The organism is Streptomyces sp. 549 (assembly GCF_030124175.1).
Classification (GTDB): Bacteria; Actinomycetota; Actinomycetes; order Streptomycetales; family Streptomycetaceae; genus Streptomyces.
In genome coordinates this window covers 161192-216647 of the sequence record NZ_JASKMT010000006.1, presented here as the reverse complement: position 1 = coordinate 216647, position 55456 = coordinate 161192, and the positions used below count along the sequence as shown (strand labels likewise).

57 protein-coding genes, 1 tRNA gene and 1 riboswitch (1 of these 59 only partly in view) are annotated in these 55456 nt (G+C 72.4%); of the genes, 37 read left to right on the top strand and 21 right to left on the bottom strand.

The window, feature by feature from the left end; all coding sequences use genetic code 11:
- The first annotated feature begins 84 nt into the window (after positions 1–84).
- Positions 85–225 (top strand): DUF6126 family protein, encoded by a 141-nt coding sequence (locus QNO07_RS10390; protein WP_283991459.1) that lies wholly within the window; start codon positions 85–87, stop codon positions 223–225.
- 13 nt (positions 226–238) lie between these two features.
- Here QNO07_RS10390 and QNO07_RS10385 read toward each other — a convergent pair whose 3' ends face one another.
- Genes QNO07_RS10385 through QNO07_RS10375 form a run of 3 tightly spaced genes read right to left on the bottom strand, consistent with a single transcriptional unit; the run spans position 239 to position 2657 of the window.
- On the bottom strand, positions 239–529 hold the full coding sequence (locus QNO07_RS10385; RefSeq protein ID WP_283991458.1) for a hypothetical protein: 291 nt from the start codon (positions 527–529) through the stop codon (positions 239–241).
- Complete coding sequence (locus QNO07_RS10380; RefSeq protein WP_283991531.1) at positions 526–1080, bottom strand: sigma-70 family RNA polymerase sigma factor; 555 nt, start codon at positions 1078–1080, stop codon at positions 526–528. Before QNO07_RS10380 ends, QNO07_RS10385 begins: the two co-directional genes overlap by 4 nt.
- A 20-nt stretch (positions 1081–1100) precedes the next feature.
- Complete coding sequence (locus tag QNO07_RS10375) at positions 1101–2657, bottom strand: sodium:solute symporter family protein (RefSeq protein WP_283991457.1); 1557 nt, start codon at positions 2655–2657, stop codon at positions 1101–1103.
- A gap of 168 nt (positions 2658–2825) precedes the next feature.
- Here QNO07_RS10375 and QNO07_RS10370 point away from each other — a divergent pair, with 168 nt between their 5' ends.
- Positions 2826–3044 (top strand): DUF3311 domain-containing protein, encoded by a 219-nt coding sequence (locus QNO07_RS10370; RefSeq protein ID WP_283991455.1) that lies wholly within the window; start codon positions 2826–2828, stop codon positions 3042–3044.
- A gap of 36 nt (positions 3045–3080) precedes the next feature.
- Here QNO07_RS10370 and QNO07_RS10365 read toward each other — a convergent pair whose 3' ends face one another.
- The 3 genes from QNO07_RS10365 to QNO07_RS10355 are packed head-to-tail and all read right to left on the bottom strand — an operon-like array spanning position 3081 to position 6015.
- Positions 3081–4070, bottom strand: a complete 990-nt coding sequence (locus QNO07_RS10365; RefSeq protein ID WP_283991454.1) for an ArsA family ATPase — start codon at positions 4068–4070, stop codon at positions 3081–3083.
- Positions 4061–4318: a cory-CC-star protein gene (locus QNO07_RS10360; RefSeq protein ID WP_283991453.1), complete on the bottom strand. Its 258-nt coding sequence runs from the start codon at positions 4316–4318 to the stop codon at positions 4061–4063. Before QNO07_RS10360 ends, QNO07_RS10365 begins: the two co-directional genes overlap by 10 nt.
- A complete protein-coding gene (locus tag QNO07_RS10355; RefSeq protein WP_283991452.1) occupies positions 4315–6015 on the bottom strand; it encodes a carbon starvation CstA family protein in 1701 nt (566 codons plus the stop codon). The genes QNO07_RS10360 and QNO07_RS10355 overlap by 4 nt, the downstream gene beginning before the upstream one ends.
- Before the next feature lie 394 nt (positions 6016–6409).
- Here QNO07_RS10355 and QNO07_RS10350 point away from each other — a divergent pair, with 394 nt between their 5' ends.
- The 12 genes from QNO07_RS10350 to QNO07_RS10295 all read left to right on the top strand — a co-directional run bounded on the left by QNO07_RS10350 (position 6410) and on the right by QNO07_RS10295 (position 20440).
- Positions 6410–7768 (top strand): extracellular solute-binding protein, encoded by a 1359-nt coding sequence (locus tag QNO07_RS10350; protein WP_283991451.1) that lies wholly within the window; start codon positions 6410–6412, stop codon positions 7766–7768.
- A gap of 4 nt (positions 7769–7772) precedes the next feature.
- Positions 7773–8672 carry a carbohydrate ABC transporter permease gene (locus QNO07_RS10345; protein ID WP_283991450.1) on the top strand — a complete coding sequence of 300 codons (900 nt, stop codon included), beginning with the start codon at positions 7773–7775 and terminating at the stop codon, positions 8670–8672.
- Complete coding sequence (locus tag QNO07_RS10340) at positions 8669–9517, top strand: carbohydrate ABC transporter permease (protein WP_283991449.1); 849 nt, start codon at positions 8669–8671, stop codon at positions 9515–9517. The genes QNO07_RS10345 and QNO07_RS10340 overlap by 4 nt, the downstream gene beginning before the upstream one ends.
- A gap of 3 nt (positions 9518–9520) precedes the next feature.
- A complete protein-coding gene (locus QNO07_RS10335; RefSeq protein WP_283991448.1) occupies positions 9521–11224 on the top strand; it encodes a beta-N-acetylhexosaminidase in 1704 nt (567 codons plus the stop codon).
- A 286-nt stretch (positions 11225–11510) separates the two neighbouring features.
- Positions 11511–12431 carry an FAD binding domain-containing protein gene (locus QNO07_RS10330; RefSeq protein ID WP_283991447.1) on the top strand — a complete coding sequence of 307 codons (921 nt, stop codon included), beginning with the start codon at positions 11511–11513 and terminating at the stop codon, positions 12429–12431.
- Complete coding sequence (locus QNO07_RS10325) at positions 12428–13717, top strand: 2Fe-2S iron-sulfur cluster-binding protein (RefSeq protein ID WP_283991446.1); 1290 nt, start codon at positions 12428–12430, stop codon at positions 13715–13717. The genes QNO07_RS10330 and QNO07_RS10325 overlap by 4 nt, the downstream gene beginning before the upstream one ends.
- A complete protein-coding gene (locus QNO07_RS10320; RefSeq protein ID WP_502961810.1) occupies positions 13714–16029 on the top strand; it encodes a xanthine dehydrogenase family protein molybdopterin-binding subunit in 2316 nt (771 codons plus the stop codon). Before QNO07_RS10325 ends, QNO07_RS10320 begins: the two co-directional genes overlap by 4 nt.
- Positions 16030–16096: 67 nt before the next feature.
- Entirely contained in the window at positions 16097–16297 is a 201-nt protein-coding gene (locus QNO07_RS10315; protein ID WP_283991444.1) for a CopG family transcriptional regulator, read from the top strand.
- Positions 16294–16686 carry a type II toxin-antitoxin system death-on-curing family toxin gene (locus QNO07_RS10310; protein WP_283991443.1) on the top strand — a complete coding sequence of 131 codons (393 nt, stop codon included), beginning with the start codon at positions 16294–16296 and terminating at the stop codon, positions 16684–16686. The genes QNO07_RS10315 and QNO07_RS10310 overlap by 4 nt, the downstream gene beginning before the upstream one ends.
- A 105-nt stretch (positions 16687–16791) precedes the next feature.
- Positions 16792–18579 (top strand): DEAD/DEAH box helicase, encoded by a 1788-nt coding sequence (locus QNO07_RS10305; protein ID WP_283991442.1) that lies wholly within the window; start codon positions 16792–16794, stop codon positions 18577–18579.
- Positions 18580–18928: 349 nt separating this feature from the next.
- On the top strand, positions 18929–19573 hold the full coding sequence (locus QNO07_RS10300) for an IclR family transcriptional regulator (protein ID WP_283991441.1): 645 nt from the start codon (positions 18929–18931) through the stop codon (positions 19571–19573).
- A 63-nt stretch (positions 19574–19636) separates the two neighbouring features.
- The gene (locus QNO07_RS10295) at positions 19637–20440 is read left to right on the top strand and encodes a S16 family serine protease (protein ID WP_283991440.1); all 804 of its coding nucleotides are present in this window, start codon (positions 19637–19639) and stop codon (positions 20438–20440) included.
- Positions 20441–20474: 34 nt separating this feature from the next.
- Here the strand turns inward: QNO07_RS10295 and QNO07_RS10290 are convergent, their stop codons facing one another.
- A complete protein-coding gene (locus QNO07_RS10290; protein ID WP_283991439.1) occupies positions 20475–20951 on the bottom strand; it encodes an Lrp/AsnC family transcriptional regulator in 477 nt (158 codons plus the stop codon).
- A 136-nt stretch (positions 20952–21087) separates the two neighbouring features.
- Here QNO07_RS10290 and hppD point away from each other — a divergent pair, with 136 nt between their 5' ends.
- Together hppD and QNO07_RS10280 are read left to right on the top strand one after the other, a co-directional pair.
- A complete protein-coding gene (gene hppD / locus QNO07_RS10285; RefSeq protein ID WP_283991437.1) occupies positions 21088–22230 on the top strand; it encodes a 4-hydroxyphenylpyruvate dioxygenase in 1143 nt (380 codons plus the stop codon).
- A 211-nt stretch (positions 22231–22441) separates the two neighbouring features.
- Complete coding sequence (locus tag QNO07_RS10280; protein ID WP_283991436.1) at positions 22442–23266, top strand: sulfite exporter TauE/SafE family protein; 825 nt, start codon at positions 22442–22444, stop codon at positions 23264–23266.
- On the opposite strand, the gene QNO07_RS10275 is transcribed toward QNO07_RS10280, so the two are convergent.
- Both QNO07_RS10275 and QNO07_RS10270 read right to left on the bottom strand, forming a co-directional pair.
- On the bottom strand, positions 23257–24555 hold the full coding sequence (locus QNO07_RS10275; protein WP_502961811.1) for an MFS transporter: 1299 nt from the start codon (positions 24553–24555) through the stop codon (positions 23257–23259). The genes QNO07_RS10280 and QNO07_RS10275 overlap by 10 nt on opposite strands.
- A 117-nt stretch (positions 24556–24672) precedes the next feature.
- Entirely contained in the window at positions 24673–26175 is a 1503-nt protein-coding gene (locus tag QNO07_RS10270) for a SulP family inorganic anion transporter (RefSeq protein ID WP_283991433.1), read from the bottom strand.
- Positions 26176–26581: 406 nt separating this feature from the next.
- Here QNO07_RS10270 and QNO07_RS10265 point away from each other — a divergent pair, with 406 nt between their 5' ends.
- Positions 26582–26980, top strand: coding sequence for a MerR family transcriptional regulator (locus QNO07_RS10265; protein WP_283991432.1), 399 nt, complete (start codon positions 26582–26584; stop codon positions 26978–26980).
- Positions 26981–27047: 67 nt separating this feature from the next.
- Here the strand turns inward: QNO07_RS10265 and QNO07_RS10260 are convergent, their stop codons facing one another.
- Complete coding sequence (locus tag QNO07_RS10260) at positions 27048–27938, bottom strand: hypothetical protein (protein WP_283991431.1); 891 nt, start codon at positions 27936–27938, stop codon at positions 27048–27050.
- A 355-nt stretch (positions 27939–28293) separates the two neighbouring features.
- Here QNO07_RS10260 and QNO07_RS10255 point away from each other — a divergent pair, with 355 nt between their 5' ends.
- Positions 28294–29661: an FAD-binding oxidoreductase gene (locus QNO07_RS10255; RefSeq protein ID WP_283991430.1), complete on the top strand. Its 1368-nt coding sequence runs from the start codon at positions 28294–28296 to the stop codon at positions 29659–29661.
- Positions 29662–29810: 149 nt separating this feature from the next.
- Here the strand turns inward: QNO07_RS10255 and QNO07_RS10250 are convergent, their stop codons facing one another.
- Positions 29811–30287: an SsgA family sporulation/cell division regulator gene (locus QNO07_RS10250; protein ID WP_283991429.1), complete on the bottom strand. Its 477-nt coding sequence runs from the start codon at positions 30285–30287 to the stop codon at positions 29811–29813.
- Positions 30288–30613: 326 nt separating this feature from the next.
- On the opposite strand from QNO07_RS10250, the gene QNO07_RS10245 reads away from it, so the two are divergent.
- A complete protein-coding gene (locus QNO07_RS10245; protein ID WP_283991428.1) occupies positions 30614–32272 on the top strand; it encodes an RDD family protein in 1659 nt (552 codons plus the stop codon).
- Positions 32273–32405: 133 nt separating this feature from the next.
- Positions 32406–33137, top strand: a complete 732-nt coding sequence (locus QNO07_RS10240; RefSeq protein ID WP_283991427.1) for an RDD family protein — start codon at positions 32406–32408, stop codon at positions 33135–33137.
- Positions 33138–33296: 159 nt separating this feature from the next.
- Here the strand turns inward: QNO07_RS10240 and QNO07_RS10235 are convergent, their stop codons facing one another.
- Positions 33297–33599 carry a hypothetical protein gene (locus QNO07_RS10235; RefSeq protein ID WP_283991426.1) on the bottom strand — a complete coding sequence of 101 codons (303 nt, stop codon included), beginning with the start codon at positions 33597–33599 and terminating at the stop codon, positions 33297–33299.
- Positions 33600–34133: 534 nt separating this feature from the next.
- On the opposite strand from QNO07_RS10235, the gene QNO07_RS10230 reads away from it, so the two are divergent.
- Positions 34134–36545 (top strand): immune inhibitor A domain-containing protein, encoded by a 2412-nt coding sequence (locus QNO07_RS10230; protein WP_283991425.1) that lies wholly within the window; start codon positions 34134–34136, stop codon positions 36543–36545.
- A gap of 143 nt (positions 36546–36688) precedes the next feature.
- Positions 36689–36997, top strand: coding sequence for a hypothetical protein (locus tag QNO07_RS10225; RefSeq protein ID WP_283991424.1), 309 nt, complete (start codon positions 36689–36691; stop codon positions 36995–36997).
- A gap of 138 nt (positions 36998–37135) precedes the next feature.
- Here QNO07_RS10225 and QNO07_RS10220 read toward each other — a convergent pair whose 3' ends face one another.
- A complete protein-coding gene (locus QNO07_RS10220; protein WP_283991423.1) occupies positions 37136–37720 on the bottom strand; it encodes an isochorismatase family protein in 585 nt (194 codons plus the stop codon).
- A 217-nt stretch (positions 37721–37937) separates the two neighbouring features.
- A complete protein-coding gene (locus QNO07_RS10215; RefSeq protein WP_283991422.1) occupies positions 37938–39269 on the bottom strand; it encodes a nicotinate phosphoribosyltransferase in 1332 nt (443 codons plus the stop codon).
- 106 nt (positions 39270–39375) lie between these two features.
- Here QNO07_RS10215 and clpS point away from each other — a divergent pair, with 106 nt between their 5' ends.
- The 7 genes from clpS to QNO07_RS10185 all read left to right on the top strand — a co-directional run bounded on the left by clpS (position 39376) and on the right by QNO07_RS10185 (position 44392).
- On the top strand, positions 39376–39684 hold the full coding sequence (gene clpS, locus QNO07_RS10210) for an ATP-dependent Clp protease adapter ClpS (protein WP_283991421.1): 309 nt from the start codon (positions 39376–39378) through the stop codon (positions 39682–39684).
- Positions 39684–40283 carry a DUF2017 domain-containing protein gene (locus QNO07_RS10205; protein ID WP_283991420.1) on the top strand — a complete coding sequence of 200 codons (600 nt, stop codon included), beginning with the start codon at positions 39684–39686 and terminating at the stop codon, positions 40281–40283. The genes clpS and QNO07_RS10205 overlap by 1 nt, the downstream gene beginning before the upstream one ends.
- 334 nt (positions 40284–40617) lie before the next feature.
- Entirely contained in the window at positions 40618–42219 is a 1602-nt protein-coding gene (locus QNO07_RS10200; RefSeq protein WP_283991419.1) for an alanine/glycine:cation symporter family protein, read from the top strand.
- Between the two features lie 122 nt (positions 42220–42341).
- A complete protein-coding gene (locus QNO07_RS10195; RefSeq protein ID WP_283991418.1) occupies positions 42342–42773 on the top strand; it encodes a M67 family metallopeptidase in 432 nt (143 codons plus the stop codon).
- A 131-nt stretch (positions 42774–42904) separates the two neighbouring features.
- A complete protein-coding gene (locus QNO07_RS27550; protein ID WP_349636822.1) occupies positions 42905–43000 on the top strand; it encodes a putative leader peptide in 96 nt (31 codons plus the stop codon).
- 154 nt (positions 43001–43154) lie between these two features.
- Positions 43155–43442: a MoaD/ThiS family protein gene (locus QNO07_RS10190; protein WP_283991417.1), complete on the top strand. Its 288-nt coding sequence runs from the start codon at positions 43155–43157 to the stop codon at positions 43440–43442.
- On the top strand, positions 43442–44392 hold the full coding sequence (locus tag QNO07_RS10185) for a PLP-dependent cysteine synthase family protein (protein WP_283991416.1): 951 nt from the start codon (positions 43442–43444) through the stop codon (positions 44390–44392). Before QNO07_RS10190 ends, QNO07_RS10185 begins: the two co-directional genes overlap by 1 nt.
- A gap of 68 nt (positions 44393–44460) precedes the next feature.
- On the opposite strand, the gene QNO07_RS10180 is transcribed toward QNO07_RS10185, so the two are convergent.
- Entirely contained in the window at positions 44461–45324 is an 864-nt protein-coding gene (locus tag QNO07_RS10180; RefSeq protein WP_283991415.1) for a hypothetical protein, read from the bottom strand.
- A 151-nt stretch (positions 45325–45475) separates the two neighbouring features.
- Here QNO07_RS10180 and QNO07_RS10175 point away from each other — a divergent pair, with 151 nt between their 5' ends.
- Positions 45476–46231: an MBL fold metallo-hydrolase gene (locus QNO07_RS10175; protein WP_283991414.1), complete on the top strand. Its 756-nt coding sequence runs from the start codon at positions 45476–45478 to the stop codon at positions 46229–46231.
- Positions 46232–46331: 100 nt separating this feature from the next.
- Here the strand turns inward: QNO07_RS10175 and QNO07_RS10170 are convergent, their stop codons facing one another.
- Positions 46332–47603 carry a PTS transporter subunit EIIC gene (locus QNO07_RS10170; RefSeq protein WP_283991413.1) on the bottom strand — a complete coding sequence of 424 codons (1272 nt, stop codon included), beginning with the start codon at positions 47601–47603 and terminating at the stop codon, positions 46332–46334.
- A 520-nt stretch (positions 47604–48123) separates the two neighbouring features.
- Between QNO07_RS10170 and QNO07_RS10165 the strand changes: the two genes are divergently transcribed.
- The 4 genes from QNO07_RS10165 (at position 48124) to rdgB (ending at position 50447) form a co-directional block, all read left to right on the top strand.
- A complete protein-coding gene (locus tag QNO07_RS10165) occupies positions 48124–48381 on the top strand; it encodes a PTS sugar transporter subunit IIB (protein WP_283991529.1) in 258 nt (85 codons plus the stop codon).
- 100 nt (positions 48382–48481) lie between these two features.
- Complete coding sequence (gene rph / locus QNO07_RS10160; RefSeq protein WP_283991412.1) at positions 48482–49216, top strand: ribonuclease PH; 735 nt, start codon at positions 48482–48484, stop codon at positions 49214–49216.
- Between the two features lie 209 nt (positions 49217–49425).
- On the top strand, positions 49426–49809 hold the full coding sequence (locus tag QNO07_RS10155; protein WP_283991411.1) for a hypothetical protein: 384 nt from the start codon (positions 49426–49428) through the stop codon (positions 49807–49809).
- Positions 49810–49844: 35 nt separating this feature from the next.
- Positions 49845–50447 carry an RdgB/HAM1 family non-canonical purine NTP pyrophosphatase gene (rdgB, locus tag QNO07_RS10150; RefSeq protein ID WP_283991410.1) on the top strand — a complete coding sequence of 201 codons (603 nt, stop codon included), beginning with the start codon at positions 49845–49847 and terminating at the stop codon, positions 50445–50447.
- A gap of 63 nt (positions 50448–50510) precedes the next feature.
- Here rdgB and QNO07_RS10145 read toward each other — a convergent pair.
- From QNO07_RS10145 to bcp, 4 genes are all read right to left on the bottom strand, one after another.
- Positions 50511–50585: transfer RNA gene (locus tag QNO07_RS10145), tRNA-Leu, on the bottom strand.
- Positions 50576–50803: an HNH endonuclease gene (locus QNO07_RS27670; protein WP_283991528.1), complete on the bottom strand. Its 228-nt coding sequence runs from the start codon at positions 50801–50803 to the stop codon at positions 50576–50578. The genes QNO07_RS10145 and QNO07_RS27670 overlap by 10 nt, the downstream gene beginning before the upstream one ends.
- 650 nt (positions 50804–51453) lie before the next feature.
- Complete coding sequence (locus tag QNO07_RS10135; RefSeq protein ID WP_283991409.1) at positions 51454–52095, bottom strand: HNH endonuclease; 642 nt, start codon at positions 52093–52095, stop codon at positions 51454–51456.
- A 136-nt stretch (positions 52096–52231) separates the two neighbouring features.
- The gene (gene bcp, locus QNO07_RS10130; RefSeq protein ID WP_283991408.1) at positions 52232–52708 is read right to left on the bottom strand and encodes a thioredoxin-dependent thiol peroxidase; all 477 of its coding nucleotides are present in this window, start codon (positions 52706–52708) and stop codon (positions 52232–52234) included.
- 133 nt (positions 52709–52841) lie between these two features.
- Between bcp and QNO07_RS10125 the strand changes: the two genes are divergently transcribed.
- From QNO07_RS10125 to QNO07_RS10115, 3 genes are all read left to right on the top strand, one after another.
- On the top strand, positions 52842–53162 hold the full coding sequence (locus QNO07_RS10125) for a DUF3618 domain-containing protein (RefSeq protein WP_283991407.1): 321 nt from the start codon (positions 52842–52844) through the stop codon (positions 53160–53162).
- A 61-nt stretch (positions 53163–53223) separates the two neighbouring features.
- The gene (locus QNO07_RS10120) at positions 53224–53526 is read left to right on the top strand and encodes a GroES family chaperonin (RefSeq protein WP_283991527.1); all 303 of its coding nucleotides are present in this window, start codon (positions 53224–53226) and stop codon (positions 53524–53526) included.
- 99 nt (positions 53527–53625) lie between these two features.
- Positions 53626–53684, top strand: a riboswitch (guanidine-III (ykkC-III) riboswitch).
- A gap of 30 nt (positions 53685–53714) precedes the next feature.
- Positions 53715–54035 (top strand): DMT family transporter, encoded by a 321-nt coding sequence (locus tag QNO07_RS10115; protein WP_283991406.1) that lies wholly within the window; start codon positions 53715–53717, stop codon positions 54033–54035.
- Positions 54036–54101: 66 nt separating this feature from the next.
- Here the strand turns inward: QNO07_RS10115 and QNO07_RS10110 are convergent, their stop codons facing one another.
- A protein-coding gene (locus QNO07_RS10110) for a transglycosylase domain-containing protein (RefSeq protein ID WP_283991404.1) crosses the window boundary here: on the bottom strand, positions 54102–55456 show its 3' portion. It continues 1012 nt past the right edge of the window; the window shows 1355 of its 2367 coding nt (coding positions 1013–2367); the start codon falls outside the window, past its right edge; the stop codon is at positions 54102–54104.

Sequence of the window (55456 nt, the reverse complement as noted above, 5' to 3'; positions counted from 1 at the left end):
TGGCACCGTGGTGGCGTACTCGCGGGGCGCCGTCCGGCTGCCCGGTGCGGTGGCGCGGGTCGGCACGGAGAGGGGCGGCCCGCGATGGCCCAGCACGGAGCAGGCACCGAGCGGTGGAAGGAGCGCAGCGTCTGGCTGCGCGTGTTCATCTACGTCTTCGCCACCCATCTCTTCGCCTTCTTCGTCATGCTGCTGTTCTACGTGGGCGATCACGCCCCGAAGTGAGCGCCGCCCTCAGTCAGGGGTGTGGCCGCAGGAGTGATGCCAGGCTGAGCCGGCCGTCGGCGCCGGAGAAGATCACGCCCTGAGTGGACGGGGTCTGGTTCAGGACCCACAGGCCGATCAGCGTGGCCGCGGCGAAGACGACCGCGATGAGCACCGCGAGGACGAGCCGCCGTCGGCGTTCGCGGCGCAACCACTCGCCGCGTGCCGTGCGGTAGGCGTCGGGTGCGGCGTGCACGCCGTCGGCCAGTGCCTGCAGGGCCTCGCGCAGCTCCCGCTCCGTGCGGTCCGGACTGGTGTTGTTCATCGCCGGGCCTCCATGGCCTGGGTCAGCGCGGTGGTGCCGCGTGAGGTGTGTGTCTTCACCGAACCGCAGGAGATGCCCATCGCGGCGGCGATCTCGCTCTCCTTCAGTCCGAGCCAGTGCCGCAGCACGAGCGCCTCGCGCTGGCGCGGCGGCAGTTGCTGGAGCGCGTCGATGAGGACCCGCTGGTCCTCGCGCAGCAGCACGGTGCTCTCGGCGGACGCGACGGTCTCGTCCGTCGGGGTCTCCACGTGCTTGCGGGCGACCTGGAGGTGGCGTATCCGCATACGGGTCAGGTTGCACACGGTGGAGCGCAGATACGCCTCAGCGGTCTCGACGTCCCGCAGGCGCCGCCACCTGCGGTAGATCTGGTAGTAGGCCTCCGCCACCACGTTCTCCGGGTCGTCCGCGCCGAGCAGGACGGCGAGGCGCAGCATCGAGGAGTAGTGCAGCTCGAAGAGCCGGGCGAGGCCGGCCTCGCGTTCCAGGTCGGCCGGATCTGCCGGCGGGGGCGCGAGGGGCTCGGCCGGCTGTGCGGTGGAGGGTTCCCGCAGGGGGGTCGTGTGTCTGCGTCTCACGGGTTGTCTGCTCCTGTCTCCGGGCGCCACCTGGCGGTAAGGCGCGACGGCAGGCCGGTCAGATCGGCGCCGCGTGCGACGCCGAGGCGTTCGAGGGCCGCGGTCCCGGCCGCGGCGACGGTCAGGTTGAGCAGCAGGGCGGCAAGCCCCGCGTAGATCTCCAGCGGTCCGGAGCCCAGCGGCACGAGGGGGGAGAACCCTTCGCGCACGACCATGAAGGTCCCGGCGACCATGCCCACGCCCCACCCGGCGAGCAGTGCCCGCGGATGCAGCCGCGCGGTGAACAGCCCCACGGCCACCGCGGGGAAGATCTGCAGAATCCAGACCCCGCCGAGGAGCTGGAGGTTGATGGCGTCCTGGTCGCGCAGGCCGAACACGAAGGCCACCGCGCCCACCTTGGCGGTGAGCGACACCGCCTTGGCGATGCGCACCTGGCGCTTGGGCGTGGCGGTGGGGTGGACGTACTCGACGTACACGTTGCGTACGAAGCTGGTGGCCGCCGCGATGGACATCACGGCGGCCGGGACGAGCGCCCCCACGGTGATCGCGCCGAACACCAGCCCGGCCAGCGCCCCCGGCATCAGCTGGTCGACCAGCATCGGCACGGCGGACTCGGCGCCTCCCAGAGGTGCCCGCACTCCCGCCGCGAGCGCGGCGATACCCAGGAATCCGAACAGTGCGAGGAGCCCCGTCCAGGCGGGAAGCGCCACGCTCACCTTGCGCAGGGTGCGCGGGCTGTCGGCGGCGAAGGCGGCGGTGAGCACGTGGGGGTACATCAGCAGGGCAAGCGCGGAGCCGAGGGCGAGTGTGGCGTAGGCGGGCTGCTGCTCGGGGGACAGGAGCAGGGGGGAGTGGGCCACGTCCGTGCCGCCGAGCCGCCGGGCCGCGCCCTCGAACACGGCGCCGGGCCCGCCGAGCCGCTCCAGGACCAGCCAGCACACGGCGGTCAGGGAGACGAAGACCGCCACCGCCTTGAGCGCGGAGATGACGGTGGGGGCGCGCAGCCCGTGCCGGTAGGTGGCCACCGCGAGCCCCGCGAACAGCGCCACCATCACCAGGGCGCCGGCCGCCCCCTGCGGGTACACGCCGCCGGCGGTCAGCACCGCGCGTATGCCGAGCAGTTGAAGCGCCAGATACGGCATGGTCGCCAGGATGCCGGTCAGCGCGACCACCAGGGCCAGCGGCGGCGACCCGTAGCGTCCGCGTACGAAGTCGGCGACGGTGACGTAGCCGTTCCGGCGGGCCACGGTCCACAGGCGGCTCAGCAGGACGAAGGCGATCGGGCAGACGATCACCGTGTACGGCACCGCGAAGAAGGCGGCGCCGCCGTTGCCGTACGCCAGTCCGGGGACGGCGGTGAAGGTGTAGGCGGTGAAGATCGTGCCGCCGAGCAGCAGCCAGGTCCAGACGGGGCCGAGGCTGCGGTCGGCCAGCGCCCAGCCCTCCAGCGAGGGCAGCTTGTCATTGGGGTGCAGGCGGCGCGCGGTCATGGCGAGCAGTGACGCTCCGCCGATCACGGCGAGGAACGTCGCGGTCATGGCGACGTCGGCCATGGGTCACCGTCCTTGCGTGCCTGTGCCCTCGCAGAAGAGTTGCGCCGGGGGCCTGTCCGGAGGACAGGGGAACCGGGGGGAAATCTCGTGGAAACTTGCTGTCAACCGGTTCAGGCGGCTGGGCAACTCTTGCACAGACCGGCATCGAGCGGGAGAGGAGCGCAGGTCATGGGGCGTAGGGGTCCTCAGCGGCTGCGGCGCGTCGCGATCGCCGTACTGCTTCTCGCGCCCGCCGCAGGCCTGCTGTGGGTCCCCTGGTACGCCGGTGCGAGCCCGATGCTCGCCGGGACGCCGTTCTTCTACTGGTACCAGCTCGCCTGGGTGCCGGGGTGCGCCCTCTGCCTGCTCGCCGCGTACGCGCTGACGGACCGGGACCGTCGCGGCTGATCCCGCACGGGCCCGGCCGGGCCGGGTGTCCGGAACTCAGGAGGAGGGTCCGAGCCGGTCGGCCAGCGCGGCGAGTGCCTCGGTGCCCACCAGATCCCCCGGCAGCAGCGGCACGTCGAGCAGCGGTACGTCCGGGATCTGCTGCCGCAGTCGGACGAGGTGCCGGTCCTCCTGCTCCCGGCGCCGGGCGAGCAGCTCACCGGCGTCCGCCGGGGAACGGCGGTTGGCGACGAGAGCGGACACGTCGACGCCGAGGCCGGTGAGTCTGTCGTACACCTCCATGGTCTCGGCGATCGGCAGCAGCTCGGCGGCCAGCACGACCACGAACCCGGTCCTGGTCGGGTCCGTCACCACTTCGCGCAGCCGGGCGAAGCGGTCGCGCCGGGTGACGAGGATCCGGCGCAGCTCGGCGTCGCGGTCGGTCTCCTCGCCGCCGCCGAGGCCGCGCAGCGCGTCGCCGAACCGCTCGGACCGGTCACGGTTGGCGAGCAGGGCCTCGGTCCAGGAGGTGAGCTGCTCGGGCAGTGCGAGCAGCCGCAGCGTGTGGCCGGACGGGGCGGTGTCGAAGACGACCAGGTCGTACGCCTCCTCCCCGAGCTCCACCGCCTCGGCGATCCGCTCCAGCACCGCCGACTCGTGGGTGCCGGGGGCCTGCCGGGCCAGCTCCAGGTGCCGGGCGGCCGGTGCGTGCATCCGCTCGGGGAGCAGACGCCGCATCGTCCCGGCGACAGCGGACAGGTGCTGCTCGACCGTGCGCTCCGGGTCGATCTCCAGCCCGTCGACGCACCCCGCCGTCCCGGCCCCGGGGGTGAGGTCCCCGGGGCCGGCGAGGCGCGTGGGCTCGTCGCCCACGGGGCGGTCCCAGAGGTGGCCGAGGTTGTGGGCGGGGTCGGTGGAGACCAGCAGCACGCGGGCGCCCGCCCAGGCCCGGCCGAGGGCGAGCGCTGCGGCGACGGACGTCTTGCCGACCCCGCCCTTGCCGCCGACGAAGACGACCCTGCGCGAGGTGATGAGGTCTAGCAGCATCCGACGTGCTCCAGTGGCGAGTGGTCCATGCCCATCCGAAGGTGCCAGGCGTGGAAGTCCTCGTAGAGGGCGGGCATCAGCTCGACGGTGTAGTACGCCGCCGGGTCGGGTACGCCCAAGGCCTCCGCGAGGACGACCATCCGGAAGAGGTCGTCCTCCTCGCGCCGGGCGCGGGCGAAGGTACGCCGGTAGGGGCCGGCGTAGAACTCCTCCAGCCCGGCCCGGAGCGAGGCCCAGCGGGTTGTCACCTCCTCAGCCCGGCGTTCTCCGTCGCGTCGGCGTCAAGGGCCTCCGGCGGCTCCTGGGACGCCCGCCGCATCGCGACGACCGCCTCGAAGGCGACCCACACGGCGGCGACGATGATGACGACGTCGATGGCCAGCAGCAGCCAGTCCCCGGCCTCGTAGAGGTCGCCGAGCTGTGCGAGCGCGGCCCAGAAGGCCATTGCGAACACGAACACGAGCGGCACCAGCACGGGCGCCGGGTTGCGGCGCTTGCGGATCAGCATGACCGCGACGATGGACAGGGTCAGGGCGGCCAGCAGCTGGTTGCTGGTGCCGAACAGCGGCCAGATGCGGAGGCCGCCGGCGCCGTCGGCGCCCTGGCTGAAGGTGAGTCCCATGCCGGCGGCGAGCACGACGAGGGTGCCGACACCGTTGTTGATCTTCAACCTCGCGACCTCGCCGGCCTCCTGGACGACGAAGCGCAGCAGGCGCACGCCGGTGTCCATGGTGGTGGCGGCGAACAGGATCGCCATGGTGGCCAGGACCGTCGAGCTGAGCGAGGCCGGCAGGCCCAGACCGCTGTTGACGATCTGGCCGCCGCCCGTGACGAACGCCCCGACCCCGCCCTGGCCGAAGGCGGTGTAGACGGCCTCCCAGTCGGCCAGGGTGCGGAAGCCCGCGACGGCGGCGATGATCGCGCCGAGCGCGAGCATGCCCTCGCCGACCGCGCCGAAGTAGCCGACGAAGCGGGCGTCGGTCTCCTTGTCCAGCTGCTTCGACGTGGTGCCCGAGGAGACCATGCCGTGGAAGCCGGAGATCGCACCGCACGCGATGGTGACGAAGAGCAGCGGCAGGAGGTCCGGGGTGCCCGCGGGGACGGCGTCGTTGAAGGCCGGGGCGACGACCGTCGGGGCGCTCAGCAGCACCGAGACGAACAGGATGCCGAGCCCGACGAAGAGCTGGATGCCGTTGATGTAGTCACGCGGCTGGAGCAGCACCCACACGGGCAGCAGGGAGGCAGTGCCGGCGTAGACGAAGAGGGCCACGATCCAGAAGGTCGCCGGGGACATGCCCAGGATCGGGTCGGGCAGCTCCACCGGGACGGCGTCACCGAGCAGGATCAGGCCGTAGAGCGCCACGACACCGACCACGGTGACCAGGCCGAGGCTCATCTTGTAGCGGTAGATCGCCTGGCCGACCAGCAGCGCCACCGCGACCGCGCCCCAGGCTGGGATCACGGCCGAGGGGGTGGAGACCAGCAGGTTCGTGATGACCACCGCGAAGGCCGCGATCACCATCAGGAGCAGCAGGAAGATCACGACGAGGAAGAGGTTCGCGCCCCGGCGGCCGATGTAGCGGCCGGAGAGCGTGCCCATCGAGCGGCCCTTGTTGCGCACCGAGGCCCACAGGGCGCCCAGGTCGTGCATGCCCGCGAAGAAGACCGTGCCGAGCGTGACCCACAGGAACGCGGGCAGCCAGCCCCAGATCACGGCGACTGCGGGGCCGACGATCGGCGCCGCGCCCGCGACCGAGGTGAAGTGGTGGCCCCACAGGACGAACTTGTTGGTCGGGACGTGGTCCACGCCGTCCTGCAGTTCGTGCGCGGGCGTGGTGAAGGACGCGTCAAGCCTGTAGACCCGGTCGCCCAGGAACTTCGAGTAGAGGACGTATCCGCCTGCGAACATCGCAAGGCCGATCAACAGCAGCGGAATGGCGTTCATGGAAGATGCCTTCTGGGTTCAGGGAGCTGGAGTCGCCGCCCGGCACGGGACGTGCGCCACCGGCACGGTGCGGGTCCGTCCCCGCTGCCGACCACCGGTGCGTCTACCTCCTGTGCGGATGCCGCGAGCCAGCCGCCCGGCGGTTATCCAAGAGTTGTCGAGGGTCCCGATTCGGTTGACAGCGGATTGCGTCGAAGTTCCGGGCGCGGGTCAGAGGTGTGTCGCCGCCCGGCAGGCGCCGCCGGTCCGGCGTTGCACGCAGTGCGCCCGCACGTCACGAAATGGTCGAGACCTCTTGTCGTCGTGCCCGGATGAGCCATAGCCTCCAGCGAAGTTGTGCAGCACGAAACACACGTTGCACATGCTGCAATGCCGATCCGCCGGGAGTACCACCATGAAGCTCTCCGCCCGCGTTCCGTCCCGCAGGTCCCACCGCCTTCCCACCCGCCTTCCCACCCGCCTGGCCGTTCCCCTGGCCGCACTCGCCCTCGCCGGGGTCACCGCCACCGGCTGCGCCCCCGGCACCTCCGCCGGCAACGGCGCCTCCGAGGACAACAAGAGCGGCACCCTGCGGGTGTGGCTGTTCCAGGAGGTCAACAACAAGCCGAAGGCCGACATCGTGCAGGACGCCGTCAGCGCGTTCACCGCACGCCACGACGACGTCAAGGTCGACGTGCAGTACATACCCGTCGACAGCCGGGCCGAGAAGATGAAGGCCGCCTTCAACGACCCCTCCTCCGCACCCGACCTGATCGAGTACGGCAACACCGACACCGCCGGCTACGTCGCCGACGGCGGACTGGCCGACGTCACCGAGGAGTTCGGCGACTGGGACGAGGCCTCCGACACCGACCCCGCCGCGAAGGAGTCGGTCACCGTCGACGGCAAGGTGTACGGCGCCCCGCTGTTCGTCGGCGTGCGGGCCCTGTACTACCGCACCGACGTCTTCGACGACCTCAACCTGGAGGTCCCCACCACGCTCGGCGAGGTGGCCGCCACGGCGAAGAAGATCCGCAAGGAGCGCCCCGAGCTGTACGGCCTCGCGGTCGGCGGTGCCAACACCTACGGCGCGATGCCGTTCCTGTGGGCCCACGGCGGCGAACTCGCCGAGGAGAAGGACGGCGGTCACACCGCCGCCGTCGACAGCCCCGAGGCGAAGAAGGGCATCAAGGCGTACACCGACCTCTTCGGCACCGACAACTGCCCCGCCGCCAAGTGCGCCCAGATGGGCGGCAACGACAACGTGCAGACGTTCGCGGGCGGCAAGTCCGCCATGGTCGTCGGCGGCGACTTCAGCCGGCAGGCCATGGAGGACGGCGCGGTCAAGGGCAAGTACAAGGTCGTCCCGCTGCCCGGCGTCAACAAGGGCGACATCGCCCCGGCGTTCGCGGGCGGCAACAACCTCGGCGTGCTCAAGAGCAGTTCGCACCGCACGCTCGCCGTCGACCTGATGCGCGAACTCGCCGGCAAGGAGACCCAGCGCAAGCTGTTCGACGCCATGGGCTTCCTGCCCACCTTCTCCGACACCCGCCAGCAGGTCGCCTCCGACGAGCCCTTCGTCGAGCCGTTCGTGCGCACCCTGGAGGCCGGCGCCAAGTTCGTTCCCGCCACCCCCGCCTGGGCCCAGATCGACGCCGGCCAGGTCCTGCCCACGATGCTCCAGGAGGTCGCCACCGGCCGCAAGGACGTCGACACCGCGGCCCGGGACGCCGCGAAGAAGATGGACGACGCCTTCCAGAAGGCCCAGGACTGACCCGATGGCCCGCACCACCGCCGCACCGCGCGGGGGCGCCTGGACGCCCTGGCTCTATCTCGCCCCCGCGCTGGTCGTCCTCGCCGGACTGCTCGTCTACCCGATCTACCAGCTGGGCCTGATCTCCTTCCTGGAGTACAACCAGGCCCAGGTCAGCGGCGGTGCCCCCACCACCTTCCGGGGACTGGACAACTACGCCGAACTCTTCGGCGACAGCCAGTTCTGGAGCGTGCTCACCGCCACCGTCGTCTTCGCCGCCGCCTGCGTCATCTCCACGCTCGCCGTCGGCTGCGCCCTGGCGGTGCTGCTCACCCGCATCAGGGCCGTGCCCCGGCTGCTGCTGATGATCGCCGCCATGGGCGCGTGGGCCACCCCGGCCATCACCGGCTCGACCGTGTGGGTGTTCCTCTTCGACGCCGACTTCGGGCCGGTCAACAAGCTGCTCGGACTGACCGACTTCTCCTGGACGTACGGCCGCTACAGCGCCTTCGCGCTGGTGCTGTTCGCCGTCGTGTGGTGCTCGTTCCCCTTCGTGATGGTCACCATGTACGCCGGAATCCGCGCGATCCCCTCCGAGGTGCTGGAGGCCGCCTCGCTCGACGGCTCCTCCACCTGGCGGACCTGGCGCAGCATCATGGCGCCGATGCTCAAGCCCATCCTCGTCGTGGTGACGATCCAGTCGATCATCTGGGACTTCAAGATCTTCACGCAGATCTACGTGATGACGGGCGGCGGCGGCATCGCCGGCCAGAACCTCGTGCTCAACGTCTACGCCTACCAGAAGGCGTTCGCCTCCTCGCAGTACAGCCTCGGCTCGGCCATCGGCGTCGTCATGCTGCTGATCCTGCTGGCCGTGACGCTCGTCTACCTGCGACTGATCCGACGCAAGGGGGAGGAGCTGTGAGCAGCCCGCTCCGTTTCACCGTCAGGAAGCCCTGGCGGCTCGCCGCCGAGGCCTCGGCGCTGCTCGTCGCGGCCGTCGTCGCCTTCCCGCTGTACTGGATGGTGCTGTCCGCGTTCAAGCCGGCCGGAGAGGTGCAGTCCGCGCAGCCGCGCCCCTGGACGCTCGCCCCGACGCTGGACTCCTTCCGCCGCGTCTTCGAACAGCAGGACCTGGGCCGCTACTTCGTCAACAGCCTGCTCGTCGCCGGAACCGTCGTGGTGGCCTCCACCCTCATCGCGTTCCTGGCGGCGACGGCCGTCACCCGGTTCCGCTTCCGGTTCCGCACCACGCTGCTGATCATGTTCCTCATCGCCCAGATGGTGCCCATCGAGGCGCTCACCATCCCGATGTTCTTCCTGATGCGCGACGCCGGGCTGCTCAACACCCTCGGTTCGCTCATCCTGCCCCACCTGGCGTTCTCGCTGCCGTTCGCCATCTGGATGCTGCGCGGCTTCGTCCGGGCGGTGCCGGAGGCACTGGAGGAGCAGGCCTACATCGACGGGGCGAGCCGCACCCGGTTCCTGTGGCAGATCCTCTTCCCGCTGGTCTTCCCCGGCCTCGCCGCGGTCAGCGTCTTCTCCTTCATCTCCGCCTGGAACGACTTCCTGTTCGCCAAGTCGTTCATCATCAGCGCCACCGAGAACTCAACCCTGCCCATGGCGCTGCTGGTCTTCTTCGACACCGACACACCCGACTGGGGCGGTGTCATGGCGGCGTCGACCGTCATGACCGTGCCCGTGCTCGTCTTCTTCGTCCTCGTCCAGCGACGCCTGGTCTCCGGACTCGGCGGCGCAGTGAAGGATTGACCCATGGACTCCGCAGTGACCGACCCGCACGCCCCCGCCCTGGTGCCCGCCCCCGCCGGCCCGCCCGGCGCGCCGGACGGACCGCCGACCGTGCTCGACGCCCGCACCGTGCTCCACGCCGGACCGGGCACCGAGGACACCGCCCGCTGGCTGCGCGCCACCGTCGGCGCCGCCACCGGCCTGCCGCTGCCCCCCGCCGGCCCGGCGGACGGCTCGGCGGACGCTCCCGGGGAGGAAGCCCCCGCGGCGGACGGGCACACCGCCGTCCACCTCGCCGTGTCCGACGACGTGGCCGGTGAACTCGGTCCCGAGGGCTACCGGCTGACGGTCGACGAGCGGGGCGTCACCCTCCACGGCGGCGCCGCCGCCGGGGTGTTCTGGGGCGCCCAGACCCTGCGCCAGCTGCTCGGCCCCGACGCCTGCCGCCGCGCCCCCGTCACCGGCCGCGACCGGTGGCCGCTGCCGCGCGGCACCCTCACCGACCGGCCGCGGTTCGCCTGGCGCGGCCTGATGCTCGACGTGTCCCGGCACTTCACGCCCAAGGACGGCGTGCTGCGGTACATCGACCTGCTCGCAGCCCACAAACTGAACGTGCTGCACTTCCACCTGACCGACGACCAGGGCTGGCGCGTCGAGATCAAACGGCACCCCCGCCTCACCGAGCAGGGCGCCTGGCGCCCGCGCACCCGGGTCGGCCACCGCGCCTCCGACATCTGGGACGAACGCCCGCACGGCGGCTACTACACCCAGGACGACATCCGCGAGATCGTCGCCTACGCCGCCCGGCGACACGTCACCGTCGTGCCCGAGATCGACATCCCCGGGCACTCCCAGGCCGCCATCACCGCCTACCCCGAACTGGGCAACACCGACGTCGTCGACACCACCGCGCTCGGCGTGTGGACGGACTGGGGCGTCAGCCCGCACGTGCTGGCCCCCACCGAGCGCACGCTGCGCTTCTACGAGGGGGTGCTGGAGGAGGTGCTCGACCTCTTCCCCAGCCCTTACGTGCACATCGGCGGCGACGAGTGCGTCAAGGACGAGTGGCGGGCGTCGGCCACCGCGCAGCAGCGCATCGCCGACCTCGGCGTCAAGGACGAGGACGGCCTCCAGTCCTGGTTCATCGGGCACTTCGCCCAGTGGCTGGCCGCCCGCGGACGCCGCCTCATCGGCTGGGACGAGATCCTCGAAGGCGGCCTGCCCGCCGGCACGGCCGTCTCCTCCTGGCGCGGCTACGCGGGCGGCATCGCCGCCGCCGAAGCCGGCCACGACGTGGTGATGTGCCCCGAGCAGCAGGTCTACCTCGACCACCGGCAGGCCGACGGACCCGGCGAGCCGGTGCCGATCGGCTACGTGCGCAGCCTGCGCGACGTCTACCACTTCGAGCCGGTGCCGCCGCAACTGGCCGGAACCGAGCGGGAGAAGCACGTCATCGGCACCCAGGCCAACATGTGGACGGAGGTCACCGAGACCCGGCAGCGCATCGACTACCAGCTCTTCCCGCGCCTCGCCGCGTTCGCCGAGGTCGCCTGGAGCCCCCGGGAGAACCGCGACTGGGCGGACTTCGAACGCCGCATGCACGACGCCCACTACGCACGCCTGGACGCGTTCGGCGTCGACTACCGGCCGCCCGCCGGACCCCGGCCCTGGCAGCAGCGGCCCGGAGTCCTCGGACGTCCGATCGAAGGGAGCCCCCCGATCGTGTGACCCTGCCGCCCCGCAGGCATGGCTCCCCGCGACGGCGGAAAACCGGGGCCCGCACCCGGTTTTCCGCAATCCCTGCAAAAGCCGCCAAGGGTGACAAGCGGTATCTGGTGCGCCGCTCGGGCGACATCGGTGCGAAAGCGGGTGAACGATGACGGTGCGGGTGCGAACACCCTTCCCGGACCCTCGCGTCGCAGCGGCCGTGAGATGTGCCAGAGTTGCCACGTCCGGGTCCTCAGCACGTACCGTACGGCTGGGCACCGGGACGACCGGGGAAGGGGCAGCTGGAGTGAGCACGCACGCACCGCACGGCCCGGGGACGGCGGGGGCCGTCACCCTGCCGGCCACGCTCGACGAGGCCGTGGCCGCGCTCGCCGCCATGCCCGCGGCGGTGCCGGTGGCCGGCGGTACCGACCTGATGGTCGCGGTGAACTCCGGGCGGCTGCGCCCCGCCGCGCTGGTGGGACTCGGCCGCATCAGCGAGATCCGCGGCTGGGAGTACCAGGACCGGCACGGCCTGCTCGGCGCCGGGCTGACGCTCGCCCGGATGGGCCGCCCCGACTTCGCCGCCCTCTTCCCGGCGCTGGCCGCCGCCGCCCGCTCCGCAGGACCGCCGCAGGTGCGCAACGCCGGCACCCTGGGCGGCAACGTGGCGAGCGCCGCCCCGGCCGGCGACACCCTGCCGGTGCTGGCCGCGCTCGAAGCCGTGCTGCTGGTCGCCGGACCGGCGGGAACCCGCCGCGAGATCCCCGTCGGCCACCTGCTCGCGGGCGTGGAGATGCTGCAGCCCGGCGAGGTCATCGGCCACCTGCGCGTCCCGCTGCTGCACGCACCGCAGACCTTCATCAAGGCCACCGGCCGGACCGGCCCCAGCCGGGCCATCGCCTCCGCCGCGGTGGTGCTCGACCCGGCCCGCCGCGGGGTGCGGTGCGCGATCGGCGCGGTCGCCCCCATGCCGCTGCGGCCCCTGGAGGCGGAGAACTGGGTGGCGTCGCTGATCGACTGGTCGGTGGTCTCCGAGCGCGGTGCGACCGCGCTCGCCCCGGAGGCACTGCACGCTTTTGGAGAGTATGTCGCGATGGCCTGCATTCCCGACCCGGTGCCGGCCGAAGCCGGGGCCGACGCTCCGGCACTTCCGCCCGCCGCCCTCCAGTTGCGGCGTACTGTGGCCGCACTGGCCCGCCGGGGACTGGGGAGGGCGCTCGCATGAGCAACGACCAGCAGCCGTCGCCGTCCACCCCGCCGACCGGCGGCTGGGGCGGCGAGTACGACGGTGACTCCACCGCCTTCATACAGCTTCCCGGGCCCGACTCCGCCGACGGCGAGACGCCGCTGGCCGCGCCCGGCACCGGCGCGGGCTGGGCCCCGCCGACGCTGGGCCCGCCGATGACCGCTGCGGCCTCCCTCGACCCCGCGTCCACCGGCCACTGGACCCTGCCCTTCGCCGACGCCGCCCCGGCCGACCCCGAACCGCCCGCGCCCACCACCCCGGCCGCCGCCATGGGCCAGGGCGCAGCCGCCGCGCTGGCCGGCTCGCACGAGGCCCGCGTGCAACCCGCCCCCGGCGCCCAGTGGCAGGACCACCACACCCCGCCCGCGGGCTCCGACCGTGCGGCCGACCACGGCTTCGCCGGGCACGGCGAAGCGGCCGGCCAGTGGCCGTCGCCCGCCGACCGGCACGGCGTCGACGACTCCGGCGAGTTCCCGGTGCCGCCCGGCCGCGGCGAGCCGGAGCACCACGGTCCGTACTCCGCCGACGGTCCGCACCCCTCCGCCGACGGCCCGCCCGAGCGCCCCGGCCACGACGCGGACCCCGCCGAGGGGCCCTCCCGCAGCGGCAGCCTCGCGGACGACGGCCCCGAGGACGGCGACTTCGACGCCGAACCGGACGGCGCCCTCGACGGGCGCCCCAGCGAACACCCGCACGCCTCCTACGTGCTGCACGTCAACGGCGCCGACCGGCCCGTCACCGACGCGTGGATCGGCGAGTCCCTGCTCTACGTGCTGCGGGAGCGGCTCGGCCTCGCCGGGGCCAAGGACGGCTGCTCGCAGGGCGAGTGCGGCGCCTGCTCGGTACAGGTCGACGGCCGCCTCGTCGCGTCCTGCCTGGTGCCCGGCGCCACCGCCGCCGGCGCGGAGATCCGCACCGTCGAGGGGCTCGGCGCCCCCGGTGCCCCCTCCGACGTGCAGCGCGCCCTCGCCGCCCGCGGCGGCGCGCAGTGCGGCTTCTGCGTGCCCGGCATGGCGATGACCGTGCACGACCTGCTCGAAGGCAACCACGCCCCCACCGAACTGGAGACGCGCAAGGCGCTCTGCGGCAACCTGTGCCGCTGCTCCGGCTACCGGGGCGTGCTGGAAGCGGTCCGCGAGGTCACCGCCGAACGGGCCGCCGCCGCGCAGCGGGCCGCGGCGGAGGCCGCCGAGGCGCACGGCGAGCACGGCGGTCCCCACATTCCCCAGCAGCCGGGCCCCGGTGACGAGGGAGGCGTGCAGTGACGTCCAGCGATGCCGCGACCACGACGCAGGTCGGAGGCTCCCCGCTTCCGCCGCCGGTGTCCGCCGAACCGCACGGCCTCGGCACCTCGCTCCGGCCGGCCGACGCCCAGGCCAAGGCCCAGGGCACCTTTCCGTACGCCGCGGACCTGTGGGCCGAGGGCCTGCTGTGGGCCGCCGTGCTGCGCGCACCGCACCCGCACGCCCGGATCGTGTCGGTCGACACCTCCGAGGCGGCGGCGATGCCCGGGGTGCGCGCCGTCATCACCCACGAGGACGTGCCCGGCGACGCCAACCACGGCCGCACCGCCGCCGACCGGCCCGCGTTCGCCCGTGACGTGGTCCGCCACTACGGCGAGCCGGTCGCCGCCGTCGCCGCCGACCACCCCGACACCGCGCGTCTGGCGGTCGCCGCGATCGCCGTCGAGTACGAGGTGCTGGAACCGGTCACCGACCCGGAGAAGTCCTTCGAGTCCGACCCCGTCCACCCCGACGGCAACCTCGTCCGCCACATCCCGCTGCGCTACGGCGACCCGGACGTCACCGGCGACGTCGTCGTGGAGGGCCTGTACCGCGTCGGCCGGCAGGACCCGGCGCCGATCGGCGCCGAGGCCGGACTCGCCGTCCCCCGGCCCGACGGCGGCGTGGAGATCTACACCGCCTGCACCGACCCGCACACCGACCGGGACCTCGCCGCCGCCTGCTTCGGCCTCACCCCCGACCAGGTGAAGATCGTCGTCACCGGCGTGCCCGGGGCGATGGCCGACCGCGAGGACCTCAGCATCCAGCTGCCGCTGGGGCTGCTGGCGATGCGCACCGGCTGCCCGGTGAAGCTCGCCGCCAACCGCGAGGAGTCCTTCCTCGGCCACGCCCACCGCCACCCCACGCTGCTGCGCTACCGCCACCACGCCGACGCCGAGGGCCGGCTGCTGAAGGTCGAGGCGCAGATCCTGATGGACGCCGGTGCGTACGCCGACGGCTCGTCCGAGGCGCTGGCCGCCGCCGTCGCCTTCGCCGCCGGGCCGTACGTGGTGCCGCACGCCGTCGTCGACGGCTGGGCTGTGCGCACCAACAACCCGCCGGCCGGGCACGTCCGCGGAGAGGGCGCACTCCAGGTGTGCGCCGCGTACGAGGGCCAGATGGACAAGCTCGCGCATCAACTGGGCATCGAGCCGGCCGAGCTGCGCGCCCGCAACGTGATGGGAACCGGCGACCTGCTGCCCACCGGGCAGACCGTCACCTGCCCGGCACCCGTCGCCGAACTGCTCGCCGCGGTCCGCGAGGCGCCGCTGCCCGCGCTGCCCAGCGAACTCCCCGAGGACGAGTGGCTGCTGCCCGGCGGACCCGAGGGCGCGGGCGAGCCGAGCGCCGTTCGGCGCGGGGTCGGCTACGCGCTCGGCATGGTCAACGTCCTCGGCGCGGAGGGCGCCGACGAGGTGTCCACCGCGACCGTCAAGGTCGACGGGCCGGTGGCCACCGTGCTGTGCGCCGCCGTCGACACCGGCCAGGGCTTCACCACGCTCGCCCGGCAGATCGTGCAGGAGACACTCGGCGTCGACGAGGTGTACGTCGCGCCCGTCGACACCGACCAGCCGCCCGCAGGCCCGGCCGCCAGGGGCCGGCACACCTGGGTGTCGGGCGGCGCCGTCGAGCGCGCCGCGAAGATGGTCAGGACGCAGCTGCTCCAGCCGCTGGCCGCGAAGTTCGGCATGTCCGCCGAACTGCTGTCCATCGCCGACGGCAAGATCACCTCCTACGACGGCGTGCTGTCCACCACCGTCGCGGAGGCGCTGGACGGCAAGGAGCTGTGGGCCACCGCGCAGTGCCGCCCGCACCCCACCGAGCCGCTGGACGACACCGGCCAGGGTGACGCCTTCGTCGGCATGGCGTTCGCCGCCGTGCGGGCCGTGGTCGACGTGGACGTCGAGCTGGGCACGGTACGGGTGGTGGAGCTGGCGCTCGCCCAGGACGTCGGCCGGGTGCTCAACCCGGAGCAGGTCCGGGCCCGGATCGAGGCCGGGCTGGTGCAGGGCATGGGCGCCGCGCTCTTCGAGCACCTGCGGGTCGCCAAGGGCGTCGTACGCCACCCCGACCTCACCGGCTACCCCCTGCCGACGTCGCTGGACGCGCCCGCGCTGCGCATCGTCAAGCTGGTCGAGGAGCGGGACGTCGTCGCCCCGTTCGGCGCGAAGTCGGTCAGCTCGGTGCCGGTGGTGGTCGCCCCGGCCGCCGTCGCCGCCGCAGTGCGCGCGGCCACCGGCCGCCCCGTCAACCGCCTCCCGATCCGCCCCCAGGCCGCCGTCGTCACCGGCTGACCCGGGGGCGGGCCCGCCCGCCACAATTCGGTACCACCGTGGGGTCAAGCGGTGGTGCCGTCGTGGTATGGCTATGAACCTGCGGTTGGACGACGACCGGACCGAGGCGCTCAGGACGCAGGCCGAGCGCGAGGGGCGCAGCATGCACGCCGTAGTGCTCCGAGCGGTGGACGACTACCTCGCCAAGAACGCCCGCGACGCCATGGTGCGAGAGGTGGCGTCGCAGGAGGCGGCGCGGTGGCGTGAGCTGATGGACCGGCTGAAGTGACCTACTTCTACCTTTCCGCGGAGGAAGTGCTCACCCCCGCCGAGTACGCCTGCGAGGGTCCGGTGGCGGTGCGCGACATCGGCCTGCTCGAATCGGCCGTGCACCGCCCCTCCGCCGCCATGTTCGGCCAGGAGGCCTACGCGGACCTCTTCGACAAGGCAGCCGCCCTGCTCCAGTCGCTCGCCGTCAACCGCCCGCTCGTGGACGGCAACAAGCGCACGGCGTGGCTGTCCTGCGTCACGTTCCTGCGTCTGAACGGTGAGACGCTGCGGGTGGACACCGACGCCGCCGAGCGGCTTGTCATCTCGGTGGCCACCGGCGGCCTCGACGAGGTCAAGCCGATCGCCGAGGAACTGCGCCGCCTGCGGGAGGGCGGTGGCGGGGTGTGACGCACGCCGCACTTGGCGGGCGTTGGCGGCGTCCGCCGGGGGCGGGTGCGGCAGCACCGGTAGGCTGACGCGGTTGCCGATCGCCGACCCAGCCCGACGGAGACCGTGACTACCACCACCTCCTCCCATCACCTGTCCCCGGCCTTCCCCGGACGTGCCCCCTGGGGCACCGCGGGCAAGCTGCGCGCCTGGCAGCAGGCCGCGATGGACCAGTACCTGGAGAAGCAGCCCAGGGACTTCCTCGCGGTGGCCACCCCGGGCGCGGGCAAGACCACCTTCGCGCTCACCCTGGCGTCCTGGCTGCTGCACCACCACGTGGTGCAGCAGGTCACCGTGGTCGCGCCTACCGAGCACCTGAAGAAGCAGTGGGCCGAGGCCGCCGCCCGGATAGGGATCAAGCTCGACCCGGGGTACAGCGCCGGTCCGGTCGGCAAGGAGTACCACGGCGTCGCCGTGACGTACGCCGGTGTCGGGGTGCGGCCGATGCTGCACCGCAACCGCTGCGAGCAGCGCAAGACGCTGGTGATCCTGGACGAGATCCACCACGCGGGCGACTCCAAGTCGTGGGGCGAGGCGTGCGCGGAGGCGTTCGACCCGGCGACCCGGCGGCTGACGCTTACCGGCACCCCGTTCCGGTCCGACACCAACCCGATCCCCTATGTGACGTACGCGGAGGGCTCGGACGGCATCCGCCGGTCCGTCGCGGACTTCACCTACGGCTACGGGCACGCGCTCGGGGACGGCGTGGTCCGGCCGGTGATCTTCCTGTCCTACAGCGGCAGCATGCGCTGGCGGACGAAGGCCGGTGACGAGATCGCCGCCCGGCTGGGTGAGCCGATGACCAAGGACGCCGTCTCGCAGGCCTGGCGGACCGCGCTGGACCCGCGCGGCGAGTGGATGCCCAGCGTGCTGCGGGCCGCCGACCGGCGGCTCACCGAGGTGCGCAAGGGCATCCCGGACGCCGGTGCGCTGGTCATCGCCAGCGACCAGGACTCCGCCCGCGCCTACGCCAAGCTGCTGCGCGAGATCACCGGCCGGTCCGCGACGGTGGTGCTGTCCGACGACACCGGCGCCTCGCAGCGGATCGAGGACTTCACCCACTCCGACGACCGCTGGATGGTCGCCGTCCGCATGGTGTCCGAGGGGGTGGACGTGCCGCGGCTGGCGGTCGGCGTCTACGCCACGACCATCTCCACGCCGCTGTTCTTCGCGCAGGCGGTGGGCCGCTTCGTGCGGTCCAGGCGGCGCGGCGAGACGGCGTCGGTGTTCCTGCCGACGATCCCCATGCTGATGGGCTTCGCCCACGAGATGGAGGTCGAGCGCGACCACGTCCTGGACAAGCCGAAGAAGGACAGCGAGGACGACCCGTACGCGGAGGAGGACGCGCTGCTCAAGGAGGCCGAGAAGCAGCAGGACGAGGACACCGGCGACGGTGACCAACTGCCCTTCGAGGCCCTGGAGTCGGACGCGGTCTTCGACCGGGTCATGTACGACGGCGCCGAGTTCGGCATGCAGGCGCACCCCGGCAGCGAGGAGGAGCAGGACTACCTCGGCATTCCCGGGCTGCTGGAGCCGGACCAGGTGCAGATGCTGCTGCAGAAGCGGCAGGCCAAGCAGATCGCGCACAGCCGCAAGCGCCCCGACACGGAGGCCGACCTGCTGGAGGTGCCGGCCGAGCGGCGGCCCGTCGTCACCCACAAGGAGCTGCTGGAGCTGCGCAAGCAGCTGAACTCCCTCGTGGGTGCCTACTCCCACCAGAGCGGCAAGCCGCACGGCGTGATCCACACCGAGCTGCGGCGGCTGTGCGGCGGTCCGCCGAGCGCCGAGGCGACCGCGGGGCAGCTCAAGCAGCGCATCGACAAGGTCCGGGAGTGGGCCACCCGCATGCGCTGACCGGCGGAAGCGCGACCGGGTGCGCCGACCGGCGCACCGTCCGCGTGGTTCTGCACGCCGGGAGTGCCCGGAAGCTGACTGCGCGCCCCGGGCAAACACTCGCAAAGCGGACGGCTTTGCCGAGATATTGCCCGGATTCTGGACGTGGTCTTCCGGTGAGCGGTGCCGATCGCTAGGTTTCCGGTCACGCACACGCCCCGTGGCAGCGCCGCCCCGGAGCGCAGCCGGTGCGGCCTGCCAGCGCGGCCGGTGGCCTTCTCTGCGCATGCTGCCCGGCGGGACCGGCACTGCATGCGCGACCCTGCTTCACCCGAAGACCGCCGCCGCCACTCACACGAGGAGGGGCGTCGTGACCGCGGAGACATCTCAGACGCTCGACCGGGGACTTCGCGTCCTGAAACTGCTTGCCGACACCGACCACGGGCTGACCGTGACCGAGCTGTCCAACAAACTCGGGGTCAACCGGACCGTCATCTACCGCCTGCTCGCCACGCTGGAGCAGCACTCCCTGATACGCCGCGACCTCGGCGGCCGGGCCCGGGTCGGCCTCGGCGTGCTGCGCCTGGGCAGGCAGGTCCACCCGCTGGTCAGGGAGGCCGCGCTGCCCGCGCTGCGCTCGCTCGCGGAGGAGGTGGGCGCGACCGCCCACCTCACGCTCGTCGACGGCAACGAGGCGCTGGCGGTCGCCGTGGTCGAGCCCAGCTGGACGGACTACCACGTCGCCTACCGCACCGGGTTCCGCCACCCGCTCGACCGGGGCGCCGCCGGCCGGGCCATCCTCGCCGGCCGCCGCCCCGACGACGAACTGGACACCGGCTTCGTGCTCACCCGCGGCGAGTTGGAGGCCGGCGCCTGCGGCGCCGCCGCGCCCCTGCTCGGGGTCGGCGGCATCGAGGGCAGCGTCGGCGTGGTGATGCTCGCCGAGTCGGTGCCCGAGCAGGTCGGCCACCGGGTGGTCGCCGCCGCCACGGAGGTCGCCGACGCGCTGAGCTGAGCGGCGCGCGGCGGGGCCGAGGCGGGTGCGGCCCGGCGGGCGGCCGTGCTCTAGATTGCACGGGTGACCTCCTCTCCCCGCCTCCGCCGCGGCCCGGCCCTGGCCGTCTGCGCCGCGCTGGTCGCCGCCCTGCTCGCCGTCGCCGCGCTCGTCCCGCTGCCGTACGCGGTGGCGCAGCCGGGGATCACCACCGACGTGCTCGGGGAGGACCGCGGCCGGCCCGTGATCACGGTCACCGACGCCGACGGCGGCGACGGACGCACCTCCGAGGGCGAGCTGCTGATGACCACCATCGCGGCGACCGGCCCGGACGACCCGGTGCGGCTGCCCGCGGTGGTCCGCGGCTGGTTCTCCGGGCAGCGGGCCGTGATGCCGCTCGACGCGGTGTACCCGGTCGGCGGCAACGTCGACGAGATCCGCCGGCACAACACCGCCGAGATGCGGCGCTCCCAGGACTCCGCGGTCCAGGCCGCGCTGCGCCGCCTGGAGCTGTCACCCGACGAGGTGGAGGTGCGGCTGCGCCTGGAGGACGTCGGCGGGCCGAGTGCCGGGCTGATGTTCACCCTGGGTGTCATCGACAAGCTGGAGGGCGACGGCAGCGGCGGTGACCTCACGGGAGGCCGGACCGTCGCCGGTACCGGCACCATCAAGGCAGACGGCACGGTCGGGCCGGTGGGCGGTGTGCCGCTGAAGACGCAGGCCGCCCGCCGGGACGGTGCCACGGTGTTCCTGGTGCCGGAGGCGGAGTGCGCCGACGCGGGCGCGCAACTGCACGAGGGGCTGCGGCTGGTGCCCGTCACCACGCTGGGCGGCGCGCTCGACGCGCTCGCCGCCCTGCGCGACGGCGGCCCCGTCCCCACCTGCTGACGGACGGGGTCGAAGCGGGCCGCGACAGGTGCCCTCAGCCGCCTGTGCCGCGGGACGCCTGCCGCACCAGCGGGACGATGCGCAGCGGCACCGGGTTCTCCATCACGATCGCCGTCGAAGCCCGCATGATGCCGTCGAAGCCCACCACCCGGTCGATGACCCGCTGGAGGTCCCCGTTGGACCGGGCCACCAGGCGGCACAGCATGTCGCCGTGCCCGGTGATGGTGTGCAGCTCCAGCACCTCCGGCACCGTCGCCAGGTGCGCCCGCACGTCCGCGCCCTGACCCTGCTTGATCTCCAGCGTGGCGAACGCCGTCACCGGGTAGCCCAGCGCCGCCGGGTCGACGTCCGGGCCGAAACCGCGGATCACCCCCGACGACCGGAGGCGGTCCAGCCGCGCCTGCACGGTGCCGCGGGCGACCTGCAACCGCCGTGACGCCTCCAGCACACCCACCCGCGGCTCCTCGGCGAGCAGCTCCAGCAGCCGGCCGTCCAGCTCGTCGATGCCCATGCGTGCCCTCTCCCGATGGTCGTTCCGGTGGTCATCCTGTGCAGATCGCCCGCTCCTACCGGCCATCTACTGAGCAGATTGTCCAGTGAATGCAAGAACTATTGCGCATCATGCCGTAGAGAGGGAGCCTGCGGACATGACTGAGACCCTTGAGACCACCCAGGCATCGCGGCAGGCCGACCCCTTCCCGGTGAAGGGCATGGACGCGGTCGTCTTCGCCGTGGGCAACGCCAAGCAGGCCGCGCACTACTACTCGACCGCCTTCGGCATGAAGCTCGTCGCCTACTCCGGACCGGAGAACGGCAGCCGCGAGACCGCCAGTTACGTCCTGGAGTCCGGCTCCGCGCGCTTCGTGCTGACCTCCGTCATCAAGGCCACCACCGACGCCGGGCGCTTCCTCGCCGAGCACGTGGCCGAGCACGGTGACGGCGTCGTCGACCTCGCCATCGAGGTGCCCGACGCACGCGCCGCCTACGCGCGTGCCGTCGCGCAGGGCGCCACCGGCCTCACCGAGCCGTACGAGCTGAAGGACGAGCACGGCACCGTCGTGCTCGCCGCCATCGCCACCTACGGCAAGACCCGCCACACCCTCGTCGACCGCTCCGGCTACGAGGGCCCGTACCTGCCGGGCTTCAGCGCCGTCGAGCCCATGGTCGCCCCGCCCGCCAAGCGCACCTTCCAGGCCGTCGACCACTGCGTCGGCAACGTCGAACTGGGCCGGATGAACGAGTGGGTGGCGTTCTACAACAAGGTCATGGGCTTCACCAACATGAAGGAGTTCGTCGGCGACGACATCGCCACCGAGTACTCCGCGCTGATGTCCAAGGTCGTCGCCGACGGCACCAAGAAGGTCAAGTTCCCGATCAACGAACCGGCCATCGCCAAGAAGAAGTCGCAGATCGACGAGTACCTGGAGTTCTACGGCGGCCCCGGCGTCCAGCACATCGCGCTCGCCACGAACGACATCGTCTCCACCGTGCGCACCATGCGGGCGGCCGGCGTGCAGTTCCTCGACGTGCCCGACTCCTACTACGAGACGCTCGGCGAGTGGGTCGGCGACACCCGGGTGCCGATCGACGAGCTGCGCGAGCTGAAGATCCTCGCCGACCGCGACGAGGACGGCTACCTGCTGCAGATCTTCACCAAGCCCGTCCAGGACCGGCCCACGGTGTTCTTCGAGATGATCGAGCGGCACGGCTCCATGGGCTTCGGCAAGGGCAACTTCAAGGCCCTGTTCGAGGCCATCGAGCGCGAGCAGGCCAAGCGCGGCAACCTCTGACCCGCCCGGGCGGCCCGCCGCCGCCCCACCCGACTCGCACCCCCGGTGGTCCGCCCCCGCCGGGGGTGCGGTGTGCGCGACTCCGACCGGGTTGCGTCGACGGTGTCGTCACGGCGGTTCGGACAAGTCCCGAGCGCCTGCCCGGTGCCATGCTCCGAAGCCGCGCCTGTTCCATGGCAGGCCGGGGCGGTGAGTGGCGAGAATGCGCGTCATGGCCACTGACCGGAACCTGGTCCCGACCCGCTCGACCCGTTCGACCCGTTCGATGCCCGAGGTGTTCGGCGCGGGAGCGGCGGTCGGCGTGCTGGGCGGGATGATCGGGCTGGGCGGCGCGGAGTTCCGCCTGCCGCTGCTGATCAGCCTCTTCGGGTTCGCCGCGCTCTCGGCAGTCATCCTGAACAAGGCGATGAGCCTGGTCGTCGTTCTGGTCGCGCTGCCCGCGCGGCTGGCAGTGGTCCCCGCCGCCGACCTGGCCGCGCGCTGGCCCGTCGCGGTCAACCTGCTGGCGGGCAGCCTGCTGGGGGCCTGGGTCGGGGCCACCTGGGCCGTGCGCATGCGCAGCGCCACCCTGTGCAGGGTGCTGGCGGCTCTGATGGTGCTCATGGCAGTGGCCTTGGTGGTCACGCACACCACCGCCGTGGACGCGCTCACCCTGCCGCTGTGGGCCCAGGTCCCCTGCGGGGTCGCTGCCGGGTTCGGTATCGGGGTGGTGGCGGCGATCATGGGGGTCGCCGGGGGCGAGCTGCTGATCCCGACGATCGTGCTGCTGTTCGGCGAGGACATCAAGACCGCGGGAAGCCTCTCGCTGCTGGTGTCGTTGCCGACGATGCTGGTCGCGTTCGCCCGCTACAGCCGGGACGGCAGTTTCGCTGTCCTCGGCGCGAACCTCCGCTTCGCCCTGCTCATGGCAGTGGGCTCAGTCGTCGGTGCGGTGCTGGGCGGGCTGCTCCTGGGAGTCTTCCCTGACCTGGTGCTCATGCCCGTGCTGGCCGTGATCCTGCTCGTCTCCGCGGTGAAGCTCGCCCGTCACGACTGATCCCGTACCTTTCGGACGGCGGGCTCGCGGGCGCACAGCACCAGGACGGCCGCGACCGCCGGCAGAACGGCGAACGCGAGCATCGCCGGGGCGTAGCTGCCGGTGAGATCCCGGCCCATCGCCACCGCAAGCGGCCCGAACGCGCTGGCCCCCACCGTGATGGTGTGGGCGCAACCGCGGATCGCCCCGAGGTGGGCGGTCCCGAAGTACCGCGGGAACGCGGCGGCCTCCACCGACCGCAGCACTCCGCCGGAGCCGCCGAGCAGGAACCCGAAGGCCAGCGCCGTCCAGCCGGGCTCCACGAAGCGCACGCACAGCACAGCCGCGGCGAGCACCGCCATGGCCGCCGTCAGCACCGCCTTGGGGGAGACGCGGTCGAGCAGCGCCCCGGCCGCGAAGCCGGCCAGCAGCGCGGCGAGGGTCTGCGGGAGGAAGTTGGCCGCGGCGGCGACCGGGCTCAGTCCGCGCTCGCCGAGCAGGGCGATCTGGTGGAAGTTGAGGCCCGTCACCAGCATGCTGCTGGCCGACAGGCACGCCGCGACCGCCCAGAACATGCCGCTGCGCAGCACCTGCCGCAGCGGCCAGCCCGCGGCTGTGTGGTCCTCCGCGCCGGGCGCGGGCGGCACGCCGTCCACGTGCTGGCCGATGTCCGCGGGCCGGTTGCGGATGCCCAGCAGGGCGATGGGCACCACCAGGGCCCAGATCAGCACACCCTCGACGGCCCAGGCCCGGCGCCAGCCGACGTCGGCGATCAGCACCTCGATCAGCAGGGGGGCCAGCGAGATGCCGGCGGCGCCGACGGCGCTGGTGAGGCCCAGGGCGAGCCCGCGTCGCCGGTCGAACCAGTAGGCGACCGTGGTGGTGGCCACCAGCGTGAGGGCGCCCTGGCCGGCCATGCGGACGCCCGCGAAGCCGGCGGTCAGGCCGACGATGCCGGAGGTGAAGGACAGCGCCAGCAGGACGGCGCCGAAGACCGCGCCGACCACGGCCATCACCGCGCGGGGGCCGTACCGGTCCACGCAGCGGCCGATCGACGGCATCGCGCACGCGCCCACCAGCGTGCCGGTGAGGTAGGCGGTGGAGACGGCCGTGCGGCTGATCCCGAGGTCGGCGATCATCGGGTCGACGAAGACGGAGATGCCCGCGGTCTGACCCGGTGCGGTCAGGGCCAGTGCCGCAGCGCTCAGGCCGACGATCCGCCACCCGGAGAACCGCCCGCCGGCGGCGGGCGGTTCTCCGCTCTGCCGGGCCTTCGCGGCCCGTGCGGCGGGGTCTGCCTGCGTACTCAGCGGTGCCTCCTGGTGCGACGCGGCCGGACGGGTCCGTCAGGGCAGAATGACCCGTCCGACCGCGGGTCGGGAAGACCGCCGGGACCCGCGAGGGGCGGGCGCCGGCGGTCGGCCGGTTCAGTGTCCGGCGGTGAGTTGTCCGGCGAGTTTGTCGTGCATCTCGGCGCTGACCTTGTTGAGGCCGATGATGGTGACCTTCTTGCCGCGGGTGGCGTACTTGGTCTCGATGGCGTCGAGGGCGGCGACGGAGGAGGCGTCCCAGATGTGGGCGTCGGTGAGGTCGATGACGACGTCGTCGGGGTCGTCGCGGTAGTTGAACTGGTAGACGAGGTCGTTGGAGGAGGCGAAGAACAACTCCCCGGTGACGGCGTAGACGACCTGGTTGCCGTCGGGGTCGACCACACCGGAGACCTCGGCGAGGCGGGCGACGCGCTTGGCGAAGATGACCATGGCGGTGATGCAGCCGACGATGACGCCGATGGCGAGGTTGTGGGTGGCGACGACCACGACGACGGTGACGGTCATGACCACGGTCTCGCCCAGCGGCATGCGCCTGAGGGTCTTGGGGTGGACGGAGTGCCAGTCGAAGGTGGCGAACGCGACCAGGATCATCACCGCGACGAGCGCGGCCATGGGGATGGTGGAGACGACGGGTCCGAAGACGACGACCAGGATCATCAGGAAGACGCCGGAGAGGAAGGTGGACAGGCGGGTGCGGGCGCCGGAGGTCTTCACGTTGATCATGGTCTGGCCGATCATGGCGCAGCCGCCCATGCCGCCGAAGAAGCCGGTGATGACGTTGGCGACGCCCTGGCCGATGGACTCGCGGGTCTTGTTGGAGTGGGTGTCGGTGATGTCGTCGACGAGTTTCGCCGTCATCAGCGACTCCATCAGGCCGACCAGTGCGAAGGCGAACGCGTAGGGGGCGATGGTGGTGAGCGCGTCCAGGGTCAGGGGCATGTCGGGCAGGCCGGGGATGGGCAGCGAGGAGGGCAGCTCACCCTTGTCGCCGACGTTGGGCACGGCGATGCCGGCGGCCACGGTGATGACGGTGAGGGTGACGATGGAGACCAGGGGTGCGGGGACCACGGTGGTGATCTTCGGGAAGAACACCATCAGGGCGAGGCCGGCGACGACGAGCGGGTAGACCGCCCACGGCACGTCGCGCATCTCGGGGATCTGGGCCATGAAGATGAGGATGGCCAGGGCGTTGACGAAGCCGACCATGACCGAGCGGGGTACGAACCGCATCAGTTTGGCGACGCCGACGGCTCCCATGACGATCTGCATCAGGCCGCCCAGGATGACCGCGCCGATCAGGTAGCCCAGCCCGTACTGGTGGTTCAGGGGCGCGATGACCAGGGCCATCGCGCCGGTCGCGGCGGAGATCATGGCCTTGCGGCCACCGACGATGGAGATGACCACGGCCATCGTGAACGAGGCGAACAGGCCCACCGCCGGGTCGACACCGGCGATGATGGAGAACGAGATCGCCTCCGGGATCAACGCCAGCGCGACCACCAGGCCGGCCAGGACCTCGGTACGGAACACCTTCGGAGACGCCAGCCAGTCAGGCCGGGACAGACGCAGCCGGGAGGCCGCGGGCAGCGAGGAGGACATGCAACCGTTTCTGCTCAGGCGCACAGACACCGCTGCACGCACTTCGGGGCACGGCCCACACGGTGGTGGAACCGAAGGAGCGGGCGCACTCTCGATGGCGGCCCGCCGGGGCGGGGGCAGCGTCTCGGCTGCCGGTCGGGCATCATTGCCCGGAAGGCTGTGGGTGCCGCCGGGACCGGTTGCACGGTCCGCGCTGCGGCGGCCCACGCGGCTGCGTGTACAGCGCGGTGAGCCACGTAAAACTCTACCCTGACGTGAGGGTCGAATGCGCGGTCGGAACGGTGAATACCAGGTAAAGGAACGCCGTGGCCTGGTGATTAACGTCACGTACTGGACCGCTGTTCGGACTCGCAGGCGTCCCCGCCGGGTGGACCCACCCACCACACGACCGAGGAGAGCGACCGGGATGGCGGAACGCCAGATGCAGATCGGCGAGGTGGCCGAGCGTACCGGCCTGTCGCTGCGCACCATCCGCCACTACGAGGACGTCGGCCTCGTCACTCCGAGCGCCCGCAGCAAGGGAGGTTTCCGGCTCTACGACGAGGCCGACATCGAACGCCTCCGGGTCGTGCGCCAGATGAAGCCGCTGGACCTCTCCCTGGACGAGATGCGGGACCTGCTGGAGGTCGCCGACGCACTGCAGGCGTCGGACGGGGACGACCCGGCAGAGCGGGAGCGGCTGCGGCAGCGGCTCGACGCGTACCGGGAGGTGGCCGAGGCGCGATGCGCCTCCCTGCGGGCCTCGCTGGCAGCGGCGGAGGACTTCGCCCGCACGCTGCGGAAGCGCCTGGACGCCGCAGGCTGAGACGCCGCACCCGCGCAACTCTCCGCCCCGCGTCTCCCTGTGTGCAGGGGGCGTCCTGCCCCCTGCCTCAGTCCGGACGCAGGTGCGCGGCCGGGTCGGAGGCCAGCCAGCCCCGGGCACCCCAGAAGTCCACCGCGCGGCACAGGGTGTCGAGGGCGCGGCTGCGGGCGGCGGCCTGCCGGTCGGGCCAGCGGTCGGCAGCCCAGGTGGCGAGGTCGGCGGCGGCCTGCCGCTCCTCCAGTACCGACAGCCGGCTGGCCGACCCCAGGTGCGTGCCGAGCAGGAGCAGCGCGGTGTGGTCGACATCCCCCGACGACTCGGTCAGGAACGCCTGGATCGCCTGCCGGACGGTCGGCACCGCACCGGCGGGCGGCCTGGTCCCCGGCCTGCGCGCGGGTGGACCGCCGGGCTGCCGAGTCGCCCCGCCGCCCGTCGGCCGGGTCGCCCCGGTCGCGCCCGCCGCCGGGGGTTGCGCGGCCTGCGCGGCCTGCGCGGCCTGCGGGGTCTTCGGCGTCTTCGAGGGCGGGGCGGGCTGCGGCTCGGCCGGGGCGGACCGGGTGCGGGGGCCGGGCCGGGCCGGTGCGTCCGCCGGGCGGGCCGGGCCGGTCGCGGGCGGCCGGGTGTCCGGTGACGCGTCCCGCAGGGCGGCCGCCACATAGGTGTGGGGGAGCGGCACGTTGTCGGCGATGGACGTCCGCAGCGCCGCGGCGTCGCAGACCCGGCACAGCGGTACCTGCTGCCAGCCGATGATGGACAGCTGGGTGCCCCGGGAATGACGTGTCATCGCCTGCGGGCGCTCGACGAGATCGCCGCCGCCGCAGGTCGCGCAGCGCGGACCGCCGCGCAGCCAGTGCGCACCGCAACTGCCGCAGGTGATCCGGATGTCGCCGGCCTCCGGCGCGCCCCGCAGGTCGTCGGTCTCGCCGCAGGAGGAACACTCCACGGGGGAGGATGCCACGGGTTCTCCTGACGTCGGTCCTCGGGGCGGTCGCCGCAACTGCCGCGGTCCGGTCCGGAGTCGGGGCGAGACCGGATCGGGATGCGGCAGCGACGTGCACCTGTGGTGCACTACAAACCTACCCTCTCGTTAGGGTAGGTTCGTGGTCGCAGGGTTCGAGGGCAGGCCCCCGTGCTGCCTTCGTCGCCCGGTGGCGCCATCCCTTCCGACATGGCGCCACCGCCCTGCGCCCCGGGGCGGCGCCACCTGCTCCCTGCAACCGCCCGTGCACCGGGCAGGGCGGCGGGCCGCCCCGGCGGTCGCACCCCCGGCGCGCACTGTTGTCCGGCCCGGCGGCGGGTGCCAGGGTGGGGAGATGGGCGCAACGATCGCACAGCTCAAGGACGGGCTACCGGCCGACGCGGTCCTCACCGACCCCGACGTCATGGCCGCCTACACCCACGACATGGCCGGCTTCTGCGAGGCCGGAACCCCCGTGGCGGTGGTCCTGCCGCGCACCGTCGAAGAGGTGCAGCACGTCATGCGGACGGCCACCGCGACCCGCACCCCCGTCGTCCCCCAGGGCGCCCGCACCGGCCTGTCCGGCGCCGCCAACGCCACCGACGGCTGCATCGTGCTGTCGCTGCTGCGCATGGACCGCATCCTGGAGGTCAACGCCGTCGACCGGATCGCCGTCGTCGAACCGGGAGTGGTCAACGCCGCGCTGTCCCGGGCCGTGGCCGAGGTCGGCCTGTCCTACCCGCCCGACCCCTCCAGCTGGGAGGAGTGCACGATCGGCGGCAACATCGGCACCGCCTCCGGCGGGCTGTGCTGCGTCAAGTACGGAGTCACCGCCGAGTACGTGCTCGGCCTGGACGTGGTGCTCGCCGACGGGCGGCTGCTGACCACCGGGCGCCGCACCGCGAAAGGCGTCGCCGGATACGACCTGACCCGTCTGTTCGTCGGCTCCGAGGGCAGCCTGGGCGTCGTCGTGCGCGCCGTGCTGGCCCTGCGCCCCCGGCCGCCGCAACAGCTCGCGCTCGCCGCCGAGTTCCCCTCCGCCAAGGCCGCCGGCGACGCGGTCTGCCGCATCATGGAGGGCGGCCACACCCCCTCGCTGCTGGAACTCATGGACCGCACCACGTTGCGGGCCGTCAACCGGCTCACCCGCATGGGACTGCCCGAGACCACCGAGGCGCTGCTGCTCGCCGCCTTCGACACCGCCGACCCGGCCGCAGACCTGGCGGCCGTCGGTGCGCTGTGCGAGGCCGCCGGAGCCGTCCAGGTGGTGCCGGCCGAGGACGCCGCCGAGTCCGACCTGCTGCTCGCCGCACGGCGTTCCGCGCTGGTCGCCCTGGAAGCGGTCAAGGGCACCACGATGATCGACGACGTGTGCGTGCCGCGTTCCCGGTTGGCCGAGATGCTCGACGGCGTCGCCGCCATCGCCGCCCGGCACCGGCTGACCATCGGCGTCTGCGCGCACGCCGGCGACGGCAACACCCACCCGACGGTGTGCTTCGACGCCGCCGACCCCGACGAGGCCGCCCGCGCCCGGATCTCGTTCGACGAGATCATGGCCCTCGGGCTGGAGCTGGGCGGCACGATCACCGGCGAACACGGCGTCGGCCTGCTGAAGAAGGACTGGCTCGCCCGGGAACTGGGGCCCGTGGGAGTGGAGTTGCAACGCGGCGTCAAGCAGGTGTTCGACCCGCTGGGCCTTCTGAACCCGGGCAAACTGTTCTGACGACGTGACGACGTGACGACGTGACGACGTGACGACGTGACGACGTGACGACGTGACGACGTGACGGTGGGCGGACGCCGGCAGTCCGGAGTTCCCTCCGCCCGCTGACTGCCTTCTCGGTCCGCCCGGCCACCCGCCCGCCCGTGCACTCAGGCACCCTGGTCGCCGCCGCCCTCCTCGGTGCGTCCGCCGAACCGCGCGTCGTCACCACCCGCCGGCGCCAGCAGCGCGCCGATCGCCTTGTCGATGCCCAACTGCGCTCCCTCCGTGCCCGGCGCCACCACCCGCAGCGTGCGCTCCAGCCATGCCGACACGGGCGCCACCGGCGCCTGGAGCAGCGCGTCGCCGTCCGGCGAGCTGAGGGCCACGCACACCACGGTGCGGTCGTCGACCTTCGTCGGCCACACCCGCACGTCGCCGTGGCCGCTCGGCCGGAACACGCCCTCCACCAGCAGGTCCCGGGAGAACGTCCAGTGCACCGGGCTCGGCGAACCGATGTGGAAGGCGATGTGCACGGCGTAGGGGTCGTCGCTGCGGTAGCTCAGCCGGGCCGGCACGGCGATCCTCCGCTCCGGCGACAGCACCAGCCTCAGTTCCAGTTCCCTCTCCACAGCGGTGTGCGTCACGACCGGCCCCTTTCTTGTCCGTCTGCGCTCTCGGTCCGTGGTCTTCACGGCCCTGCACGGACAGAGAGCGCGCCGGCCGCGGATCCTTACGCGACTTCGCGACATTTCTTCCGCGGAGATTCCGGCGGCCTCCACGGGAGTCCGTCCGTCCGGCGAGGGGCGCGGTCACGCCAGCGGGCACGGGTTCGCCGGAACGTGGGGGCACCTCGCCGGACGGCCACGGGCGGTGCCCCGACTCTGGTAGATGTGGTCCCAGCCCTTCGAGGCGGCAGCCCGCGAAGAGCGACCCGACAGCACCTCGACCGACCAGATACGGGACCGGACAGATGAGCGCGCCTCCTTCAGGATCCGCCAACGGCACCACACCGGCCGGGTACTACCCGGACCCGTCCATTCCCGGTTACATCCGCTTCTGGGACGGCGCAGCCTGGGTCCCCGGAACCAGCCGTCCCGAGCCCCGCAGTGGGGAGCCGCTGCCGCAGCCGCCTCCCGGCGTCACCCTGCGCACCCCGCCGCGGGAGGAGACCGGGCCGGTCTTCTTCGACGAGGAACCGCAGGCCGCCTCGCCCGACATGAGCCCCGCGCCGCCGGCGCCGAGCCCGTCCGGCGGTGCCGACCGTGCCTCGCGGGCGGCCGGTGAGCCGGCTGCCGCGGACCCGCCCGCCGACCGCCCCGAGCCCGCCTCCGCCTGGCGGGCGGACGCCGACCGGCAGGGCGGCTTCGGCGGGGTCAGCGACCGCCGCGTCTCCTGGGGTTCCGCGGCGCCCGAGCCGCGCGGCGAGTCCGCCGACCCGCGCGGCGGTTGGACCAGCCCGCCCGCACCCCGGCCCGCGTCCAGCACCCCCGGGTCGCGGGCCGCCGAGCCGCGGGCCGCCGCGCGTCCGGCCGGCCCGGCGGCCCTTCCGGCCGGCAGCAGCGGCAGCTCCGGTGACGGCGGTGCAGGCGGTACCGAGGGCGCCGACCGCCCCGCCGGGGCCGCGTCGGGCGGCGCGGCGGGCGCGCGGGAGCGCACCACCCGGATGCGCCGGGACGCCGACCGCCCGGCGTCTCCATCTCCGGCGGCCCCGGCGGCCCCGGCGGCCCAGACGTCCCAGGCGGACGCCGCCGGGTCCGTGCCGTCGCCCCGGCCCACTCCGGCGGCCCCCACCGGCCCGACCTCCTCCGCACCCGCCCCCGGCGGCCCGGCTGCCACCGCGTCCGCCGCTCCGGCTGCCCGCCCCGAGCCCGCGCCCGGCCCGGAACGCGCCGGGGCCGAGCCGCAGCCCGCTCCGACCGGCTGGGCCCAGCAGGTACGTGAACTCGCCGACCAGGCCCCCGCGCAGGGCGGGCGTGGCGGCGCCCCCGGCCGGTCCGGTCGCACCGCTCGCACCGCTCGCACCGCTCGCACCGGCCGCTCCGGACCCGGCGGGGAGGCACCTGCCGCCGATGGTCCGGTGACGCCCTGGAAGCCGCCGGTCGACGACCCGTTCCTGCGTTCCCTCACCGCGCAGGCCCGCCCCGCAGGGCTGGGCCGCCGGCTCGTGGCCCGGCTCATCGACTCGCTGGTGCCCGCCGCTGCCGCCGCCGCGGTCGCGGCACCGCTGCTGCCGCGCGCCACCGACCACATCCAGGCGAAGGTGGACGCGGCGGAACAGGCGGGCGTGACCCGGGAGATCTGGCTGCTGGACGCCACCACCGCGGGGTTCCTGGCCATGGTGCTCGGCACGCTGCTGATCGCCGGAGTGCTCTACGAGGCGCTGCCCACCGCCCGTTGGGGTTGCAGCCTCGGGAAGAAGCTGTGCGGCGTGCGGGTGCTCGACCTGGAGGCGCAGACCCCGCCCGGGTTCGGCGCCGCCCTGCTGCGGTGGCTGCTGCACGCGACCCTCGCGGTGCTTGTGGTCGGTGTCGTCAACATGGCCTGGTGCCTCTTCGACAGGCCCTGGCGCCAGTGCTGGCACGACAAGGCCGCCCGCACCTTCGTGGCCCGCGCCGGAACGGACGGCTGAGCGCGGCCCGTACCGGCCAGGCCTGTTCACCGCGTCCGACGCGCCCGCCCGGACTGCCGGGCCAGCCGTTCGGCGGTCCCCCGAACGGCTGCCGCCGGATGCGGGGCGGGCCGCGGCGCGTTCCACTCGGGCCATGAGTACTGACCAGCCGCAGCCCGGTGCCGGTGGCGAGCCGCCGGAGCACGACCCGTTCCGCAAGCCGCCCCCGCCGGACACCCCCGGCGGGGACCCGTCCGGCTCGGACCCCTACGCCAGCCCGCCGCCCGGCGGCGACCCGTACGGAAGCCAGCCGCCCCCGGCGGGAGGCGGAGGCTACGGCCAGGGCCCCTACGGCTCGGCACCGCCCCCGCCCTACGGCTACGGGCAGAATCCGTACGGCGGCGCCCACGGAGCGACGGACCCGGTTGCGGGCATGCCGCCGCTCGCCTCCCGGGGCCGACGACTGCTCGCGCGCATCGTGGACGGCATCATCGTCGGAGTCCCGCTGATGCTCATCACTGCGCCGTTCACGGGCAGCTGGGAGTTCACCACGCAGGACGGTGCCGGGGTCGACTTCGGCGGCGGATATGTGCAGACCCTGCTGTACGCGCTGGTGTACTTCCTCTACGAGGGCTTCATGCTGACCACCCGCGGCCAGACGCTCGGCAAGATGCTGCTGAAGGTGCGCGTGGCGATGGTGGAGAACGGCGCGCTTCCCGCGGGCAATCCGGGCTGGGTGCGCGCGGCCGTCTACTCGCTGCCCGCCCTGGTGCCCTGCCTGGGCACGATCTTCTGGCTGGTCAACGTGCTCTTCTGCACCTGGGACAAGCCGTACCAGCAGTGCGTGCACGACAAGGTGGGCAAGACGGTCGTCGTCACCGCCTGACGGAGGCCCCGGCCTGGGCGCCTGCTGCCTGACGGAGAGCCGCTGTCCGACGGAAGCCGCCGTCGGGCAGCGGCAGCGTGAGGGCAGGGGTGTGCCGCCGAGCGGCCCGACGCCCGGCGGGCGGACGCGGGGCCGGTCACGGTCGGCCCCGCGCCAAGGTCACCTGCGGAACGACGGCTGGGGCACCCGTGCGCCGACGGCCGGGGCGCCGGAGGCGGGCGGCGCCGATCGCTGTTCGGGGATCGGCGGCACCGAACCGGCGACCGGCAGTCCCGTCGGGGCTGCCGTGCGCCGCCCGGCGGGGGCGAGCAGGGACACCAGCAGCCCGGCCACCAGTGCGCCGCTGGCGATCAGCACGGTTGTCGTGCCGGACTGGGCCTGTGTCAGGAGCAGCAGCAGGAGCGTCGTGAGCGTGACGGTCGCTGAGCCGTAGACGAGCTGTGCGAGAGTCGGACGCGGCATGGCGGGATCCGTCCTCAGGGGGGTCAGATACGTAGGGTCGTTCGGTCACGTCGCTTGCCGCCGAACGACCCTACGTTGCGAGATGCCCGAGAGGAACGCTCAGTAAGCGTGACCTGACCCACGGCGCCGCAGCACGAGGGGCGCACGCGTCACATGCCACCGGCGCATGGCGTCCGCGCGCCGCTCCGCCCGCCGCGCCGCAGCGGGCCATGGCCACAACGCGCTTGTATGCGCGCCGAGTTGGGCGCGGAGGCGGGTGGACGGCCGGTCGGGGGCGCGGTGGCAGGGCGATGACCTGCGTGTCCGGTGGGAAGCGGGGGGTGGTGGTGGGGGGTGGGGGCGGGGGAGTGACGCGGTCGGTCGGCGTTCCGGCGTGCCGCAGCGGGTCATGCCGAGAGTGCGCTATCACGCCAACCTTTCGGGCGCGCAACCTACTTGATTGACGTGTCTAAAACAAGGACTGTCTTTTCCTGCGTCACTCGGGTCGAATGCGTCCGTCAAGTCACCGTACTTGCAGGGGAGGACGTTGCACCCGTGACCACACCACGGAGATCCATAAGATCGCGTACCGCGGCTCTGGCCACCGCCGTCGCCGCGATGGGAGCAGCCGCGCTGCTGCCCGCCACCGCGGCGCAGGCGCAGGAGGCCGAGAACCGCCCCGTGCACCCGCAGGCCGAAGAGCCCGCGGCGAAGCACGACCACGACCACGGCGACGACCACGGCGACGACCACGCCGGCCACGACCACTCGGACCACAACCTTCCGGGCCCGCTCACCCATCAGCAGAACGCGCAGAAGCAGGCGGCGCTGCAGCAGTTGGCGTCCGGCAAGAAGCCCACGACCCGCAACGGGTCGAAGGTCATGCAGCTCGGCAAGGACAAGTTCGTCGAGATGGAGACGGTGAAGACCGACAAGATCTTCACCATCCTGATCGAGTTCGGCGACGAGATCGACCCCCGCTTCGGCGGGGACCGGGGCCCGCTGCACAACGAGATCGCCAAGCCCGACCGCAGCAAGGACAACACCACGCTGTGGAAGGAGGACTTCGACCGGGACCACTTCACCGACGTCTACTTCGGTGCCGGCGAGGACTCCCTGAAGACCTACTACGAGAAGCAGTCCTCGGGGAAGTACACCGTCGACGGCACCGTCTCCGACTGGGTCAAGGTCAAGTGGAACGAGGCGCGCTACGGCAACACCGCCTGCGGTTCCAACGTCTGCAACACCGTCTGGGACGCCGTGCGCGACGGCGTCAACCAGTGGGTCGAGGACCAGAAGGCGGCCGGCAAGACCACCAAGGAGATCAAGGAGACGCTTGCCGAGTACGACGTCTGGGACCGTTACGACCACGACGGTGACGGCGACTTCAACGAGCCCGACGGCTACCTCGACCACTTCCAGTTCGTGCACGCCGGTGAGGACGCCTCGGCCGGCGGCGGCGCGCAGGGCGACGACGCCATCTGGGCGCACCGCTGGTACGCCTACGGCACCGACTTCGGCCGCACCGGACCGGACTTCAACCGGGCCGGCGGCACCGAGATCGGTGACACCGGCATCTGGGTCGGCGACTACACCGTGCAGCCCGAGAACGGCGGCCTGGGCGTCTTCGCCCACGAGTACGCCCACGACCTGGGCCTGCCCGACCTCTACGACACCACCGGCACCGGCGAGTCGTCGGTCGCCTACTGGTCGCTGATGTCCTCCGGTTCGTGGCTGGGCAAGGGCAAGGACGCCATCGGTGACTCGGCCGGTGAGATGACCGCCTGGGACAAGCTGATGCTGGGCTGGCTGGACTACGACACGGCGAAGGCCGCGACGCTGTCCAAGCACACCCTGAGCGCCGCGGCGGAACCGGCGAAGAAGGGCAAGCGCAAGGACCCGCAGGCCCTGCTCGTCGAGCTGCCCGAGAAGGAGCTCAGCACCACCATCGTCAAGCCCGCCGCCGGTTCCAAGCAGTGGTGGAGCGGCATGGGCGACAACCTGCGCAACTCCCTGACCCGCTCGGTCGACCTGACGGGGAAGACCTCCGCGTCGCTCGACCTCAAGGGCTGGTGGGAGATCGAGGAGGGCTACGACTACCTCTACACGCAGGTCTCCACCGACGGCGGCACCACCTGGAAGGCCCTGGACGGCACCGCCGACGGCGAGCCCATCGGCCGGGACGCCAGCAACGCCCCCGCGCTGGACGGCGCTTCGGGCGGCTACGTCGACCTGTCGTACTCGCTGGACGCCTACGCGGGCCAGAAGATCGACCTGCGCTTCCACTACCGCACGGACGGCGGTGTCGCCGAACGCGGCTTCGCAGCCGACGAGATCGTCCTGACCGCCGACGGCAAGCCCATGCTGGAGGACGGCGCCGAGGACGGCGACGCAGGCTGGACGGCGAGCGGGTTCGAGCGCATCGGTGAGTCCTTCACCAAGACCTACCCGCAGTACTACCTCGCCGAGAACCGGCAGTACGTGTCCTACGACACGACCCTCAAGACCGGCCCGTACAACTTCGGTTTCGCCTCCACGCGGCCGAACTGGGTCGAGCACTTCCCGTACCAGACCGGCCTGCTGATCTGGCTGTGGGACACCTCGCAGACGGACAACAACGTCGGTGTGCACCCGGGTGAGGGCATGATCCTGCCGATCGACGCGCACGCCAAGCCGGAGAAGTGGTCCGACGGCGCCACGATGCGCAACCGCATCCAGGCGTACGACTCGCCGTTCAGCTGGTACCCGACCAAGGGCGTCACGCTGCACAAGGACGGCAAGCCGACGAAGATCAAGGCGAAGGCGGGCAAGCCCTTCTTCGACGACCGGACCGGTACCTACTGGTACGACTCCAACCCGACGGCCGGTGTGAAGGTGCCCAACACCAACACGCGGATCAGCATCGTCTCGCAGCCGCTCAACGGGAAGAAGATCACCGTTCTGGTGAGCCCGTCGAAGCTGCGCTGACCCTCCGCGGCGCTCCGCGTCGCGCGGGGTGACACCCCGGATACGGCACGTGATCGGCCGTCGCCCCTGGCGGGCGGCGGCCGATCGCGGTTTGATGCGTGTGCGAAGACCACGCACCACACGAGCGATCGGGGGACACACCCATGTCAGGAAGCGGTTACGCACGGCAGCCGGACGGCCAGGTCATCGTGGCGCTCTCGCTGCCCAGACCGGACGGCGGCGGCCCGCGGGTGCGTGTGCTGGTCCGGGCCCGCAACCGGCAGCGCGCCCTGACCCGGCTGCGCAACCTGGGGCTGCGAGCCGTCTACCTGCGCGGCAACACCGAACCGCCGACGCCCGACGAGGTCACCGCCGTCCTGCACCACCCCGAGGGCCTGGTCTGGCGGCCCGCACCGGCCGACGACACCGAGTTCTGGCACCCCATAGGCGCCCTGCTGCGCACCGCCGGCTGACCCGCCCCCTGACCCGCCCCGGGATCACCCCAGTCCGGCCGCCCCTGTTCGACCCCTGTCCGGCCGCGCGCCGGCTGGAAGCTCCCGGCCCGGCCCACCGCGCAGGCCCGCAGCCCGTTGCCCGTGGCGGACCCCGGGCTACACCACGGGCTTGCCGTGCAGCTGCACACCGGCGTCGCGCATGGCGGCCAGGGCCGCCTCGGTGGTGGCAGGCGACACCCCGGCGGTGAGTTCCAGCAGCACCTGCGTGCGGAAGCCCTCCCGGACGGCGTCCAGGGCGGTGGCCCGCACGCAGTGGTCGGTGGCGATACCGACGACGTCGACCTCGGTGACGTCCCGCTCGCGCAGCCAGTCGGCCAGTGACACGCCGTTCTCGTCGGCGCCCTCGAAGCCGCTGTAGGCCGCCGCGTGCGCGCCCTTGTCGAAGACGGCGTCCAGCGCGCCCGAGGCGACCGCTGGGGCGAAGTTCGGGTGGAACCCGGCGCCCTCCGTCCCGGCGACGCAGTGCGGCGGCCAGGAGTGCACGAAGTCGGGGTGGTCGGAGAAGTGGTCGCCGGGGGAGACGTGGTGGTCGCGGGTGGCGACCACGTGCCGGTACCCGGCTGCGGCGTCGCCGACGAGGTCGGTCACGGCGGCAGCCACGTCCGCGCCCCCGGTCACGGCGAGGCTGCCGCCCTCGCAGAAGTCGTTCTGCACGTCGACGACGATCAGTGCGCGGTGCATGCTGCACATCCTCTGCGGAGCGGAGTGGGGAGACGGCGCGGCGAACTTCGGTCAGCGTGTCCGAGAGTAGACACTCCGCGGCCGATGCGGGAGGGCGCAGGCCGCGGCCTGCGCGCTGCCGACCGCCTGCCGGGCGCGTGAGGGTCTGCCGCGGGGTCGCACGCCCCGGGGGGCGCGGGACGGGTGCCGCGCCCCCCGGGGGGCCGCTGAGGGGTTCTCACCGGTACTCGGTGGGGAGCACCGGCTCCCCGCGGGAGAGCTGTGCGGCGGACATCGGCAGTCCGGCCCGGGCGGCGCGGTGCCGGTCGCGGGCGTCGTCCAGGGGTTCACGGGCCACCACCTCGCCGTCCCTGACCAGCTCCACCTGGAGCTCCCGCCCGGCCAGCTCCGGCGGGACCGGGCCGGTGCCCAGCACCTCCGCCTCCGCGACTCCCGCGGTGTCGCGGCTCCGGGCGGCCCACTTGACGCCGCCCACGGACAGCTTGCCGCCCATCGACTTCTTCGCGACCGGCACCAGCGGCGCCGCCGGGTCGTCGGACTCCGCACGGGCCACCAGCTTGTAGACCATGGCCGCGGTCGGGTGGCCGCTTCCGGTGACCAGCTGCGTCCCCACCCCGTAGGCGTCGACCGGGGAGGCGGCCAGGGAGGCGATCGCGTACTCGTCCAGGTCGCTGGTGACGATGATCCGGGTCCGGTGCGCGCCCAGGTCGTCCAGCTGCTGCCGCACCCGGTGGGCCAGCAGCAGCAGGTCGCCGGAGTCGATGCGTACCGCGCCCAGGTCCGGCCCTGCGACCTCGACGGCGGTGCGCACCGCCTCGGTGACGTCGTAGGTGTCGACCAGCAGCGTCGTGCCGCGGCCCATGGAGTCCACCTGCGCGGTGAAGGCGTCCCGCTCGCTGTCGTGCAGCAGGGTGAAGGCGTGGGCGCTGGTGCCGACCGTGGGGATGCCGTAGCGGAACCCGGCCGCCAGGTTGGAGGTGGAGCTGAAACCGCCCACGTAGGCGGCCCGTGCCGCGGCGACGGCCGCCAGTTCGTGGGTGCGGCGGGCGCCCATCTCGATCAGCGGCCGGTCCCCGGCGGCGACCGCCATCCGGGAGGCGGCCGAGGCGATCGCGGAGTCGTGGTTGAGCACCGACAGCACCACCGTCTCCAGCAGCACGCACTCGGCGAAGCTGCCCTCGACCCGCAGCACGGGGGAGCCGGGGAAGTAGACCTCGCCCTCCGGGTAGCCGGTGACGCGCCCGGAGAAGCGGTAGTCCTCCAGCCAGCGCAGCGTCGGCTCGTCGACGACGCGGGCCTCGCGCAGGTAGCCGAGCACGTCGGCGTCGAAGCGGAAGTTGGTGACGGCGTCCAGCACCCGGCCGGTGCCGGCCACCACGCCGTAGCGGCGCCCCTCGGGAAGCCGCCGGGTGAACACCTCGAAGGCGGACCTGCGCCGGGCGGTCCCGGCGCGCAGCGCGGCCTGCACCATGGTCAGTTCGTACTGGTCGGTGAAGAGTGCCGTGGACGGCACCTCGACGGGCGACACCGGATCTTCGGCAGCGTTCATGGGCTGATGCTACACCGGATATCGTCATGCTGACGATATCCGGTGCGGATCGCCATGTCGCCCGTACGGGCGGCCGTTTGCACACCGCCCCCGGTGCGGTGGCAGCATGGGAGGCGTGACCGTACCGATGGAGACCGAGCTTCCGCAGGCCGACCAGGCGCCCGAGGCGGTGCCCGAACCGGACGTGCCCTGGGTCACCGTCGTGCACAACGACCCGGTCAACCTGATGAGCTACGTGACCTACGTCTTCCAGACCTATTTCGGCTACCCCAAGGACAAGGCGCAGGCATTGATGAAGGACGTCCACCACAAGGGCAGGGCGGTCGTCTCCAGCGGCAGCCGCGAGGAGATGGAACGCGACGTGCAGGCCATGCACGGCTACGGACTGTGGGCGACCCTGCAGCAGGACCGCTGATGGCGGGCTACTTCGAGCCGGCGCCCGGCGTGCCCGGCGGCGCCTCCGCCTCGCTCGACGAGGTCGAGATCTCCATCCTGCGCAGCCTGGCGGTGCAACTGCTGGAGCTGCTCGGTCCCGGTGAGGAGCCGCCCGGCGAGGACGCGGACCCGCTGGACGCGCTCTTCACCGAGGGCCCCAGCAAGCCGCCGTCCGACCCGGCGCTGGCGCGCCTCTTCCCCGACGCCTACAGCGCGCCCGGGCAGCCGGAGAACGCCGACGCGCATGCCGCGTCGGCGGAGTTCCGCCGCTTCACCGAGAGCGACCTGCGCGCCCGCAAGCGGATCGACGCCCTGGCCGTCGTGCACGCCCTCGACTCGCTCGCCCCCGCACCCGGGGCGGGCGCGGTGCTGACGCTGGAGCCGGACGACTCCAGAAAGTGGCTCGGCACGCTCAACGACCTGCGGCTGACCATCGCCAGCAGGCTCGACATCACCGAGGACGACGACAGCGGGCAGCTCTACGAGCTGCCGGACGCCGACCCGCGCAAGCCCATGGTGATGGCCTACCTCTGGCTCGGCGGCCTCCAGGAGACCCTGCTGGAGACGCTGCTCCCCTGAGCCTCGTTACGGACACGTAGGGTGAAGCCCGTGCTGCCGATTATCGGGCACCTTGTGAATCTGAACGCAAGAGGTGACCGTTTTGTGTGGCTATAACCTCCCGTGACTCGACCGTAATGCGGACGTGTGACCCAGGTCACACGTCCGCTGTCGCTCTCCGTGGTACTAACTCCCAATCCGTTTTTTGCGGGCAGGTACTCCCCGCCGAACTCACGGACGTCTCCATCGCGCTCGGCCTTTGGACATCGAAGTTCGTCTGTCCGCACGCACCGCACGCACCGGTTCACGCCGCTGCACCTTCCGTTCCCGCTGCCGTATTAGCCAGAGGTAGGCCATGGCAAACAGCGAAACCAACTGGACCGACTCGGTCAACGACGCCGTCAACGGCGTCTTCGAACCGGTCTCCGGAGCCCTCGGCGACATCGTCTTCAAGAGCGTCCCCATCTTCGGGACGAACTTCCCGCTCATCGTCGGCTGGCTTGTCGTCGCCGGTGCGGTCTTCTCGGTCTACTTCGGACTGGCCCAGGTCAGGCACCTCAAGACCGCGGTCAAGCTCGTCCGCGGCAAGTACGACCAGGGCGACGCCCCCGGCGAGATCAACCACTTCCAGGCGCTCACCTCGGCGGTCTCCGGCACCGTCGGACTCGGCAACATCGCCGGTGTCGCCATCGCCATCTCCATCGGCGGCCCCGGCGCCACCTTCTGGATGATCCTCTGCGGCCTGCTCGGCATGGCCACCAAGTTCGTCGAGTGCACCCTGGGCGTGAAGTACCGGGAGTTCAACGCGGACGGGACTGTGAACGGCGGTCCGATGCTGTACCTGCGCAAGGGCCTCGCCGAGCGCGGCCTGCCCGGGCTGGGCAAGGTCCTTGCCGCACTGTCCGCCGTCATGATCCTCTTCTTCACCTTCTTCGGCGGCAACCTCTTCCAGGTCAACCAGTCCCTGGAGCAGATCGTCTCCGTCACCGGTGACGAGGACAGCATCTTCGGCACCAACGGCGGCGCCATCTTCTACGGCCTGCTGATCGCCGCCGCCGTCGCCCTCGTGCTCATCGGCGGCATGCGCTCCATCGGCAAGGTCACCAGCCGCCTGGTGCCCTCCATGGCGATCCTCTACATCATCGCCTGCCTGCTCGTCATCACCTTCAACATCACCGCGGTGCCCGCGGCCATCGGCACCATCTTCTCCGAGGCGTTCAGCCCGCAGGGTGTCGCCGGCGGTGTCATCGGTGCCCTGATCGTCGGCTTCCAGCGCGCCGCCTTCTCCAACGAGGCCGGCATCGGCTCCGCGCCGATCGCCCACTCCGCGGTCAAGACCAAGCGCCCCGCCACCGAGGGCCTCGTCGCGATGCTCGAGCCTTTCATCGACACCGTCGTCATCTGCACCATGACCGCGCTGACCATCATCATCGCGGGCGGCCCGAAGTACCTCGCCGCCCGTGAGGCCGTCGCCACCGGCGGCGACGTCAGCGAGGTCGACCGCGGCGCGGCCAACGTCGGTATCTCCATCACCTCCGACGCGTTCGACACCGCACTGCCCTGGTTCCCCTACGTGCTGACCGTGGCCGTCGTGCTCTTCGCCTTCTCCACGATCATCACCTGGAGCTACTACGGCCTGAAGTGCTGGGGCCACCTGTTCGGCCACAGCAAGACCTCGGAGCTCATCTACAAGGTCATCTTCTGCACCATGATCGTCGTCGGCGCGCTGCTCTCCCTGGGCGTCCTCGTCGACCTGTCCGACGCCACGCTGTTCCTGGCGGCGCTGTTCAACATCATCGGCCTGTACCTGCTGGCCCCCGTCGTCAAGAAGGAGCTGCGCAAGGTCCTCGAGTACGTCCGCCGCCGCGACGCCGGCGACACCGAGGAGCAGATCGAGGCCGACGAGGCCGCCGCGGAGGCCGCTGAGGCCGCCGGCGCCGGTCCCGTCAGCAAGTGACCGGCACCACCACCGCGTGACCGCCGCGACATGACCGGCACCGACCGGTAGCGGCACCACCGCAGGACAGGTCCGGCCCGCCCCCGGAAAGGGGCGGGCCGGACCTGCTTATGCTGTCGCCCATGCTCACCCTGACCCGAGAACTGCGCGACCGGATCGTCGCCCACGCCCGCGCCGACCACCCCGACGAGGCCTGCGGCGTCATCGCCGGACCCGCCGGCACCGACCGCCCCGAGCGCTTCGTGCCCATGCTCAACGCCGCCCGGTCGCCCACGTTCTACGAGTTCGACTCCACCGACCTTCTCAAGCTCTACCGCGAGATGGACGACCGCGACGAGGAACCCGTCGTCATCTACCACTCGCACACCGCCACCGAGGCCTACCCCTCGCGCACCGACGTCAGCTACGCCGGCGAGCCCGGTGCGCACTACGTGCTCGTCTCCACCGCCGAGTGCGGCAACGACGAGGGCCCCTACTCCTTCCGGTCCTTCCGCATCGTGGACGGCGAGATCACCGAGGAGGAGGTGCAGATCGTCGACTCCTACGCACCCTGACACGGCCCCGGCAGGCGCTGAGCCCCCTCCGGTACCGGCCCGACCTCCCATCTGACACCCACTGAGACGCCCTCGTCCGCATGATGAAACACACGCACGATTCCGGCCCCGGGAATCGTTACGATGAGCCCATGGTTATCCACGACGTGAACACTACGGCCCCGGGCACCCTGCTCGTCGCGCGCCTGCACGTCGACCTGTGCCGCCTCTCCAGCGCCATGTGTTGAGACGCCGGTCCGCGGCGGCCCGCGGCACCACCAGCCGTCGCCCCGCACGTCCGCGTCACCCGCTCACCCCGCTCGACCTGCCCGGCCCGTCCCGTCCAGCCGGGCAGCGCCGCAGTCCCTCGCGCACCCACCCGAGAACACCAGGAGCCCTCCCATGGCCATCGAGGTCCGCATCCCGACCATCCTCCGCACCTACACCGACGGCCAGAAGGCGGTGGAAGGCGCCGGGGACACCCTCAGCGACCTCTTCGCGGACCTCGAAACACGCCACAGCGGCATCCAGGACCGCCTGATCGACACCGGCAAGGGCGGCGAGCTGCGCCGCTTCGTCAACGTCTACCTCAACGACGAGGACGTGCGCTTCCTCGACGGCGTCTCCACCAAGCTCAACGACGGCGACAGCGTCACCATCCTCCCGGCCGTGGCCGGAGGCATGCGCTGATGCGCTACGACTCCCCGCTCGCCGCGGTCGGCAACACCCCCCTGGTGCGCCTGCCGCGGCTCTCGCCCGCCGACACGGTGCGGATCTGGGCGAAGCTGGAGGACCGCAACCCCACCGGCTCGGTCAAGGACCGCCCCGCGCTCCACATGATCGAGCAGGCCGAGAAGGACGGCCGGCTCACCCCCGGCTGCACCATCCTCGAACCCACCTCGGGCAACACCGGCATCTCCCTCGCCATGGCCGCCCGCCTCAAGGGCTACCGCATCGTCTGCGTCATGCCGGAGAACACCAGCGCCGAACGCCGCCAGCTGCTCGCCATGTGGGGCGCCGAGATCATCTCCTCGCCCGCCGCCGGCGGTTCCAACACCGCCGTCCGCGTCGCCAAGGAGATCGCCGCCGAGAACCCCGACTGGGTGATGCTCTACCAGTACGGCAACCCCGACAACGCCGGTGCGCACTACGCCACCACCGGCCCGGAGATCCTCGCCGACCTGCCGTCGATCACCCACTTCGTCGCCGGCCTCGGCACCACCGGGACCCTCATGGGCGCCGGCCGCTACCTGCGGGAGCACCGGCCCGACATCCAGATCGTCGCCGCCGAACCGCGCTACGACGATCTCGTCTACGGCCTGCGCAACCTCGACGAGGGCTTCGTGCCCGAGCTGTACGACGAGACGGTGCTCAGCTCCCGGTTCTCCGTCGGCTCCGCCGACGCAGTCGCCCGCACCCGCGAACTGCTCTCCCAGGAGGGCATCTTCGCCGGCGTCTCCACCGGCGCCGCCCTGCACGCCGCCATCGGCGTCGGCCGCCGGGCACTGCGCGCCGGCGAGTCCGCCGACATCGCCTTCCTTGTCGCCGACGGCGGCTGGAAGTACCTCTCCACCGGCATCTACACCGCCGAGAGCACCGAAGCCGCCGTCGAGCTGCTCCAGGGCCAGCTCTGGGCGTGACGGACCTCCGGGCGTGACGGACATCCGGGCGTGGAGGGCCCGGGGCCGCGCCACGCGCAGCCCCGGCGTCAGCCGACCCGGTCGCCAGGCCCCACCCGGTGCGCCTCCAGCCCCGGGTGGGCCAGCAGCTCAGCCACCAACTCCTCCGAGCCGCCCACGTAGGTGCTCACCAGGTCCACGTCCCCGCCCAGGCACCAGGCCCGGTCCTGCGGCCACCACTGGTCGGGCAGCTCGGCGCACTCCTCCAGCTCCACCACGGCGGTGGCCGCGTCGGCCAGCGCCCCCGACAGCAGCACCTTCTCGCGGCCGGGCGTCTCGAACATCGGGAAACGGCTGAAGTCGAAGCCCCCGTAGCCGTCCCACAAGCCGAACCAGCAGCGGTCCGGCGTGCCCGTGTGCCGCGCGAGCACCGGGATCAGAGCCTCCGCGATCCAGGGCGGCGTCGGACCCGGCGAGGGGGCCTCGTCGAAGAGGCCGGGTACCTCCAGGCCGAACGCCTCGTAGGGATCGACGTCAGTCCCGAGCAGCTCGTGCCAAGCCGTCAGCGGCCCCACCTCACGTCCGCGCGCGGCGGCCACCGCCACCCACGGCACCGGTCGGCCGTCCAGCGAGGCGGGGTGCAGGACCCGTGCGTACGCCGAAAAACCCGCCGCGACGACCCCCGCCACCGTGCACATGACACGCTCCGGGGCGGGCTCGGTCAGCCAGTCGGCAGCACCCAGATCGCCGGTGCAGACCCGCAGCCGCCCGTACTGCTCGGGAGCGGGACCCGCGGAACCGGAGCGCACGCAGCCCCCGCCCTCCCCCTCCGGGGCGACACCCGGAACGGCCGCGGCGCGGCGGCGCGGCAGACGGCCGAAGCCGTCCACGAGCGCCGCGACAAGAGCCAGCGCCGCCACCACGCCCAGCGCCACCCACAGGGACGTGTCCACCCGGTACCTCCCCTGTTCGATCGGTCCGCCGACCGTACCCCGCACTGGTGATTCCGCCCACACCGGTGGTGGCCCGAGGAGCCGGGGGCCGCCGCGCGGCTTACCCTCGGGAAACCCCCATCCACCGGGCTGCGCGGAGGTTCCCACCCCTATGAAGCTCACCGTCGTCGGCTGCTCGGGATCCTTCCCGTCCGCGGACTCGGCCTGCTCCAGCTACCTCGTCGAGGCCGACGGCTACCGGATGCTGCTCGACATGGGCAACGGGGCGCTCGGCGAACTCCAGCGCCACTGCGGCCTGTACGACCTGGACGCCATCCTCCTCAGCCACCTCCACGCCGACCACTGCATCGACATGTGCGCCTACTTCGTCGCCCGCTACTACCGGCACGAGGGCGGACGCTGCGCGCAGCTGCCCGTGCACGGCCCGGCGGGCACCGAGCAGCGCCTCACCACCGCCTACGCGGACACCCCCTCGGACAAGGCGATGGGCGAGGTCTTCGACTTCCGCACCCTCGTCTCCGGCACCACCTTCGAGCTGGGGCCCTTCCGCGTCGCCACCGAGCAGGTCGCCCACCCGGTCGAGGCGTACGGCTTCCGCATCGAGTACGGGGACCGAGTGCTCACCTATTCGGGTGACACCGGCGAGTGCGCGGCCGTGGACCGGCTGGCGCGCGACGCCGACATCTTCCTCTGCGAGGCGTCGTTCACCCACGGCAAGGAGGACGTGCCCGACCTGCACCTCAACGGCAGGGAGGCGGGGGAGTGCGCGCAGCGCGCCGGCGCACGCCGGCTGCTGCTGACGCACATCCCGCCGTGGACGGACGCCCAGGTCAACCTGCGCGACGCCAAGGCGGTGTTCGACGGGCCGGTGGACCTGGCCAGACCGGGCGCCGTGCACCACGTGTGAGCCCGCACCGCTGTTCGCGGGCGAGGCACAGCGGCGCAGACGGGAGCAGCCCCGGAACCTCGCGGTTCCGGGGCTGCTCCCGTCTGCGGGACCTTGCGGATCAGGCCTTGTAGTTGGCCTTCTCCAGCTCGGCGATCTCCTCGTCCGACTCCCGGCCGGGGGTCGGGAGGTTGAACTTGGTGATCGCGAAGCGGAACACGGCGTAGTAGAGGGCCGCGAAGCACAGACCCACGATCACGATGCCGATCGGGTTCGTGGAGATGCCCAGGTTGAGGAAGAAGTCGATCGCGCCGGCCGAGAAGCCGAAGCCGCTCTTCATGCCGAGCGCCCAGGTCAGCGCCATCGAGATGCCGGTGAGCACCGCGTGGATGGCGTAGAGCACCGGAGCGATGAACATGAAGGTGAACTCGATCGGCTCGGTGACACCGGTGACGAACGCGGTGAGCGCGATGGAGAACATCATGCCGCCGACGACCTTGCGCCGCTCGGGGCGGGCGCAGTGGTACATGGCGAGGCAGGCGGCCGGCAGGGCGAACATCATGATCGGGAAGAAGCCGGTCATGAACTGCCCGGCGGTCGGGTCACCGGCGAGGAAGCGGGCGATGTCGCCGCTCTTGCCCTCGTAGGAGCCGGCCTGGAACCAGGGGAAGGAGTTCAGCAGGTGGTGCATGCCGACCGGGATGAGCGCACGGTTGGCCACACCGAAGATGCCCGCGCCGACCGCGCCGGAACCGACCAGCCACTCACCGAAGCCGTGCAGCCCGGTACCCAGCACCGGCCAGATGTAGCCGAAGACGATGCCGATGAACAGGCCCGCGAAGGCGGAGAGGATCGGCACCAGGCGGCGGCCGCCGAAGAAGCCCAGCCAGTCCGGCAGCTTCTTGCGGTGGTAGCGCTGGTAGAGCAGGGCGACCACGATGCCCATGACCACACCGCCGAGCACGCCGGCGTTCACCGACGGCGCCACGTCGACGATCTCGCCGTCGACGATCTCCTGGACCTTGGGCAGGCTGTCGTCGGTGAAGACCTTCAGCACGTTCTGGAAGGTCAGGTAACCCACCACGGCCGCGAGGCCGGTGGAACCGTCGGACTTCCGTGCGAAACCTACCGCGATGCCGACCGCGAACAGCAGTGGCATATTGTCGAGCAGGGCACCGCCGCCGGCGGCGAGGAACTCGGCGATCCGGTTCAGGAACGCCGGGAAGTTCTCGCGACCGAGCATGTCGCCCTGGCCGAGACGGAGCATGAGCGCCGCTGCGGGCAGCGTCGCGATCGGCAGCATGAGGCTTCGGCCGATGCGCTGTGCTACAGCCATCGCGCCGGAACCGCGGCCCTTCTTGTCCGCTGCGGGCGCAGCGTCAGCCGTGGACATAACACTTCCTCCAGTGGGCAAGGCGCCGCCGGGGATGTGGAGAGGGAGAGACGGCGGCGTCTTCGTGCTGACTGCGTGGTCTACACCACTCAGTGGTTTAGACCAGTTGTAGCACGGGGACAAGGCGATGAGGAACCCGTGATTCCTGCCTCCGGGTCACGATTGAGTACACCTTTCCGTCAGCGGGAACACTGCGCTTTCGACCTCTCACCCGCCGTGTGCACGCCAGGATTCCGACGATCCGGAGGCGCCCCGCGGACGTTCCGCGGAGGCCCGGCGGACACCCCGGGCGGCCATCCGGCCGGCTGTCGTGGCCGCGCGGCATCCCCGTCCCCGCCCGTCGTCCGCCGTCCGGGCTTTGCCTGACGTCGAAGAGTGGTGTAGACCAGTTCGCGCGGGGTGGGCACACGCCGGACACGCGCCCCACCGACAACGCCGTACCTCGGCACCCGCCGGCTGCCGCCCGTGTAGAGGGGCCAACCGTGGCCTACTGTTGCAATCTGGGCCAAAGATCGATGGGCTGCCCGACACACAGGAGAAGAACATGGCCAGCAAGGCTGAGAAGATCGTCGCCGGACTCGGTGGACTCGACAACATCGAAGAGATCGAAGGCTGCATCACCCGCCTCCGCACCGAGGTGTCCGACGCCTCCCTCATCGACGAAGCCGCCCTCAAGGCCGCCGGCGCCCACGGCGTGGTCAAGATGGGCACCGCCATCCAGGTCGTCATCGGCACCGACGCCGACCCGATCGCCGCCGAGATCGAAGACATGATGTAAGCAGCGCCTCCCGCGCAGCACCGTGCACCACCCGCAGCACCCCTCAGGGCCCGTTCCGAAGCGGAACGGGCCCTGACGCGCGGGCCGATAGGCTCGCCCCATGTCACGCATCGACGGCCGCACCACCGAAGAACTCCGCCCCGTCACCCTCGAACGGGAATGGAGCAAACACGCCGAAGGCTCCGTACTCGTCTCCTTCGGCGACACCAGGGTCCTCTGCACCGCCAGCGTCACCGAGGGCGTGCCCCGCTGGCGCCGCGGCAGCGGCCAGGGCTGGGTCACCGCCGAGTACTCCATGCTGCCCCGCGCCACCAACACCCGCGGCGACCGCGAAGCCGTCCGCGGCAAGATCGGCGGACGCACCCACGAGATCTCCCGCCTCATCGGCCGCTCCCTGCGCTCCGTCGTCGACTTCCGCGCGCTCGGCGAGAACACAGTCGTCCTCGACTGCGACGTGCTCCAGGCCGACGGCGGAACCCGCACCGCCGCCATCACCGGTGCCTACGTCGCCCTCGCAGACGCCATCGCCTGGAGCCAGCAGAAGAAGATCATCAAGGCCAAGGCCCAGCCGCTCACCGGGACCGTCGCCGCCGTCAGCGTCGGCATCATCGACGGCACACCCATGCTCGACCTCTGCTACGAGGAGGACGTCCGCGCCGAGACCGACATGAACGTCGTCTGCACCGGAGACGGTCGCTTCATCGAGGTCCAGGGCACCGCCGAGGGCAAGCCCTTCGACCGCGCCGAACTCGACCAGCTCCTCAACCTCGCCGTCGTCGGCTGCGCCCAACTCGACGGCGCCCAGCGGCAGGCGCTCGCCCCCGTCACCACCTGAGCGCGGCCGCGCAACCGCGACCGCGCAACCGCGGAACCGCAGGAGTGCGCGGCTTCGCAACCGGGCGGCAGCCCGGCGCGTCCGAGAAGGTACGGGCCGCACGGACACCTCCGTGCGGCCCGGCCGCACGCCATCAACCCGGCCGGGCCGAGGCCCTTCCGCCTTCCGCCCGCCGACCCGCCGCAGACCCGCCGCAGAGAGGACACCCCGTGCGCAGAGCCACGGCCCCCGTCACCGCCGCCCTCGCCACCGCGTTCACCGCCGCCCTCCTCACCTCCTGCGGCACGCTCGACCGCGCCATGGACTGCGCCAACGCCGCCGTTGTCGTCGCGGAGAGCGCCGACGACCTCCAGCAGGCCGTCAACGGCGCCACCGAGAACCCCACCCAGGCCCGCGAAGCACTCGACCGCATCGACAAGAACCTCAAGCGCATCGACACCAGCACCGGCGACAGCGACGTCGGCGCGGCCGCCGGAGACCTCCGCGAAGCCGTCGACAACGCCCGCACCTCACTCGACAAGGGCGAGACCCCCGACGTCACCCCCGTGGGCGGCGCCGCCGACAAACTCACCCGCGTCTGCACACCCGGCTGACCCCGCACCCGGCCCGCTTCGCGATAATCACCCGCATGCAGCGCCTCGTACTCGCCACCCGCAACGCCCACAAGGTCACCGAACTCCGCGCGATCCTCACCGCGTCCGAAGTCGCACTCGAACTCGTCGGCGCCGACGCCTACCCCGACATCCCCGACGTCAGGGAAACCGGCGTCACCTTCGCCGAGAACGCGCTGCTCAAGGCCCACGCCCTGGCCCGCGCCACCGGCCTGCCCGCCGTCGCCGACGACTCCGGGCTCTGCGTCGACGTGCTCAACGGCGCCCCCGGTATCTTCTCCGCCCGCTGGGCCGGCCGCCACGGCGACGACGCCGCCAACCTGCACCTGCTGCTCGCTCAGCTCGCCGACATCCCCGACCACCACCGCGGCGCCCACTTCGCCTGCGCCGCCGCGCTCGCCCTGCCCGACGGCACCGAGCACGTCGTCGAGGGCCGCCTGCGCGGCACCCTGCGCCACGAGCCCTCCGGGGCGGGCGGCTTCGGCTACGACCCGATCCTCCAGCCCGACGGCGACACCCGCACCTGCGCCGAGCTGACACCGGACGAGAAGAACGCCATCAGCCACCGCGGCCAGGCCTTCCGTGCCCTGACCCCCCACCTGGCCCACCTGCGGGGCTGAGGGGGCTGTCGGCCGGGTCGGGGCACGCGCGAGGGCGTGGCAGTCACCTGCCACGCCCTACGGTGGGGCCGACGAGATTCGAACTCGCGCTGTCCAGGACCTAAACCTGGCGCCTCCTGCCAGTTGGGCTACGACCCCGGTCTCACTTTACCGGGTGCGCCGGAGCGGCCGCCATGCGCTTCCGAAGCCGCAGCGCGGGAGAACGTACGGGTCTGACTGTGGCAGGAAGGACAGAGGAACCGCAGGTTCTGCCGTCGGTTGTCCCACCGGTCCCCGTTGATGTGGTCGATCTCCAGCACCAGGGGCCGGCCGTGCCACAGGTCCGACTGGCCGCACGCGACGCAGACGTGGGCCATCCCGGACTCCAGCAGGGCCCGACGCAGCATGGGCGTGCGGCACCGGGGCGACCCCTGTGGCAGCGTCCGAAGGATCTCCGCGGGTGACTTCCTGCGCGCCGAGGGCGTCCCACGGCGGTGCGCCTGCCCCAGCAGGTGATCGGTGCTGATTCCGTACTCCTCGAGCCATCGCTGGACACCACGATGGGCGGCCGTCGTGCACGGAAGCCCCAGTCGGCGCGTGACCTCGGCCAGGCTGCGGGCGTCTGCCGAGACCGCGCGCATCCTCGCCTCACCGGGGGCCGACCCGCGGCGGGGATCGGTGAAGTGCGAAGTGTCGATGCCGAACGCGGCCAACCGCTTCTTGAGGTGGCCGTACGCACTGTCGTACACGGGGAATCCGAGGGCGTCGAGGACTTCCCGGAGTGAGTGGGAACGGGCGGCGGCCTCCCTCAGCGCCGCCTCGGTGTACCGGCGTTGGGGCTTCCGGTCAGGTGCCGGCTCGGCGAAGTGAGTGGTGTCGACGCGAAGCTCCGTCAACCTCGCACGCAGACGTCTCTCGGCACCGCTGTTCACCGGGCGACCCAGCGACCGGAGGAGTTCGGCGTGGCTGGTTGCCCGGGCCGCTGCGTCGGCGAGTTCCGCCGGGGTGTTGCGGGGGCGGTGGGCGGTCACGGGGCCTCACCGCCCGGCGCGGCGGCGCGGCGTTTGCGCCCGCGGTAGGTGTCCGTCGTGGAATGACAGTTCGGGCACAGGAAGCGAAGGTTCTCCGGCCTGTTGTCCCACCACTTCCCGCTGACGTGGTCGACCTGCAAGCGCAGCGGCATTCCGTTCCAGGAGGGGCCGGTCCGGCACTCGGCGCATTGTTCGGGAACGCCGAGTGTGCGAAGTTCCCGCCGCAGACGGGCAGCGGGCAGCCGCCCGCCCTCGGGTGAGCCGAGAACCAACCGGTCCGCGCCCCCTCTCGGGCCTCGGCGCGGACCGGGGGCGAAGTGGCTCGTGTCGATGCCGAGCGTTGCGACGCGCTGAGCGATGTGCCGGTGGTTGCCGCCGACCGGCCGCAGGCCGAGGCGGCGCAGCACCTCGGTCAGACTCCCGGAGGCTGCGACGGCCTGCCGCAGCCTGCTCGCGGTGTGGCGGACGCCGTCCGGTTCGAGGTGGGAGGTGTCGATCTCCCACCGCTTCAGCAGCCGTCGCAGGTACTGCCGGGAGCCGTCGGTCGGCTTGCCGCCCAGGGCGGCGACCACGTCGGAGAGCGTGCGCGCCTCCGCCACCGCTGCGGCCAGGGCGTCCCTGGTGTAGTCGGCCGGCATGGTTCTCCCCCTCGCGGCGCGTGGCCGGCGGGGCCGGGGCGGGTGGGCGCCCCGGCCGAACGGGTGTCGCCGGCTCGTACGGGTCAACGAGTGGGCGGCGTGCCGGTCACGCCGTGGCCGCCGCGGGCGGTGCGGCTCAGGCGGCGGAGATCTGCAGGTCCTTGAGCAGCTTGGCGACGTGCCCGGTGGCCTTGACGTTGTACAGGGCGTGCTCGACCTTGCCCTGCTCGTCGACGATCACGGTGGAGCGGATGACACCGGTGACGGCCTTGCCGTAGAGCTTCTTCTCGCCGAAGGCGCCGTAGGCCTCCAGGACCGTCTTGTCGGGGTCGCCGACGAGGGTGACGCGCAGGTCCTCCTTCTCGCGGAACTTGGCGAGCTTCTCCGGCTTGTCCGGGGAGACGCCGATGACGTCGTAACCGGCGTCCGCGAGGACGTGGAGGTTGTCGGTGAAGTCGCAGGCCTGCTTCGTGCAGCCCGGGGTGAGGGCGGCGGGGTAGAAGTAGACGATGACCTTGCGCCCCGCGTGGTCGGCGAGGGAGACCTGCTTGCCGTCGGCGTCGGGAAGGGAGAAGGCCGGTGCGGTGTCGCCGGGCTGCAGTCGCTCGCTCATCTGTGCTCCTCACAGGCGGGGTGTGAACCCTTCGAGGGTAGCCAGCCGGTGGAAGCGGGGGTGTGGTGGGGCGTCCCGGGGCACAAGCTGACAGACTGTTCGACAGCACTCACGAGACGACGGAGGCAGAGCGGTGGCGGAAGCCAGAACGCCCGCGCAGATCGAGGCCGAGATCACCCGCCGGCGGCACGAGCTCGCCGCGACGCTGGACGAGCTCGCGGTCCGGGTGCACCCCAGGACGATGGTGGACGACGCGAAGGCACGGGCCGCCGCCGCTGTGGACCGCACCGCCGGACGGGCGTACATCGCGGTGAACCGCGGCGTGACGGGTGTGCGGGCGCAGTTCGTCGACGCCGACGGTTCGCCGCGTCTGGAGCGCGTGGTGCCGGCCGTCGTGGTGGCGGTCGTCGCGGTCGGCCTGCTGGCCGGGGCGGCTCGCCGCGGACGCGGCTGAGGGGCTGGGATACGGTCGTGCCGTGAGCCCACACCCCACCCACGACAAACTGCCCATCCGGATGCTGCACGACCGCGTGCTCGTGCGCACCGACATCCCCGAGGGCGAGCGCCGGTCCTCGGGCGGCATCGTCATCCCCGCCACGGCCGCCGTCGGCCGGCGCCTGGCCTGGGCCGAGGTGGTGGCGGTGGGGCAGAGCGTGCGCACCGTCGAGCCGGGAGACCGGGTGCTGTACGACCCGGAGGACCGGGCCGAGGTCGAGGTGCGGGGCGTGGCCTACGTGCTGATGCGCGAGCGGGACCTGCACGCGGTGGCCGCCGAGCGGCTGGGCGGCAGCGAGGACTCCACCGGCCTGTACCTGTAGCCCTCCGGCGGCCCGGTCGCCCGCTCCCGTGAGTCCCGGCCCGGTCGCCCGCTCCCGTGAGTCCCGGCCCGCCCGCCCGCCAGCCCGGTGCGTGGTCGGGCATACTGGGGAGCACCCGACGAGACGCGCCGTACCGGGACCCGCAAAGACGACGCACCCCGTAAGTGGTCTTCCACGGAGGTGCCGTCATGGCCTGGGTCCTGCTTGTTGTCGCCGGTCTGCTCGAAGTGGGCTGGGCGATAGGCATCACGTACACCGAGGGGTTCACCCGGCTGTGGCCGAGCGTGTTCACCCTCGCCGGGCTGGCGGCGAGCATGGTGCTGCTGGCGCAGGCGGCGAAGACGCTGCCGATCGGCACGGCCTACGGCGTGTGGGTCGGTATCGGTGCCGCGGGGGCCGCGATCGTCGGCATGGCGGTGCTGGGCGAGCCGGCGACCGCCGCGCGCATCTTCTTCGTCAGCCTGCTGCTGGTCGCCGTCATCGGCCTCAAGGCCACCTCGGGCCACTGACCCGCGCAGCCCCGCCGTGCTCGCCGCTCCCCGAGCCCGCCCCGCCCGCCTTCGAAGGGGCGTGGGTCAGCCGTTGGGCGGGCGGAACGCGCCGCCGGTGAAGCCGGCGGGCGGTGCGTCGGCGGGGCTGCCGTCCGTGCCGCCGTCGCCGGTGGTCGTGCCGCCGGTGGACGCACCGCCGTCGCCGCCGCCGGACGCCCCTCCGGTGGAGGCGCCGCCGTCTCCGCCCGTGCCTCCGGTGGTCGTGCCTCCGGTGGAGGTGCCGCCGTCGCCGCCGGTGCCGCCGGTCCCGTCGGGGCTGCCCGGAGTGTCGGTGCCGCCGTCGGTGCCGCCGTCCTCACCGTCGGGGTCCGGGCTGTCGCTGGGGGAGGCGCTGGGCGAGGAGGCGGACGGGCTGGGCTGCGCGGGCGCGCTGGACGTGGGCGGGGTGCGCTCCAGCGACGGTGCGGTGTCGGCGGTCTCCAGATCGAACTGCTGCGCGGGGGAGCCGCTGAGCGCCGCCGCGGTGTACTGGCCCCAGATGCGGGCGGGGTAGCCGCCGCCGCTGATGCGCTCCTGCCCGGCGGCGCCGTACAAGGGCTGCTGCACGGCGGTTTCCGGGTCCTGGCCCATGACGGCGATGACGGTGGCCAGGTCCGGGGTGTAGCCGGCGAACCAGGCCGCCTTGTTCTCCTCGGCGGTGCCGGTCTTGCCGGCGGCCGGGCGCCCGGCGGAGCGGGCGGCGGTGCCGGTGCCGCTGTCGACGACGCTGCGCAGCACGGCGGTGGTGCCGTCGGCGGCGCCACGCGGCAGTACCTGCTTCTCGGGGCGGTCGGGCAGCGGGATCTCCTCGCCGCCGCGGCTGATCTTCTCCACGAGGGTGTGGCCGCTGGTCCTGCCGTGCTGGGCGAGCGTCGCGTAGGCCTGGGCGAGGTCGAGGGTGCTGGGGGTGGCGGTGCCCAGGGACACCGAGCCCTGGGCCGCTTCGAGTTCGGGGGTGGCGGCGGGGATGCCGGCGTCGATGAGGGTGTCCTTGACGCGCTGCGGGCCGACGTCCACGCCCATCTGGGCGAAGACCGCGTTGACGGACTTGTCCATGCCCTCGGTGACGGTCACCTGGCCGTAGGAGCGGTCGCCCTCGTTCTGCGGCGCCCAGTCGGTGGGTGAGCCGTTGCTGACGACGGGGCGGCGGCTGGTGCCGTCGTAGACGGTGTAGGGGCCGATGGGCTGCCCCGACTGGGTGGTGGAGTCGTTGCGCAGGGCGGCGGCGTAGACGAAGGGCTTGAACGTGGACGCGGCCTGGTAGTCGCGGCGGGTCGCGTTGTTCACGTACTGCTTGGTGTAGTCGACGCCGCCGTACATGGCGACGACCTTGCCGGTGGCGGGGTCGATGGAGGTGCCGCCGGCGCGTACCGAGCGGTCGATCTCGCGGTCGTCGCTGA

Bases quoted from the DNA above. Each gene is read 5' to 3' on its own strand.
- QNO07_RS10170 (WP_283991413.1), bottom strand. From the start codon at position 47,603: ATGTCCACGGCTGACGCTGCGCCCGCAGCGGACAAGAAGGGCCGCGGT.
- rdgB (WP_283991410.1), top strand. From the start codon at position 49,845: ATGCAGCGCCTCGTACTCGCCACCCGCAACGCCCACAAGGTCACCGAA.
- QNO07_RS10235 (WP_283991426.1), bottom strand. From the start codon at position 33,599: ATGCCGCGTCCGACTCTCGCACAGCTCGTCTACGGCTCAGCGACCGTC.
- QNO07_RS10375 (WP_283991457.1), bottom strand. From the start codon at position 2,657: ATGGCCGACGTCGCCATGACCGCGACGTTCCTCGCCGTGATCGGCGGA.
- QNO07_RS10215 (WP_283991422.1), bottom strand. From the start codon at position 39,269: ATGAACGCTGCCGAAGATCCGGTGTCGCCCGTCGAGGTGCCGTCCACG.
- QNO07_RS10190 (WP_283991417.1), top strand. From the start codon at position 43,155: ATGGCCATCGAGGTCCGCATCCCGACCATCCTCCGCACCTACACCGAC.
- hppD (WP_283991437.1), top strand. From the start codon at position 21,088: ATGACTGAGACCCTTGAGACCACCCAGGCATCGCGGCAGGCCGACCCC.
- QNO07_RS10335 (WP_283991448.1), top strand. From the start codon at position 9,521: ATGGACTCCGCAGTGACCGACCCGCACGCCCCCGCCCTGGTGCCCGCC.
- clpS (WP_283991421.1), top strand. From the start codon at position 39,376: ATGGGAGGCGTGACCGTACCGATGGAGACCGAGCTTCCGCAGGCCGAC.
- QNO07_RS10290 (WP_283991439.1), bottom strand. From the start codon at position 20,951: ATGGGCATCGACGAGCTGGACGGCCGGCTGCTGGAGCTGCTCGCCGAG.
- QNO07_RS10220 (WP_283991423.1), bottom strand. From the start codon at position 37,720: ATGCACCGCGCACTGATCGTCGTCGACGTGCAGAACGACTTCTGCGAG.
- QNO07_RS27550 (WP_349636822.1), top strand. From the start codon at position 42,905: ATGGTTATCCACGACGTGAACACTACGGCCCCGGGCACCCTGCTCGTC.
- QNO07_RS10240 (WP_283991427.1), top strand. From the start codon at position 32,406: ATGAGTACTGACCAGCCGCAGCCCGGTGCCGGTGGCGAGCCGCCGGAG.
- QNO07_RS10265 (WP_283991432.1), top strand. From the start codon at position 26,582: ATGGCGGAACGCCAGATGCAGATCGGCGAGGTGGCCGAGCGTACCGGC.
- QNO07_RS10280 (WP_283991436.1), top strand. From the start codon at position 22,442: ATGGCCACTGACCGGAACCTGGTCCCGACCCGCTCGACCCGTTCGACC.
- QNO07_RS10205 (WP_283991420.1), top strand. From the start codon at position 39,684: ATGGCGGGCTACTTCGAGCCGGCGCCCGGCGTGCCCGGCGGCGCCTCC.
- QNO07_RS10185 (WP_283991416.1), top strand. From the start codon at position 43,442: ATGCGCTACGACTCCCCGCTCGCCGCGGTCGGCAACACCCCCCTGGTG.
- QNO07_RS10225 (WP_283991424.1), top strand. From the start codon at position 36,689: ATGTCAGGAAGCGGTTACGCACGGCAGCCGGACGGCCAGGTCATCGTG.
- QNO07_RS10120 (WP_283991527.1), top strand. From the start codon at position 53,224: ATGCTGCACGACCGCGTGCTCGTGCGCACCGACATCCCCGAGGGCGAG.
- QNO07_RS27670 (WP_283991528.1), bottom strand. From the start codon at position 50,803: ATGGCCCACGTCTGCGTCGCGTGCGGCCAGTCGGACCTGTGGCACGGC.
- QNO07_RS10385 (WP_283991458.1), bottom strand. From the start codon at position 529: ATGAACAACACCAGTCCGGACCGCACGGAGCGGGAGCTGCGCGAGGCC.
- rph (WP_283991412.1), top strand. From the start codon at position 48,482: ATGTCACGCATCGACGGCCGCACCACCGAAGAACTCCGCCCCGTCACC.
- QNO07_RS10175 (WP_283991414.1), top strand. From the start codon at position 45,476: ATGAAGCTCACCGTCGTCGGCTGCTCGGGATCCTTCCCGTCCGCGGAC.
- QNO07_RS10345 (WP_283991450.1), top strand. From the start codon at position 7,773: ATGGCCCGCACCACCGCCGCACCGCGCGGGGGCGCCTGGACGCCCTGG.
- QNO07_RS10255 (WP_283991430.1), top strand. From the start codon at position 28,294: ATGGGCGCAACGATCGCACAGCTCAAGGACGGGCTACCGGCCGACGCG.
- QNO07_RS10390 (WP_283991459.1), top strand. From the start codon at position 85: ATGGCCCAGCACGGAGCAGGCACCGAGCGGTGGAAGGAGCGCAGCGTC.
- QNO07_RS10325 (WP_283991446.1), top strand. From the start codon at position 12,428: ATGAGCAACGACCAGCAGCCGTCGCCGTCCACCCCGCCGACCGGCGGC.
- QNO07_RS10350 (WP_283991451.1), top strand. From the start codon at position 6,410: ATGAAGCTCTCCGCCCGCGTTCCGTCCCGCAGGTCCCACCGCCTTCCC.
- bcp (WP_283991408.1), bottom strand. From the start codon at position 52,708: ATGAGCGAGCGACTGCAGCCCGGCGACACCGCACCGGCCTTCTCCCTT.
- QNO07_RS10315 (WP_283991444.1), top strand. From the start codon at position 16,097: ATGGCTATGAACCTGCGGTTGGACGACGACCGGACCGAGGCGCTCAGG.
- QNO07_RS10135 (WP_283991409.1), bottom strand. From the start codon at position 52,095: ATGCCGGCCGACTACACCAGGGACGCCCTGGCCGCAGCGGTGGCGGAG.
- QNO07_RS10355 (WP_283991452.1), bottom strand. From the start codon at position 6,015: ATGAACGCCATTCCGCTGCTGTTGATCGGCCTTGCGATGTTCGCAGGC.
- QNO07_RS10370 (WP_283991455.1), top strand. From the start codon at position 2,826: ATGGGGCGTAGGGGTCCTCAGCGGCTGCGGCGCGTCGCGATCGCCGTA.
- QNO07_RS10195 (WP_283991418.1), top strand. From the start codon at position 42,342: ATGCTCACCCTGACCCGAGAACTGCGCGACCGGATCGTCGCCCACGCC.
- QNO07_RS10200 (WP_283991419.1), top strand. From the start codon at position 40,618: ATGGCAAACAGCGAAACCAACTGGACCGACTCGGTCAACGACGCCGTC.
- QNO07_RS10115 (WP_283991406.1), top strand. From the start codon at position 53,715: ATGGCCTGGGTCCTGCTTGTTGTCGCCGGTCTGCTCGAAGTGGGCTGG.
- QNO07_RS10270 (WP_283991433.1), bottom strand. From the start codon at position 26,175: ATGTCCTCCTCGCTGCCCGCGGCCTCCCGGCTGCGTCTGTCCCGGCCT.
- QNO07_RS10365 (WP_283991454.1), bottom strand. From the start codon at position 4,070: ATGCTGCTAGACCTCATCACCTCGCGCAGGGTCGTCTTCGTCGGCGGC.
- QNO07_RS10245 (WP_283991428.1), top strand. From the start codon at position 30,614: ATGAGCGCGCCTCCTTCAGGATCCGCCAACGGCACCACACCGGCCGGG.